The sequence below is a fragment of the Comamonas avium genome (genome assembly GCF_014836675.1).
GTDB lineage: Bacteria > Pseudomonadota > Gammaproteobacteria > Burkholderiales > Burkholderiaceae_C > Comamonas > Comamonas avium.
Genome location: NZ_JACSQK010000011.1, coordinates 26,139 through 74,491, shown reverse-complemented (window position 1 = coordinate 74,491; position 48,353 = coordinate 26,139). Strand labels below are relative to the sequence as shown.

General features: G+C 56.3%; 52 protein-coding genes, 2 tRNA genes and 1 riboswitch. Of the genes, 27 read left to right on the top strand and 27 right to left on the bottom strand.

Annotation, left to right across the window (positions count from 1 at the left end; all coding sequences use genetic code 11):
• Window positions 1–1,110 (top strand): autotransporter outer membrane beta-barrel domain-containing protein (locus tag H9646_RS17810; protein WP_191724735.1); only part of this gene is annotated, 1,110 nt, incomplete at its 5' end.
• Between the two features lie 728 nt (window positions 1,111–1,838).
• Window positions 1,839–1,976 (top strand): hypothetical protein, encoded by a 138-nt coding sequence (locus H9646_RS17805; protein ID WP_191724734.1) that lies wholly within the window; start codon window positions 1,839–1,841, stop codon window positions 1,974–1,976.
• 84 nt (window positions 1,977–2,060) lie between these two features.
• Here H9646_RS17805 and H9646_RS17800 read toward each other — a convergent pair whose 3' ends face one another.
• The 4 genes from H9646_RS17800 to H9646_RS17785 form a co-directional block, all read right to left on the bottom strand.
• Entirely contained in the window at window positions 2,061–2,396 is a 336-nt protein-coding gene (locus H9646_RS17800; RefSeq protein ID WP_191724733.1) for a hypothetical protein, read from the bottom strand.
• 252 nt (window positions 2,397–2,648) lie between these two features.
• Complete coding sequence (locus tag H9646_RS17795; RefSeq protein WP_225214313.1) at window positions 2,649–3,041, bottom strand: hypothetical protein; 393 nt, start codon at window positions 3,039–3,041, stop codon at window positions 2,649–2,651.
• A 474-nt stretch (window positions 3,042–3,515) separates the two neighbouring features.
• Entirely contained in the window at window positions 3,516–3,668 is a 153-nt protein-coding gene (locus H9646_RS17790; protein ID WP_191724732.1) for a hypothetical protein, read from the bottom strand.
• Window positions 3,669–3,727: 59 nt separating this feature from the next.
• Entirely contained in the window at window positions 3,728–3,904 is a 177-nt protein-coding gene (locus tag H9646_RS17785; protein WP_191724731.1) for a hypothetical protein, read from the bottom strand.
• A gap of 720 nt (window positions 3,905–4,624) precedes the next feature.
• Here H9646_RS17785 and H9646_RS17780 point away from each other — a divergent pair.
• Window positions 4,625–4,801 carry a hypothetical protein gene (locus H9646_RS17780; RefSeq protein ID WP_191724730.1) on the top strand — a complete coding sequence of 59 codons (177 nt, stop codon included), beginning with the start codon at window positions 4,625–4,627 and terminating at the stop codon, window positions 4,799–4,801.
• A 154-nt stretch (window positions 4,802–4,955) separates the two neighbouring features.
• Here H9646_RS17780 and H9646_RS17775 read toward each other — a convergent pair whose 3' ends face one another.
• On the bottom strand, window positions 4,956–8,507 hold the full coding sequence (locus tag H9646_RS17775) for a putative Ig domain-containing protein (protein WP_225214312.1): 3,552 nt from the start codon (window positions 8,505–8,507) through the stop codon (window positions 4,956–4,958).
• Window positions 8,508–10,381: 1,874 nt separating this feature from the next.
• Complete coding sequence (locus H9646_RS17765; RefSeq protein ID WP_191724727.1) at window positions 10,382–10,660, bottom strand: hypothetical protein; 279 nt, start codon at window positions 10,658–10,660, stop codon at window positions 10,382–10,384.
• Between the two features lie 169 nt (window positions 10,661–10,829).
• Between H9646_RS17765 and H9646_RS17760 the strand changes: the two genes are divergently transcribed.
• A complete protein-coding gene (locus H9646_RS17760) occupies window positions 10,830–11,435 on the top strand; it encodes a DUF7822 domain-containing protein (RefSeq protein ID WP_191724726.1) in 606 nt (201 codons plus the stop codon).
• A gap of 222 nt (window positions 11,436–11,657) precedes the next feature.
• On the opposite strand, the gene H9646_RS17755 is transcribed toward H9646_RS17760, so the two are convergent.
• Window positions 11,658–11,948 (bottom strand): hypothetical protein, encoded by a 291-nt coding sequence (locus H9646_RS17755; RefSeq protein WP_191724725.1) that lies wholly within the window; start codon window positions 11,946–11,948, stop codon window positions 11,658–11,660.
• A 203-nt stretch (window positions 11,949–12,151) separates the two neighbouring features.
• On the bottom strand, window positions 12,152–12,295 hold the full coding sequence (locus tag H9646_RS17750; RefSeq protein WP_191724724.1) for a hypothetical protein: 144 nt from the start codon (window positions 12,293–12,295) through the stop codon (window positions 12,152–12,154).
• 160 nt (window positions 12,296–12,455) lie between these two features.
• Here H9646_RS17750 and H9646_RS17745 point away from each other — a divergent pair, with 160 nt between their 5' ends.
• Window positions 12,456–12,713, top strand: a complete 258-nt coding sequence (locus H9646_RS17745; protein WP_191724723.1) for a hypothetical protein — start codon at window positions 12,456–12,458, stop codon at window positions 12,711–12,713.
• Between the two features lie 590 nt (window positions 12,714–13,303).
• Here the strand turns inward: H9646_RS17745 and H9646_RS17740 are convergent.
• From H9646_RS17740 to H9646_RS17730, 3 genes are all read right to left on the bottom strand, one after another.
• Window positions 13,304–13,603, bottom strand: a complete 300-nt coding sequence (locus H9646_RS17740) for a hypothetical protein (RefSeq protein WP_191724722.1) — start codon at window positions 13,601–13,603, stop codon at window positions 13,304–13,306.
• Window positions 13,604–13,818: 215 nt separating this feature from the next.
• Window positions 13,819–14,175: a PRC-barrel domain-containing protein gene (locus H9646_RS17735; RefSeq protein WP_191724721.1), complete on the bottom strand. Its 357-nt coding sequence runs from the start codon at window positions 14,173–14,175 to the stop codon at window positions 13,819–13,821.
• 65 nt (window positions 14,176–14,240) lie between these two features.
• Entirely contained in the window at window positions 14,241–14,420 is a 180-nt protein-coding gene (locus H9646_RS17730) for a hypothetical protein (RefSeq protein ID WP_191724720.1), read from the bottom strand.
• An 826-nt stretch (window positions 14,421–15,246) separates the two neighbouring features.
• On the opposite strand from H9646_RS17730, the gene H9646_RS17725 reads away from it, so the two are divergent.
• From H9646_RS17725 to H9646_RS18610, 3 genes are all read left to right on the top strand, one after another.
• A complete protein-coding gene (locus tag H9646_RS17725) occupies window positions 15,247–16,713 on the top strand; it encodes a metal-dependent hydrolase family protein (protein ID WP_191724719.1) in 1,467 nt (488 codons plus the stop codon).
• Window positions 16,714–17,006: 293 nt separating this feature from the next.
• Complete coding sequence (locus tag H9646_RS18515) at window positions 17,007–17,384, top strand: hypothetical protein (protein ID WP_225214311.1); 378 nt, start codon at window positions 17,007–17,009, stop codon at window positions 17,382–17,384.
• On the top strand, window positions 17,365–17,499 hold the full coding sequence (locus tag H9646_RS18610; protein ID WP_263598970.1) for a hypothetical protein: 135 nt from the start codon (window positions 17,365–17,367) through the stop codon (window positions 17,497–17,499). Before H9646_RS18515 ends, H9646_RS18610 begins: the two co-directional genes overlap by 20 nt.
• Before the next feature lie 38 nt (window positions 17,500–17,537).
• On the opposite strand, the gene H9646_RS17715 is transcribed toward H9646_RS18610, so the two are convergent.
• The 4 genes from H9646_RS17715 to H9646_RS17700 all read right to left on the bottom strand — a co-directional run bounded on the left by H9646_RS17715 (window position 17,538) and on the right by H9646_RS17700 (window position 22,928).
• Window positions 17,538–18,803 (bottom strand): GGDEF domain-containing protein, encoded by a 1,266-nt coding sequence (locus H9646_RS17715; protein WP_191724718.1) that lies wholly within the window; start codon window positions 18,801–18,803, stop codon window positions 17,538–17,540.
• Between the two features lie 1,084 nt (window positions 18,804–19,887).
• Window positions 19,888–20,961 carry a linear amide C-N hydrolase gene (locus H9646_RS17710; RefSeq protein WP_191724742.1) on the bottom strand — a complete coding sequence of 358 codons (1,074 nt, stop codon included), beginning with the start codon at window positions 20,959–20,961 and terminating at the stop codon, window positions 19,888–19,890.
• Between the two features lie 349 nt (window positions 20,962–21,310).
• Entirely contained in the window at window positions 21,311–22,096 is a 786-nt protein-coding gene (locus H9646_RS17705) for a YoaK family protein (protein ID WP_191724741.1), read from the bottom strand.
• A gap of 433 nt (window positions 22,097–22,529) precedes the next feature.
• Window positions 22,530–22,928 carry a BLUF domain-containing protein gene (locus H9646_RS17700; RefSeq protein ID WP_191724717.1) on the bottom strand — a complete coding sequence of 133 codons (399 nt, stop codon included), beginning with the start codon at window positions 22,926–22,928 and terminating at the stop codon, window positions 22,530–22,532.
• A gap of 225 nt (window positions 22,929–23,153) precedes the next feature.
• Here H9646_RS17700 and H9646_RS17695 point away from each other — a divergent pair, with 225 nt between their 5' ends.
• Window positions 23,154–23,363 carry a hypothetical protein gene (locus tag H9646_RS17695; protein ID WP_318244944.1) on the top strand — a complete coding sequence of 70 codons (210 nt, stop codon included), beginning with the start codon at window positions 23,154–23,156 and terminating at the stop codon, window positions 23,361–23,363.
• Window positions 23,364–23,519: 156 nt separating this feature from the next.
• On the opposite strand, the gene H9646_RS17690 is transcribed toward H9646_RS17695, so the two are convergent.
• The 4 genes from H9646_RS17690 to H9646_RS17675 all read right to left on the bottom strand — a co-directional run bounded on the left by H9646_RS17690 (window position 23,520) and on the right by H9646_RS17675 (window position 27,325).
• Window positions 23,520–23,885 carry a hypothetical protein gene (locus H9646_RS17690; protein ID WP_191724715.1) on the bottom strand — a complete coding sequence of 122 codons (366 nt, stop codon included), beginning with the start codon at window positions 23,883–23,885 and terminating at the stop codon, window positions 23,520–23,522.
• A gap of 102 nt (window positions 23,886–23,987) precedes the next feature.
• Entirely contained in the window at window positions 23,988–25,910 is a 1,923-nt protein-coding gene (gene mnmC, locus H9646_RS17685) for an FAD-dependent 5-carboxymethylaminomethyl-2-thiouridine(34) oxidoreductase MnmC (protein ID WP_191724714.1), read from the bottom strand.
• 72 nt (window positions 25,911–25,982) lie between these two features.
• Window positions 25,983–26,648: a trimeric intracellular cation channel family protein gene (locus H9646_RS17680; protein ID WP_287916388.1), complete on the bottom strand. Its 666-nt coding sequence runs from the start codon at window positions 26,646–26,648 to the stop codon at window positions 25,983–25,985.
• A 192-nt stretch (window positions 26,649–26,840) separates the two neighbouring features.
• Window positions 26,841–26,937: riboswitch (glycine riboswitch) on the bottom strand.
• Between the two features lie 115 nt (window positions 26,938–27,052).
• Complete coding sequence (locus tag H9646_RS17675) at window positions 27,053–27,325, bottom strand: oxidative damage protection protein (RefSeq protein ID WP_191724712.1); 273 nt, start codon at window positions 27,323–27,325, stop codon at window positions 27,053–27,055.
• 137 nt (window positions 27,326–27,462) lie between these two features.
• On the opposite strand from H9646_RS17675, the gene H9646_RS17670 reads away from it, so the two are divergent.
• From H9646_RS17670 to rlmD, 6 genes are all read left to right on the top strand, one after another.
• Window positions 27,463–28,491, top strand: a complete 1,029-nt coding sequence (locus tag H9646_RS17670; protein ID WP_191724711.1) for a sulfate ABC transporter substrate-binding protein — start codon at window positions 27,463–27,465, stop codon at window positions 28,489–28,491.
• A gap of 62 nt (window positions 28,492–28,553) precedes the next feature.
• Window positions 28,554–28,763: a hypothetical protein gene (locus H9646_RS17665; RefSeq protein ID WP_191724710.1), complete on the top strand. Its 210-nt coding sequence runs from the start codon at window positions 28,554–28,556 to the stop codon at window positions 28,761–28,763.
• Window positions 28,760–29,215, top strand: a complete 456-nt coding sequence (locus H9646_RS17660; protein ID WP_225214310.1) for a VOC family protein — start codon at window positions 28,760–28,762, stop codon at window positions 29,213–29,215. The genes H9646_RS17665 and H9646_RS17660 overlap by 4 nt, the downstream gene beginning before the upstream one ends.
• A 139-nt stretch (window positions 29,216–29,354) precedes the next feature.
• A complete protein-coding gene (locus H9646_RS17655) occupies window positions 29,355–30,290 on the top strand; it encodes a CysB family HTH-type transcriptional regulator (protein WP_191724709.1) in 936 nt (311 codons plus the stop codon).
• Window positions 30,291–30,299: 9 nt separating this feature from the next.
• Window positions 30,300–30,746, top strand: coding sequence for a ribonuclease HI family protein (locus H9646_RS17650; protein ID WP_318244943.1), 447 nt, complete (start codon window positions 30,300–30,302; stop codon window positions 30,744–30,746).
• Between the two features lie 153 nt (window positions 30,747–30,899).
• Window positions 30,900–32,405 carry a 23S rRNA (uracil(1939)-C(5))-methyltransferase RlmD gene (gene rlmD / locus H9646_RS17645; protein ID WP_191724738.1) on the top strand — a complete coding sequence of 502 codons (1,506 nt, stop codon included), beginning with the start codon at window positions 30,900–30,902 and terminating at the stop codon, window positions 32,403–32,405.
• Between the two features lie 157 nt (window positions 32,406–32,562).
• Here the strand turns inward: rlmD and H9646_RS17640 are convergent, their stop codons facing one another.
• Window positions 32,563–32,931, bottom strand: a complete 369-nt coding sequence (locus H9646_RS17640) for a hypothetical protein (protein WP_191724708.1) — start codon at window positions 32,929–32,931, stop codon at window positions 32,563–32,565.
• 100 nt (window positions 32,932–33,031) lie between these two features.
• Window positions 33,032–33,721, bottom strand: a complete 690-nt coding sequence (locus tag H9646_RS17635; RefSeq protein WP_191724707.1) for a Bax inhibitor-1/YccA family protein — start codon at window positions 33,719–33,721, stop codon at window positions 33,032–33,034.
• A gap of 212 nt (window positions 33,722–33,933) precedes the next feature.
• Here H9646_RS17635 and H9646_RS17630 point away from each other — a divergent pair, with 212 nt between their 5' ends.
• Window positions 33,934–34,341, top strand: coding sequence for a GlcG/HbpS family heme-binding protein (locus H9646_RS17630; protein ID WP_191724706.1), 408 nt, complete (start codon window positions 33,934–33,936; stop codon window positions 34,339–34,341).
• 179 nt (window positions 34,342–34,520) lie between these two features.
• On the opposite strand, the gene hemP is transcribed toward H9646_RS17630, so the two are convergent.
• From hemP to H9646_RS17600, 6 genes are all read right to left on the bottom strand, one after another.
• Window positions 34,521–34,736, bottom strand: a complete 216-nt coding sequence (gene hemP, locus H9646_RS17625; RefSeq protein WP_191724705.1) for a hemin uptake protein HemP — start codon at window positions 34,734–34,736, stop codon at window positions 34,521–34,523.
• Between the two features lie 260 nt (window positions 34,737–34,996).
• On the bottom strand, window positions 34,997–35,407 hold the full coding sequence (locus tag H9646_RS17620; RefSeq protein WP_191724704.1) for an ExbD/TolR family protein: 411 nt from the start codon (window positions 35,405–35,407) through the stop codon (window positions 34,997–34,999).
• Between the two features lie 3 nt (window positions 35,408–35,410).
• Window positions 35,411–36,139 (bottom strand): MotA/TolQ/ExbB proton channel family protein, encoded by a 729-nt coding sequence (locus H9646_RS17615; RefSeq protein ID WP_191724703.1) that lies wholly within the window; start codon window positions 36,137–36,139, stop codon window positions 35,411–35,413.
• Window positions 36,140–36,160: 21 nt separating this feature from the next.
• Window positions 36,161–36,889, bottom strand: coding sequence for an energy transducer TonB (locus H9646_RS17610; protein ID WP_191724702.1), 729 nt, complete (start codon window positions 36,887–36,889; stop codon window positions 36,161–36,163).
• Window positions 36,890–37,031: 142 nt separating this feature from the next.
• Window positions 37,032–37,304: a (2Fe-2S)-binding protein gene (locus tag H9646_RS17605; RefSeq protein ID WP_191724701.1), complete on the bottom strand. Its 273-nt coding sequence runs from the start codon at window positions 37,302–37,304 to the stop codon at window positions 37,032–37,034.
• Window positions 37,305–37,481: 177 nt separating this feature from the next.
• Window positions 37,482–37,781 (bottom strand): SWIB/MDM2 domain-containing protein, encoded by a 300-nt coding sequence (locus H9646_RS17600; RefSeq protein WP_191724700.1) that lies wholly within the window; start codon window positions 37,779–37,781, stop codon window positions 37,482–37,484.
• Window positions 37,782–38,045: 264 nt separating this feature from the next.
• On the opposite strand from H9646_RS17600, the gene rraA reads away from it, so the two are divergent.
• From rraA to H9646_RS17545, 11 genes are all read left to right on the top strand, one after another.
• Window positions 38,046–38,546 (top strand): ribonuclease E activity regulator RraA, encoded by a 501-nt coding sequence (rraA, locus tag H9646_RS17595; protein WP_191724737.1) that lies wholly within the window; start codon window positions 38,046–38,048, stop codon window positions 38,544–38,546.
• A 294-nt stretch (window positions 38,547–38,840) separates the two neighbouring features.
• On the top strand, window positions 38,841–40,172 hold the full coding sequence (gene aceA / locus H9646_RS17590; protein ID WP_191724699.1) for an isocitrate lyase: 1,332 nt from the start codon (window positions 38,841–38,843) through the stop codon (window positions 40,170–40,172).
• A 315-nt stretch (window positions 40,173–40,487) separates the two neighbouring features.
• Complete coding sequence (thrS, locus tag H9646_RS17585; protein WP_191724698.1) at window positions 40,488–42,407, top strand: threonine--tRNA ligase; 1,920 nt, start codon at window positions 40,488–40,490, stop codon at window positions 42,405–42,407.
• 77 nt (window positions 42,408–42,484) lie between these two features.
• Window positions 42,485–43,099, top strand: a complete 615-nt coding sequence (gene infC / locus H9646_RS17580; RefSeq protein ID WP_191724697.1) for a translation initiation factor IF-3 — start codon at window positions 42,485–42,487, stop codon at window positions 43,097–43,099.
• Window positions 43,100–43,270: 171 nt separating this feature from the next.
• Window positions 43,271–43,474 (top strand): 50S ribosomal protein L35, encoded by a 204-nt coding sequence (gene rpmI, locus H9646_RS17575; protein ID WP_191724696.1) that lies wholly within the window; start codon window positions 43,271–43,273, stop codon window positions 43,472–43,474.
• A 26-nt stretch (window positions 43,475–43,500) separates the two neighbouring features.
• Window positions 43,501–43,863: a 50S ribosomal protein L20 gene (rplT, locus tag H9646_RS17570; protein WP_191724695.1), complete on the top strand. Its 363-nt coding sequence runs from the start codon at window positions 43,501–43,503 to the stop codon at window positions 43,861–43,863.
• A 115-nt stretch (window positions 43,864–43,978) separates the two neighbouring features.
• A complete protein-coding gene (gene pheS / locus H9646_RS17565; RefSeq protein ID WP_191724694.1) occupies window positions 43,979–45,031 on the top strand; it encodes a phenylalanine--tRNA ligase subunit alpha in 1,053 nt (350 codons plus the stop codon).
• Window positions 45,032–45,203: 172 nt separating this feature from the next.
• On the top strand, window positions 45,204–47,660 hold the full coding sequence (pheT, locus tag H9646_RS17560) for a phenylalanine--tRNA ligase subunit beta (RefSeq protein ID WP_191724693.1): 2,457 nt from the start codon (window positions 45,204–45,206) through the stop codon (window positions 47,658–47,660).
• An 8-nt stretch (window positions 47,661–47,668) separates the two neighbouring features.
• Complete coding sequence (locus H9646_RS17555; protein ID WP_191724692.1) at window positions 47,669–47,995, top strand: integration host factor subunit alpha; 327 nt, start codon at window positions 47,669–47,671, stop codon at window positions 47,993–47,995.
• A gap of 105 nt (window positions 47,996–48,100) precedes the next feature.
• Window positions 48,101–48,177, top strand: a tRNA-Pro gene (locus H9646_RS17550).
• A 103-nt stretch (window positions 48,178–48,280) separates the two neighbouring features.
• Window positions 48,281–48,353: transfer RNA gene (locus H9646_RS17545), tRNA-Pro, on the top strand.

The window sequence follows — 48,353 nt, the reverse complement described above, 5'->3', positions numbered from 1 at the left end:
GGATCGGCCGCCAATGCGCTGGAGAGCCTGCCCAGCACGCACGCGCTGTACCAGCACATCGAGACATTGCCTGCCGGCACACCAGCGGCGGTGTTCAGTAGCCTTTCTGGCGATGCGCACGCCACCATGACAGGCACGGTGAACATGCTGAGCGCGCAAGCGCCCAACATCAGCCAGCAGCACTTGCGCAACAACCTGACCGCAGGCCTGCGTGCAGGCGCACCGATTGCCCAGTCGGATGGGCCGCTGCCAGCCTCGGCCTTGCCATCGTCCAAAGCCCTGCCTGCATGGGTAGAGGTGGTGGGCCACTGGCAAAAGATGGATGGCAACAGCAACACCCCCGGTGTGAAGCAAAACACCACGGGACTGTTCCTGGGTGCTGACGAAGAAGTGGGCAGCAGTGGCTGGCGTGTGGGTGGCTCGCTGGGTTACACCAGCGCAGATGCGCAGGTTAAAAGCCGTGATGCATCGGCCGACATCAGCAGCTACAGCGCTGCGGTGTATGGGGGCAAGGGCTTTAGCCATGGCGCCAACCGCATCAATGTGATTGGTGGCTTGGCGTATACCAAGCACAGCATTGAGTCTGAACGCAGCGTGGTCACTTTGAACCAGAACCTCAAAGCTGACTACAGCGCCCACACAGCGCAGTTGTTTGCCGAAGTGGGTTACGCCATGGGCCAGTACGACAAGCAAGGGTTTGAGCCATTTGTAGGTATCACGCTGGGCGAGCAGCGCACGAACAGCTTCAAGGAAAGCGGCGGGTTTGCAGCACTGAGCAGCGAATCCAGCCGCGACACACTGGCCAGCACCACGCTGGGTGTGCGTGCGCACAGTGACTTTGTGCTGGCAGGCAAAGACACCCGCGTGCGTGCATCACTGGGCGTGCGCCATGCCTGGGGCAATTTGAGCCAGAACCGCACCATGGCGTTTGAAGGCTCCAGCAGCTTTACCGTGGCTGGTGCGCCACTGGCGCGCAACACGGCGCTGGTGGGCCTGCAGGCTGAGATGGCGCTGAGCCGTTACTCGGCCTTGGTGCTGGGCTACAACGGTGAATACGGTAGCGGCAGCCGTGACCAGTCTGCCAGCGTGAAGGTGCGCTGGGCTTTCTAAGCGCGCAGTCTGCGCAAAGAACAAACCCCTGTCGGTGCAAACTGGCAGGGGTTTTTTAGTAGAGGGTGTCGCCGTCTGAGATGCTGACGACGAGGCAGAGAAGGGCGGCTGCGATCATTACTCAATGTTAGTCATCAAGAAGTACTACTTTATTCAGAAGAAAAGATTGATTTCTCCGTCGCAATTTGTTGCACAAAGCCCGCCTTATGTGGCTAACTGCGGACGTAGGTTCAATTGAGAAATACGGAATTGAATTGCTGGGTCTGTGATGGTCTGTCGTGAAATTTAGGTGATAGCACCGATTTAGCACAGACGCCTTGGAAGCCGCATGTTTATTGGGTTAGACGCGGGTTCAATTCTCGCCAGCTCCACCATCCACGACACCGCCACACACTGAAAACACTCAGAGTGTGGCGGTTTTCTTTTGCCTTGAAGTGTCCTGCGGTGTCGTTAAATTCACACCGAATTCACACAAGATTGACACAGATTATTTGGTGGTCGGCATTGGACTCCAAGTCCCTCTGCCACTCAAATCTGGCGCGACGTCGCGCTGCAGCTATAGCAGCGTTTGTGTAGCTTGGGGCTTTGTTCCTGCGCAGCTGGCGGGGTGTTCATGGAGTGCTTGAAAACAAAAAACCTGCTCAAGGCAGCTGGATAGAGACAAGCGGCTGCGACAAGCGGCAGGTTGTCCGACATGCTGGGGAAAAGCGCGGGCTTATGGTTGGTTCATGACTACACCACCTCCAAACTCAGAAGGTCAGGTTCCGACCTCATCTTCCAAAAACCGTTATGCAACTAACCGCACAGTGCAGATTGCGGTTGCGCTCATCGTGGTCATTCTTTTGATTGCTTTTGTTCCTTGGTAATTAGCCAGACGCCGCCTTAGAGCGCTTTGCAACCTGGGAAGTGGTTCTTGGCCTTGGCAGCCAGATTCTTTTTTGCGCAACTTTTTATTTGAGGAAAAGAATCTCATGCTTCTCTCCATCATTGATGCGCTGCATCACTATCAGTCCATCGTCATGCAGATAAATACGCACCCCGGGTGACGTTTTGGAATCCCAGTGGCAGGGGTTCTGGTCAAGGTTGTGCCACCCATGCGCAGTACTCAAACTGCGTGACTTCATCCGTTCGACCTGTATTTTGGACAGCCCGTTCATTTCGCAAATCAGAACCCAATGTTTCAAGAGCAGATCATGTGCTTCTTGGCGGCTTGTACAACGAGGCTGTGGATCAACAGCTTTTAGCAGCGCGTAGAAACGGCGCTCGAAAGTCGCTTGGTAATTCATGGTTAATGTGTAACCGAGAGAGACAATGATTGCAAATGTCCATTTCTGCAATGCCGATAAGGGCTTGTTTTATCTTGTTGTGTGCTTATCGCAGCTGAAAAAACCTGCGCGTCATGTTCCGGGTGGGCTGGTGGTGCTCATGGGGTTTGCTTCATAGAAAAAGCCCGCACGACTGGTGCCGAGCGGGCTTGGGGTGGGGCTTAGCCTTCACTGGTGGCTGGCTAGCGCCAAAAGAACCTGTATGCAGTCTTGTTAGCTTGCATGGGGGGCGTACTTGGGCTTGGCTGCATGCTTGGCCCTGATCTTGTTGGTGATGACCGGATCACTGATGCGGTGCAGCTCTACTTCTGCGGCGTTTTGCATATCAAGGTTGGAGGCAGAACAAAGCGAGGCCAGAGTGACTGTCACGCCACCCACTTCCTGACTGGGCTCACCAGCGGAGCGTGCAAAAACATAGTCCACCAGTTGCATGACTTCGCTGCGTGTGCAGCCCAAGGACTGCACCAGCTCTAAAGCTTCCTCCAGAAAACGGTGGTTGCGTTCGGTCGTGTCGTTGGCAATGGTTTCGCCAAAGCACTCGACCACCCAACGGTTCACTCGCTGTTGAAATGGCTCTGCTTGCATGTTTGGTATGGTTGTGCTCATTCACTCTCCAAAAGAAAAAGCCCGCAAGGCGTAGACCTTGAGGGTTGGTGTATTTGCTAAATATAGTTAGAAATGCAGATGCAGCAAGCGCTAGCCGCGACCGAAGTTGCAAACTGGCTTGCTGTGGTGCGGCTACTGCATTGCACTGGGGAGAATGATTCAGTTCACAACACCTCGCCGGCCAACGCGAACGCACGGGCCCGCATTCGCAAGTGCAAGAAGCTGCATCAGCTAGCTTGAGGTGGTGTGCGAAAACCCTGTCACGATTGCCATCAGGTCAGATGTTTGGGCTGCAAACAACTCACCAGATAGCCCTGGAGACACGCCAGGCGGCGGTGTTTTGTGCTTACGGGCTGGCCTACAGCTGGCTTGCTTACACGATGCTCTGCCTGGACAAACAAAAACAGCCCACGGTTGGAAGCTGCTTGGGTTTGGGTAATAAAAAACCCGCTCCAAGCGGGTGGGGTTGGTGTCTTAGACATTGGGCGGCTCGGGCTGAACCACTCTCTCGAATTCTGGATCCTCCGGGATGTCAGGCTCTCTGTCTGGAGAAAATGGTGGGTGGGGCGGATCGTCGCCGTCATTGGGCAACGTCGGGTCTTGCTGCTCAGGGTATGGCAGACCCACGGGATCCATTTCCTCATCCTCCGGTAGTGATCTGGGCTTTTTGGGTTGAATCATTGCATTCACTCCTTGCGTGGCTGCTTGATCACGCGGTTTTGTTGTTCCGTTGGCTCAGCTGGGTGTGGGCTTTTAGGGTTGCGTGGATCATTGAGATCAGAGGGGACGTTGGGATTGGCGCCTGGCTTTGCATCCTTGGGGTCGAATGCGGTGGGTGTCGGTTTTTGATGATCAGCTGTCATGTATGCACTCCTTTACGGTTGAGCTTTCAGGGTGATGCATGCCGTTCATCGGAGGTGTAGGAGTCCGGCCCCTATGTTTGGGGGGCTCGGGACCACACCCCTGTAGAGCTGGGCAACTCTTGCGTTCAATTACAAACCGCAGCCCTCTGTCACAAGGCTCTGTTACCCTCTGATGGCGCTCAGAGGGCAGCACCTATCTGTGCGCAGTTTGGGTGGTTTCCCCTTGCGGGTACTGTTGCATCGGCGGCGCCCTTCACCAGATGGCTGTGCTGAAGCGGGGACAGAAAAAAAACCCGCGGTGAGCGGGCATAAACCTTTGACCCTTGCAATCAATAATCTTGCTGCAGAGCACTCAGTGGGCCTCGCTTTTTTTGCGGCTGCTGCTGTTGCTGTTGCTGGTCGTTGTTTTTGTCTTTTTCACTGGGAGCCTTATCAGGCTGCGATGGTGGTGCTGTGCTTGATTGGGCGCCGCATCCATTCGCGCGTCCCCTCAAGGCTAGACAGCAGTTTTTTAACCATGACATATAGACCTCCAATTCTGGTCTGTCTTCAGTAACTCTAGGCCTCCCAATACCACAGTACGCTTTGATTGGGCAAAGACTGCCAGCGTTACATGAAATTGGTGAAGGTACGTAACTGATAGGCTCCACATACGCTCAAACCGCAGCCTTCTGTAACAAAACTTTGGTTTGTGGTCGCAGCTTTCCGACTTGTCAATGCTTGGCCGAGTTGACCCAGTACATCACCAACCACGACGTAGCCGCCTGCTATGCGCAAATGGCCGCCCTTGCAACCGCCTGCACCCAGTCACTGACCAAGCGTGCCCTGTTTCGCGAAATCAAAGCCAAGGCAGACGCTTCAAACGGTGGTGGACAGATCACTCTCTACAGGCAATGAAGATTGATTGATTTGACAGCTCCTACCGCTTGCTGTGTAAGCGGTTGAGGAAAATTTTGCTTGAATTTTGTAAGCATTAAAAAGCCCCTGCTGGCGTTGGCTGGCAGGGGCTTTGTGTTTAGCGTGCAGAGCTATTGCGGTGGCTTAAGCCCGGTTACCAGCGTGTGGTGTACATCAGGCGCAGCCCACGCTGAAAGCTGTGGCTGCTGCGTGTGAACTGCATTTCTGCCGCAAACGTACCAACCCGTGACTGCAGTCTGCTACCAAACCCCAGCTGTACACGGTTACGCCCAAGTGCGGTGCTGCTGATGCTGTAGCTTTGTGAAGACCCGGCCAAGTCCGCATAGCCAAGGCGCATATTGGATTGGTGGTCAAAGTCATGTTGCAGCTCCAGGCGGCCAAATGGCAGCAGCGTACCCCAGCGGGTGTCATGGCTGATTTCGCCGCGCAAGCCCAGCGATGCAGAGGTGTTGGTGATGCTTTGCTTTTCAAAGCGCAGCGCATGCCAGCCCGCACCTGTTTCCGTGTAAGCATCCAAACTGCTGCGGGCAAATTGCAAACGGCCGTAGGGTGAAAGCATCCAATGCTCAGTGCGCCATTCATACCCAGCAGACAGGGCTGCAAACCACTGAGAGCCATCACGCTCGCCTTGGGCAAACTCTCCAGCATCGGCTACCCAGCGGCGGGTGTCAAAACTCATGCGGCTGTAACCCAGCACACCGTCCACAAAATAAGCAGGTGCTGGGTTCCAGCTGCCATACAGAGCGGTACTCACCCCTTTGCTGTGGTTGCGGCTGCCTTCGCTGCCAATCTTTGTACGGTCATAGGCAAAGCCAATGCCCATGCCAACCGTCCATTCTTTGCTCAGCAAATAGTCCATGCCCATGGTGACGCCGCTGGTGGTAAAGCGCAGGCCATCATCTTGACCGGCAGTGGCGTCTGCAAAACCCCAATCCACCATGCCAGATGTCCAGTAGGCCAAGCGCGGGCGTGCTGCGCTACCCGGCTCGGCGATGGGGGTGTCTGCCGCTGGTAGAGCCGTCATTTGCGCATGTTCTGGAGCAATCTTGCCCATGAATTGCTGAGAAGCAGTCACAGAGCGTTGGGTGCCAGAAGCACTACCCACCTCAGAAAGCGGTACGTCTTGCCCTAAGGGCTGAGGTCTGGAGGCAAAGGCCTGCTCCGTATTCATGCCCTGCGCAGCCGCTGCTGCATTGTGCTGCGCGGCGCGGCTCCATCCCGGAGCCAGGCTGCCACGCTCCATGCGGCCCTGACTGCTGACGCACTCTTGCTGCTCCAGCAAACTGGTGGCACTTCGGCAGTTGCGCACTTGGGTGTTTACTGCCCGGGGCATGGCCAGCTGCAATCCGTTCGTGAATGTGCTGCGCTGGGGGGTGCGCAAGTGTTCCAGCCGCTGGGTGAAGTTCATCAACTGTGTGCCCGCAAAACGCACGGCCGCTTGCTGTTGCGATGTGGTGACACCGCGCACAGTCGCATCCGTTGTGGGGTCGGGGCGCGACTGCACGGCGAAGGTGACGAAGCCGTTGCCCACGCTGCCGCTGGCGGCCTGCAGGTTGAAGCTCACTACCGCGCTGCCGCTGAAGGCCGCAGCCGGGGCAAAGCTCATGGTGAATGGGCCGGTCATGCGTGCGGTACCCGCCGACGGTGGGCTCACCGACAGCAGCGTGGCGCTGGTGAACGGGCCGCCGGTGGCGCCCTGGGTCAGGTCGACGCTGGCGGTCTGACCGGCGGCCACGGTTTGGTTGCTGGGTGGTACTACTACGGACTGGGCCTGCACCTGCAAGCTGTAGGGCTGGGAACCGGTAGCTCCGTTGGCGTCGGTGACGGTAATGGTCAGGTTGAAGGCACCACCGGCAGTGGGGGTGCCGCTGAACACGCCGCTGCTGGTGTTCAGGCTCAGGCCGGCCGGCAGGTTGCCGGATGTGATGCGGTAGCTGTAGGGGGCGGTGCCCGCGGAGGTGGTCAGGGTCTGGCTGTAGGCCGTGCTTTGAGTGCCGTTGGGCAGAGTCGTCGGAGTGATCGTCAGGGTGGGCGCACTGACGGTGATGCTCACCGTGGCCGGGCTGGAAGTGCCGCTGGCGTTGGTGGCGGTGTAGGTGAAACTGTCGGCACCGGAGAAACCGGCGGCAGGCGTGTAGCTGATGCTGGTCCCGCTGGCCGTGGCAGTCCCGTGGCTGGCGGCGCTGGCCACGGCGACGCTGGTGGCGGCGCCGCCGGAGATATTCAACGTGATCGGGTTCAAGCTGCTGTTGGCCGGCACCACTGCGATGACGGCGGTGGAAACCGGCACCTGGCCGCCGATGGTGATCGAGTAGGCCTGGGAGCCGGTGGCGCTGTTGGTATCGGTGGCAGTGATGGTCAGGTTGTAGGCGCCAGCGACGCTTGGTATGCCGCTGATCGCACCGGTGCCGGTGTTCAGGCTGAGGCCGGTTGGCAGGCTGCCGGATGTGATGCTGTAGCTGTAGGGTGCGGTGCCGCCGGTGGAGCTGAGGGTTGCGCTATAGGGCGTACCGACGGTGCCGTTGATCAGGGAGCCGGGGCTCAGGGTGATGCTCGGGGCACTGACCGTCAGGCTGTACGTCTGGCTGCCGGTGGCGCCGTTGGTATCGCTGGCGGTGATGGTCAGGTTGAAGGTACCACCGGCAGTGGGGGTGCCGCTGAGTGTACCGGTGCTGTTGTTCAGGCTCAGGCCGGTCGGCAGGCTGCCGGATGTGATGCTGTAGCTGTAGGGTGCGGTGCCGCCAGAGGCGCTGAAGCTGCTGTTGTAGGTAACACCGACGGTGCCGTTGCTCAGGGAGCCGGGGCTCAGGGTGATGCTCGGGGCACTGACCGTCAGGCTGTACGCCTGGCTGCCGGTGGCACTGTACCGGTCCTGCACGCCGATGCTGAAGTTATAGGTACCACCGGCAGTGGGGGTGCCGCTGATCACGCCGCTGCTGATGTCCAGGCTCAGGCCGGCCGGCAGGCTGCCGGATGTGATGCGGTAGCTGTAGGGGACGGTGCCCGCGGAGGTGGTCAGGGTCTGGCTGTAGGCCGTGCTTTGAGTGCCGTTGGGCAGAGTCGTCGGAGTGATCGTCAGGGGGGGCGCACTGACAGTGATGGTCACCGTGGCCGCCGCCGAGGTACCGCCGGCGCCGGTGGCGGTGTAGATGAAGCTGTCACTGCCCGAATACCCTGCGGCAGGGGTGTATCTGATGCTGGTGCCGCTGGCCAAGGCGATGCCGTGGGCCGGGCTGCTGACCACCGCGACACTGGTGGCCGCGCCACCGCTCAGGCTCAGGGTAATGGGGTTGCTGCTGCTATTGGCCGCCACTGTGGCACTCACCTGGCCAACCGCCGGGGCAGGTAGGACATAGGTGTAGGCATTGGTCAGGGCGGCGCTGCCACCCGGTGTGGTGACCTCCACGGTCACCGCGCCTGCAGCATGGGTCGGGGTGGTTGCTGTGATGGTGGTGGCGTTGTTGACGCTAAAGCCGGTGGCGGATTTTTCGCCAAACCTCACCGCTGTGGCTCCGGTAAAGTTGGTGCCTGTCAGGATCACACTGTCGCCACCTGTCGTGCTACCGCTGTTGGGGCCTACACCAGCGACAGTGGGTGCTCCCTGCGCATGCACATAGCTGCTGCATAGCAGCAAGCTCAAAATCAGCAGCCCCTTACGCCAGAAGGCATGTAGCCAACCTCTCAACGGGTGCCCCTTCGTGGTGGATGGATGTGGGAAGCCGGCGTCCAGCAGCAGACCAAAGAATGGAGCCATATAAGTTCAAAGCAAAAGGGATGTGAAAAACTGCGAGTGGCAAGCACCGGCAACCGCCAATGAACCAGCGCGGTCTGGCACGGGGTTTTGTCTAGATGCTATTAACAAAAACTCGCATTGGAAATAACTGATTTCAGGTATTTTTCAGTTTTTTTATGATTTTTGAGCGGCGCTGTTTACAACTGCACGCCATGAATGTAGGTGTAGATATATCTGGGTGCAGGCATATGTGTTCAGGGGCGTGGTTTACGCGGCAAGTTGTCTTGCTGTGGCGCAATGACTGCATGGCGCGCAGCAATCCGACTAAGTTAAAGCTGCGCAAGGCCTACCAATCAGGTTTGCTGCGCTCAACAAACCCAAACCCTGCCGGTGCAAACTGGCAGGTTTTTTCAAGAAATTTGAATGAAATAGCGCTCTAATGCTTAACCAATAAGCGTTAGCGGCTATTAAATAAAGCCTGCCCGCCCGTCACATTAACACTGCCCGGAAGGTGAGCGGTGGCTGGGGCTTGCTGTTGCTGCCAATGTGGGGTGCTATGGGCGCTGCCGAGGTGATGGAGCTGACCGAGGCGGTAGCAGAGGAGGCGCAGCAGCTTGTGCGGCACGTAGCTCGTGGATCTGGGCGCGTTCGCTTAGGCAGTTGGTGCAGGCCGCGGCAAGGGCGGCAAGCTGTGTGTCGTCGGGCATGGTGTCTGCCCTGGCAATGTGCTGTGGCAGCTCGAGCAGGCTGGGCTGGCCGCTGTACTCGTGGCCAAAGCTGAGCAGAACGCATTGACCCCATTGAAGCTCGATGCCAAGCGAAAAAGAACAATGCAGCAGCTGCGCATTCAAGGCTATTGCTAATGAATGGTACGAAAAACAATGAAAAATGCAGAGTGAAACCTATGCGGATCGCTGCTGTAGCCTGCTAAGCGAGATTTGTTTCCTTGTCAGAAGCCATGACATTAGAGGAAATACAGGCAGCAAGCTGCTCGAAGCTATTCGCGTCGTTGAGAAGCGAGGTGTTTTTGAAACAGCGGCCTTGCTTTGCTGCTATGTAGCCGGCTTTGGCAGTATGCAGCAGCTACAGATGTCATTGAGCGTGATATCACTGTTGATCTAAAAGCTGCTTTAACTCCTTATGGAGAAAAAATACTTTGTGCAATAGTTGGCTCCACAGAAAAAGACTGCGCGTTGTGGGCAGGGCGATCTGGAGATGAACAAAAGTACACAAAATTCCAAGATGACGCGGTCTAAACTGCATCTGCTCCAACTCTTTCATTAACAAAAATGAAGCAACTATTTGGTCTGATCTTGCTGGCCACTTTCTTGACAGGCTGTGCGGTGTATACACCGAGCGGCTCGGTTGTCGTTGACCCTGGACACAGCGGTGGGCACGACCACGGGGGGTTTTGTCCCCCCGGCCAAGCCAAAAAAGGCAACTGCTAATACAACGTGCCCATAAAAAGCCCGCTCGATGCATCATCAGCGGGCTTTGTTTTCATTAAAAGTGCCACTATTTCTTATCTGGCAAGCGGTATTTGCTATGTTTTATTTTAGGAAAAGTATTTCTTTTTGATCGTCATCGTTGGTGCGTTGCATAACTATCAGACCATGATCGTGTAGATAAATGCGAACTCCAGTGGATGTGTTCGAGTCCCAGTGGCATGGGTTCGGTCAAGGTTGTGCAACGCATGCGCACCACTCAATCTGCGTGACTGCATGCTCGCTCATGGCTAAGAAAGTTCGCACTAGGTGGACTTGGCGTTGAGTTAAGCGGCTTGGTGTAGTGCCTGCCGTTAGCTGTAGTTAGCTTTAGCTAGCTAGCTAGCTGGCGGCCAGTGCCTGTGGCGGACCACGCTGTTGCCACACATCGCACCTGGGCTGTCTTGACGATGGGCTGTCAGCCGTACTGGCTTCAAGCTCGTAGCTATCAGGAAACCCTTGTACCTGAAACAGCCCCCGTGGAAACAGCATGCGCAGGCCAATATCAACAATGGCGTAGGGCTCACCATGGTCCATTACCTGGACGAAGCGGTCGCGGGTAGGAATGGTGTGCCGCAGATCGGGCAGCTCTTGCCCGCCTTTGTCGCTGCAGAACTTCACAAGGAAGACTTTGACTTCGGCCCTGCAGATGCTCCGGTTATAGTGCCTGACAAATTCAGTTACGAACTAATCCACCAGCGACTGTCTGAGACAGATGGCGCAGACTGGGCAGGCCCCTGGGGCTTGATGTGGCATACGTTTGTTACGTTTATACATCGGAATAATCACTGTGGCTAACCGTTGCTATCTCTACTCAACCAATGTCATCCCTGGGGCAAGCGATGAGCTTGACGATCGAAAAATGATTGGGATTGCGGAATGGGATTACGAAATACCCATTGTTTCCAAGTTACTTCTCTCTGGTAACCCTAAAACTTGCCGTTCTTCACTTTGGGAAAATCCAGAGGAAATAGCTTTGATAGGTGACTACGCCTCCGGCGTAAAAAATCTTGAAAATTTCTTGTCTCAAATTGAGCTTGAAGCAGCCCAGAACTTGATTGCTGAAACCATCGAATTTTTGAACAGACCAGAAAATCAAAATCAATACTTTGTTTTTGAGTGCGGTGAAATTTTTGACATGGGCGACACACCGCTTTTTGAGCAAAACCTTGCGCTCCTTGAGGAGCTTAAAAATATGCAGCCTGAAGTGGAAAGGGCGTTGCAATCTTTGGTGCCTCCCCCCATCGAGGTGCACAAATCTGCTGGCTTTTTCGCAAAGCTGTTTGGCCGGACCTCCAAATCCTCCGTTCCTGTGCACGATTTAATGAAATCTATCGATGATCTCGGGCTGGGTAATTGGTCAAATATTTTGTATTTCGACTTCAGTGGTGACTAACTGCCTGAACAATCAGCAAAAGAGCGGTTATAGGAATGGATTTTTTGCCGTTCAGGTACAAGTTTGTACAAGGCAATGCGCTGATTGGCCTTGATGGCATGCGTGTGTCACTAAGTGCTTGAGTTGTAGGCAGCTGATGTAAGAAGACCGCGTTAAGCGGGCTTTTTGTTGGTGGTGGATATGGTTGAAAGAAGTAGGTCACCAGTAACTGCCCATTGCTTTTCACGGGTCTTTCTTTTGTCCCTGCTCGACTGCTTGCCACAAAACAAATTCGAGCTTGCCCAGCAGTTCGCGCCATGCGTGGATTCGGTGTGGTCCTGTAGCGCCCTTGCTTGGGGCTTCGCACACCAGTACGGCAGAGATGCTCAATTGGGTGCTGCTGGCGCTGGCCCATGGGTAGATAAGCAGGCTAAAAGCGGTGGTATCTGCACCAGAGCGCTGGCTGAAGGTGTGCTGGATCTGCTCTTTGACGTTGACAAGATTGACGTGGTTCGCACGAAGGGCGCAGGTCAACAGGTAGTACCGGAGTAAGTCAGTTTTTCTTTGCCTTGCCCTTGAGACCAAACTTACAGGCCAAGTGTTCAAAGAAAGCGCAGGCCCAAGTACTCAGTGTGGCCGTACATGGCATTCAGACGCTCGTGCACCTCACGGGTGCAGTGCACATTCATGCGCTTGATCTGCAGAGCCATGTCCTGGTGCTGGGCATCGAGCAGCTGTCAATCGGTTGCGTTAAATCTGAATCGGTGGCCGCTGTAGCAGTGCAGCAGCATGCGCGCAGCTTCGCCGGCAGTGCTGTGACAGTGACCTTGCGCAAGGTAGAAGAAGTAGGCCGGCGCACGCTGTGCGGTGTTATCGCTCATGATCGGGGTCTCTGGTGGTGTGGTTCAAGTCATCACCTGATGGCTCGATGGCTCTGCTTGACGCGCCGGGGGCATGTTGCCCACGCGGCTCTCAGGTGGTCATTTCAAAATCTCTCGGCAAAAAAATGCCCACTTTTGTGGGCGTATCAAAGGAAAAAGCATGCAAGTAACTCTTGAGTTTGTACTGGTGAATGAAGATGTTGCTGACGCAGCCCCTATCCCCGGCTTTGATGTCAATGAAGTGGGTGCACTGGCCGCTGTTCCACTGCCAGGAGACTGCGTGTGTATGTTTGAAGATGGGCCAATTTATGAGGTTCTGGACAGAACCTTTAACTGGCACTCACCGACGCACGTACGCGTTGAGGTGTTTGTTGAACTGCTTGCCGACGAAGACGACGATGGGGATCTTGATGACTGAGCTGTCGTCGCTCTTTAGGTGACTGCAGCTTTTGATTGCTGACACGTTGGTTTTTGCCCCGCCAGGTCTGCATGGCTGGGCCATTAATGCCTTGGTATGCAGCCAAGTACTGGTTGGCAAAACCAGTCCCATCGCGCCGGGTGCGCACTTGGCCGGTGGTGCTGCTGATGCGAATGACAAGCCATTAACCGAGGGCGAACTTGAAGCGCGGTCAGTGGCTGTGCGGGGCCGGGCCTTTTGTCCAAGGGCCGGGCACAGGGGAAGGGGGGCGACGGTATCAAATTTGGTTTTGAGGTCTGTGCAGGGGGCTGGGCTGGCGAGTCATCGATTGAGTTTTTAAAAATACTGAGTAGTTAGTTGGCTCGGCAGTTTTTGCCTGAGTTGGTGCTTGATCGATCTCTCCCTTACACGCCTTGTAGCGCTGCGCAATTTATTTGCCAAAGTATTTGCCTTCGTGCCCACCGCACTTGAATTTTAAAAACAGCAATCAACGGCAGTAGTGCTTTGATGAGCATGTGAAGCTCTCTGTAATAAAAAAACCCGCGCAGTGTGAGCTACGCGGGTTTTGTAGATGTTGGGGAGGGCTGTTTTTACAGCAGCCAGCGCATTGCCAGTGAGGTGCATACCAAAGCCAAGCCAGCGATGGTGCAGATGAGTGAAGCGCGGCTCAGTTGTACGGACTGGCGGAACATGTCGCGCAGGGGCAGGTTGAATGAGGCGCCCATCTGGCTCCAGGCAAAAGTCCAGCAAATGAAGCCTGCAATGGCGACAAGGTAAGAAATGTCTTTTGTGTTGAGCCAAGAGACGAGTGACAGCAGTGTGCAGAACACGCCCATGCCCATACCAAGCCATGATTTGATAATTCGTTGCGGTGCAGGTTCTGTGGCCATGGTGGTTGGGGTTGAAGTAAGGAGCAGCTACCAAGCGCAGCTAGTGCGGGTGTGTAGTCTAGGTGCGTTTGGGGTGGTTATTTTTTGGTTTGGGGGCGGGCAGCTAATACCTGATTGCCCCAGCGGCGTTGTCTGCCGTGCGCTGAGTGGCAAACTGGGGCGTAAAAAAACCCACCGAAGTGGGCTGAAATTGAAAAAGGTAAAAGGGCCGCTTTTTAGTAGTAAGGAACACCGTAGTGATCGTATACACGGCGGCCATACTCGTCGTTGTATTCAGGCCAAGTGCTATTTTCGTAGCGAGGAGCGTTGTCCAGCTGTTCTTTGGAAACTGAAACCACGTAACCGCCTTGGTTGGGGTCGTACTTGAGGCTGTTCCATGGGAGTGGGTACAAGTCGGTACCTATGCCTAAAAAGCCACCAAATTCCATGACTGCATAACGAACTTGCCCGGTGATTTTGTCGATCATCAGTGAGTCGATGGAACCCAGCTTCTCTCCAGCTGGGTTGTAGACGTTCGTGCCGTTGACTCGGGAGGACGAAATGACGGACGACGCTGAGTTGATTGTTTGCATTGGAGTTCCTTCTCAGAATTCAAAACTAGAACCATTGCTTGCTTAAAGCAGAGGGCACTTGCCCGTTATTGCTTTTGCTTTTGAGGCTGCTGCTGCTGCCCTGGCTGGTTGTTCTGGTTGGGGTTTTGCTGCTGCTGTTGCCCGGGCTTGGGGGTACTTTGCCCCGGCTGCTGCTGATTCAGGTTTTGCTGCTGTTGCTGCTTTTCCTTGTGGTTGGGATTCTGTGGCTGGTTGTGTTGCGACATTTCCGTAGCTCCTTGAGGTTGGCAGACAAGCAAAGTTGCTCGCCTTGTTGATAGGTTCGCACAGGAGTCGCGTTCGCCTTGTAAGTGAATGGCTGCTGGGATTGTCAATAATGGTTGTTATTACAAAATACGTTATTTTTAATGTTTTTTAACGATAAATTTGTGTATTTGGTGGTGATTGATGGGTTGGTGGGTGGAGTTTTGTTTGTGCATTTGTGCTGGGAAGACAAAAGCCGCGAAGAGCGGGTTGGCTCGGTAAGGCTATGGGCTGATAGGAGTGGGAGGTTCTGGCAGAGCTATCCACATTGATTCAGGAGCTTTAGGCTGTTTGGCTTGTTTTCTGGGTGATCTGGGCCTTATTCCGGGTAAAGGTTGCCCACTGGGCCCATTTCTTTATTTTTGGGAAGTGATGCAGCCCCTCTGGGTTTGCTCACTGATCACTCCTTGTGCGGCTGCCTGATGAGCTGATAGTTTTGATGCGTTGGTCCATTCGGGGGAGGGCTTTTGGGACTGCGCGGGTCGTTTGGAGCTGAACTCTTTATTCATAAAGCGTTAGTTGCTATCAAAAATGAAAATGCCAATTACATCGTGGCTGGCCAAAGAGACCGTTGGGAATGCATACACCAAGGCCTGGCACGAACGAGGCTTTACCAAGCTTAGTGCGATGAAGATTGGCACCATGAACGGCTGTCACTGCGTCAGCATTTCATTGTTGAATGCCTGGTCTGTTTGACGCTATGGTGTCGCCATGCCTTTGAAACGGCCACTGGCTGTGTCTGGCATCAGCGGTGGTCCTCTATTTTTTTGCAGACAAGGTGATTTCTTCATGGCTTCTAACTCCGGCGCTTCCTGCGGTTTCCCGTGGCGTTTTGGTCCCATCCGTGCCAGAGGCTGCGTCTGCAGCAGCCCCATGTGTCAGCGCCTGCACCAGCGGGTCACCGAAGACCTGTCGCGTCGCAGCTTCATCGGAGGAGTGGCTGCCATGCTGGCCCCCTTTGCGCTGCCTTCCGGGGCCATGGCAACCACGGCGGATGACAAGCGCCCGCTGCTGCTGACCAATCTGCGTTTGTTTGATGGCTCTGGCAAGTCGGTGCGAAACGGCCTGCAAGTGCTGGTGCAGGGCCAGCGCATTGTGGATGTGCTGCCGGCTTCAGCCACAGTGGAGGGAGCGCGCCTGCTGGACTGTCAGGGCAAGCTGGTAATGCCGGGGCTGATTGATGTGCACTGGCACACCATGCTGGCCGGAATTTCTCAGATGGCGGCCATGTCGTCGGATTTGGGTTATTTGTATTTGGTAGCTGCTCAAGAGGCGCAGCGCACGTTGTTGCGCGGCTTTACTGCAGTGCGTGATGCGGGCGGGCCGTCATTTGCGCTCAAACGCGCCATTGACGAGGGGCTGGTGGCCGGGCCGCGCATCTACCCCAGCGGGGCCATGATTTCGCAGACCTCCGGGCATGGAGACTTTCGCTTGCGCAGCGATCTGCCACGTGCCGACAACGCTCCGCTGAGCTTGGTTGAAAGCACTGGCGTAGCCATGATTGCCGACGGTGAAGCCCAGGTACTGCGCCGCGTGCGCGAACAGTTAATGCTGGGCGCCACGCAGATCAAGATGCTGGCTGGTGGTGGCGTGGCATCCATGTATGACCCGCTGGACAGCACCCAGTTTTCAGAGCGTGAGCTGCGTGCTGGCGTGGAAGCCGCCAGCGACTGGAATACGTATGTGATGACCCATGTTTACACCCCCAAGGGCATTCAGCGCTCCATCCGCTCAGGGGTCAAGTGCATTGAACACGGGCAACTGGCCGACGAGGCCAGCGTGCGCATGATGCGCGATGAGGGTGTCTGGTGGAGCCTGCAGCCGTTCCTGCAGGATGAAGACAGCAACGTCTACCCTGACCCTGCACGCCGCGCCAGCCAGAAGCAGGTGGCCGAAGGCACGGTCAACGCCTATGCCATGGCGCAAAAGTATGGCGTTAAGACCGGCTGGGGCACGGACATTTTGTTCAACCCCCAAAACACCGTCACTCAGGGCAGGCAACTGGCCAAGCTAACGCGCTTTTACGATCCACTGACTTTGCTGGGGCAGGCGACAGGCACCAACGGCGAGCTGCTTGCGCTGTCCGGCGAACGCAACCCCTATCCCGGCGCGCTGGGCCGCATTACTCCTGGCGCATGGGCTGATCTGCTGGTGGCTGACGGCAACCCTGCCGATAACCTCGACTTTCTGGCTGACCCTGACAAGCATTTGCGCTTGATCATGAAGGGCGGCCAGATTCACAAGAATACGTTGTGACACGTGCCATGATATTGACACCCACGACCGCGTCACAGCACGCGCGTTAAGCATTACTGCCCCCTGCTTGCTTGCTTTGGGGGCTGGTCTGGCACAGGCCCAACCGGAGCAGGGCGATGTCTGGCGTTTTCAGGCTACGCCCTACCTCTGGATGACTGGCTTGCAAGGTGACATCCGCCCTGCGCGCCATGCACCAACGGCGCACGTGTCGCAATCTTTTTCGGATGTATTGAGTGATTTGGACGCCGCCGTCTTTCTGAGTGCCACCGCGCGCAAAGTTCGCCATGTGCTGCATGCCGATGGCAGCTACGCCGACGTTGTCGGACACCGCCAGCCTGCCCATGGGCCTGAAAGCCCGCGCCAAGGTGACGCAAAGCGCCCTGACGCTCAGCGGCGGCTACAGCTTGCAGCTGTCGCCAGAGGACAGCCAGGACGTGCTGGCAGGCGTGCGCTGGTGGAGCATTCGCGCCACAGTGCAGGTGCAGCCATTGCTGCAGGTCCAGACCAAGGACACTTTCGCGGACCCTATCGTGGCGGTGCGCTGGCGCCATCAGGTGCACCCGCGCTGGTCCACCTTGGTCTATGCCGATGTCGGCGGGCTGGGAAACTCAGAATGTGGGGTCAGAGTTCACATGGCAGTTGCTGGCCGTGGTGAACTACCAGCTGCGTGACAACATTTACGTATCCGCCGGCTATCGCCAGCTGAGTGTGGACTACCGCAGCAACGGACGACGTCTGGACTTTGGCATGGGCGGCCCGGTGCTGGGGGCTACCTTTCGCTTCTGAGTTTTCGCACCGCAGCGCGGGCTGCAGGCGTCCTCACCTCAGGGCTGCTGGTGGGTTGCAGACCCGTCAGATAGAACAGCCGGCTCGCTGGGCGTGCGCTGGCAAGGTGTTGCTCGGCCTGCATGCGGATCTGGGTGAAAGTGGGGTGTGCGCGGTAATTCGATGCGATTGCGCCCAGCCTCCTTGCCACGGTACAGGGCAGCATCTGCATCGCGCATGGCACCCTCTAAAGCTTGTGTGCTTGCGAAGGGGCGCGAAACACCGATTGTGACCGTGCAGCGCAGAGGGTGCTGGGTGCCAGCAACATCGATGGCCTGCTCTTCAATGCCGGCCCGCACACGCTCAGCCAAACGCATGACGCCAGCACTGTCCGTGTCAAGACAGATGACCACAAACTCTTCTCCGCCAATGCGGCCTGTTAAATCGCCATGGCGCGCCGTGTTGCGCACCACATCGGCCACATGGCATAGCACCGTATCTCCAGCCTGGTGCCCATAGGTGTCGTTGATGTGCTTGAAATGATCCACATCCATCAGCAGCAGGTGCGCGGGGGCGGGGTTTCGGGTATTGAAAAAAACCTTGAGTGCTTCAGACAGCCCCCTGCGATTGAGTAACTGCGTCATGGGGTCACGCCCCGCCATGTCACGCAGATCATCAGTCAAGCGCCGCAGTACCAGCCAGACGATCGAAGGCGGTATCACCGTGGCCAGGGATGACATGTAGATGTAGAAAGCCATCTGAAAACTGCTGTCCATGTCCAGCGCTTCCAGACCACCGTCCAAAATCTTCATGAACTTCATCGCATTCAGTACACAAATGCCACTGATCAGCAGTGCAAAAATAACCATTTCTGCGTACAAATCTTTGGCAAATGTACGCACGCCGTAGATGATGGTGAGCGTCATGCCCAAGAACAGCAACGAGGAAATGCCCGCCAGCATTGCATAGCGTGCAGCCTGGCCCAGACTCCACTGCACCAGTACTTGGGCAAGCACGTACACCACGGAAAACGCTATCAACGGTCGCCACAGCGGGGCGGCATAACCAAAGAAACGCATCGAGCCGAGCCAGTAGGCGATGGGGGCTGCAAGTGTCAGGGTGTGATTGACTACGCTCATCACGCTCCAGGCAGGGCCTCCCTCTGCCAGTTGCAGTACATAGGCAAACCCTAGCAAGAGGCTGCCCAGGGCGAAAAAATCCATGCCCATTCTCTTGCCCTGCAAGCGTTTGCTGATAAGCAAAAACATGAGTGCAAAGCACAGCAGGTGTGCGCACAGCATGCCAACAAGGATGGTTGCAACCATGAGGATCTTTAAAGGCCGGTAAGAGCAGATGCGCGCAGCTAGGGCTGGTTGCCACGGCAATTGCCGGCATTCAGCACTAGATCAGGCAAAACAGCTCAGTGTAATGACTTGTGCATAGATTGGCTGATGGGCCGCAATCCCATTCAAGTAATCCCCTGCAAGCATGCCTTGTTGCAGTTTGAGAAGAAAGTGTGTCTGAGGCTTGAATCGACCCGCTTTTCCTGGATAGCAGCCAGCCTCACGCCATTGCGTTTCTCCAACGCTATGCAAGCCAGGTCATCTGCAGACGAATGTCTGCGGATACCCTTCGTGGGCGCTGATATGGGTGATGCTGGTTACCCAACGGTGTAAGACAGCGGCCACGCCATGGCCGTGTTGCAAGTTTTGTTGGAGAGCCTGCATTTTGAATTCTTGTGGGTAGCGTTGTGTGTTCACATGGACTCCTGTTTAAACGGAAATAGGAGGCTGATAGCGATCTACAAAACTCTGGGCGATTCAGACAGCTGAAAGCCGAGTGCTGATGCTTGCGCGCTTTATGGAGTTAGGCGGTCTAGCGCAAGACAGAGGGCTGCAGAAATGAAAAAACCCGCCGAGCGTGAGCGGGGCGGGCGGGGAAGAAAGTGCCGGTGCCTTTCGGCATGCCATGGGAATTAAGAGAGTTCGGGAGGGAAAACCACGGGCCAGCAGAAAACTTGTTGATGAAAAATCGCTGCGTCGCAAACGGGGCGCTTCAAACAGCTCGCTTACATCTGCTAACAATATCTGATTCTTCAGCGTTTTCTCCCTATGGAGAACCCTCGATTTCTGCACGGCTTGGACAAAACTGGCTGTAGTGCCCAGCGAGTGAAGAAAGCGCTCCGAAGAGCGCTTTTTGCTGGAGGTCAGGCTGCTTGATGTTTGACGTCCAAACCTTGCTTTACAGCATCCTGCATGCGCTGATCAGGTACATCGCCGGGTACTGATTTACGGTTGGGGTCTTCAATGTGCTGGGTGACTTGCAGGTATGTGAATTTTCAGGAAAGAAAAATCAGCAAAGGCGTTGTTCAGGGTGCAGGAGTTTGAGTCGCAGACGTGTGCCACGCATCTAGATGCCTAGGAATTCGAATGGCGCAGAGGGCTTGAATTGCTGCGTAGCATTGCCTGAGTATGTGTGGCTTTGGTCAGTGCCAAGGTCAAGTTTGAGAACTTTGCCACTTCGCGGGCTGAAGTCGAGAGCCTTCAGGTCGACCCAAAAAGTGTTGGGGGTGAGGGCAGATTCAAAAAAGTACAGCTTGCGCTGGTGGTCGAACACGGTGCGCCAGCGCGTAGACGAAATGTTGGGCTCGTCTGGGGTATTCAAGCCATAGGGCACCGATACATTGCGGATAACGCTGAATACACTGGCCAGAGCCTTGTTGGGATCAGGTTCTTTGGGGATGGCGTTTACATAAAACGATGCCCGTGCAAAACGATCTGCCGCCCGATTGGTGCCGGGCAGCATGGTGGTGCCGCCAATTTGCTTCCAGTATGCGTCTAGAGCCAGCTGCTGCTCAAAGACCGGCGAGTTGGTCATGACCTGGTAGGCGCGGCTGTGGTGAATGACTTGCTTGCCGTCGATGTACTCGACGATTGCGCTGTCGCCGCTTGCATCCGACATGGACAGGTGCAGTGTTGTCAGCCGGTTTTCGCCGGGCACGCTGTCTGAGACGATGGTGAATGGCTGCTCCTGCAGTGCAGCCACGGCTTGCGCGACTGTTGCGAAATTGTCCAGCACGTACTGTGCCCAGGCAGCAATCGTCAGGCCGGGTTTGCTGCTGGCATCGAACACCGGGTATTGCGATTCCACCAACCACAGCAAATTGGCGTTCAGTCCTGCTTCGTTCACTCCATCGGTGGTGGAGATGTCGTAGCCTGAGGTGATGACGCTGCCGTACTTGGATGTCCAGCGCAGTGTGTTGGCTCCCGTTTGCCCGGTGCGCTCCATACCTCGTGGCAATACCCAGAGATTACTGACGATGTCGCTTTTCCAGTCCATGGATCGGGCCGTCATGACCTGACCTGCAGCGCCGTGGTACACCAGCCTTGTACAGGCCCATGTGCTAGATACGCCAGCAAGACCTGAAAGACCCAGCAGCAATGCTGCCAAGGGTGAGCGAACGCGCGGCATATCGATCTTCATCAAGCTCTCCTGGTCAAGTAACGACATTGTGGATGGCTGTTTATACCGCCCATTGACTGCAACTGCGACGGTGCGTCTGTGGGTCTGTGGGTCTGTGGGTTCTTGCCCGTCAGTGGGCGCAGCCGGATGCTTGCGTGAGTGCGTTTGGCCTTTGCGTGTTCTTTGTTCTGAGGGCTTGGTCGCTGTGTGCGGAGTGAGCCTGTGGGGCAAAAGGTAAAAGGCAAAAGGTAAAAGGCAAAAGGCAAAAGGCAAAAGGCAAAAGGCAAAAGGCAAAAGGCAAAAGGCAAAAGGCAAAAGGCAAAAGGCAGGATGGTATGGATGAACGGGGCAGAGAGTTTGGGCAACTTTGCTACGGGTTCTTTTTTTCAAACAAGGCTGCCAGCAACTGATTGGAACGAGCTGCATCACGCAAAAACGGTGGCACGGAAAGCGCCAGTAACAAAGCCGCAAGTGGAACAACACAGAAGAACCCTACGTGCTTAAACCCCAGTGCACCCGTGATGCCACCCAGCACAAACATGGCAATCAGCCCTGCTGAAGTGCGCATGCGCGTCCAGTCGTGCAGTACAGGCACTGCTTGCGCTGGGCGGGCCAGTGCGTGACGCCGCCAGAAAATCATCTTGCCAATTTCCATGCCCAGGTCTGTGAAATTTCCGGTCATGTGCGTGGTGCGTGTACTGCCACCCGATGTTTTAGAGCCGACTGCGTTTTGCAGCCCCATCATGAAAGACAGCAGCAACACCGTCAGTGGCACGGCAAAGGGGGTGTTCCAGGAAAGTGTGGCCGCACCCATCAGCCCGAAGGGGAAGAGCATCAACGCTTCCAGCATCAGGGGCAGGGCGTACACACTGTGCAGGCGCTGCTGTCGCCCCCAGTTGACCAGCATGGCGCAAACGGCAGAGCCTGCGGTAAATGCAAGGATGGCGCCCAGCGCATTCAAAAGCAGCTTGCCGTTCTCCATCACCAGGCCGTCAGCCACTTGCGACGCAAATCCTGTCATGTGTGAGGTGTACATGCTCAGCACCAGAAAGCCGCCGGCGTTGACGGCACCTGCGTTGAAAGCAAGCAGCCATCCGAGAGCCACGTTGGTTGAACGTGACCGGTGGCGGTTGGTAAGGTGGCGAAATCTGCGCATCACAAAGCTCCACGAACCTAATTGCATGCCGACGATTGTCGGCCAACTTGTGTGGGTGGTCTGCTCGGGGGCAGTCGTTGATGGCTCCTGCAGGTGTTTCAGATATGCAAACAAGTGCTGCTCGCACTGCCATCTGGGCAGGGCCACGTCGGATGGGGTGGCGCTTTGGCTGCAGGGGCAGCACTGTGTTTTTCAGGCCAGGCAATGCATAGTTGCTGGTTGCCCAATGAAAGCATGTGGCACATGCCGCTACATGCCACCACATGCCACCACATGCCGCTACACGCAACTACACGCAGCTGAACAAGAGAACACAAGACAAGAGAACACAAGAAGAACACGCCCCGGGCATCCGTAAGTGCGCCTTGTGAGGCTGAACGCTGGACCTCAGCAGGTGGGATGGCGGGATTGCGCTTGTGGCTTGCCACGCGCGCTAGCCAAAGTCCAGTTCGGGCAACAGTTCTTGAAGTTTTTCCAGCGCAGATGCCCCGCAAAGACAAGACACTTCACCCAGTGGATCGGTGCTCTCTAGCAGTACATAAGCCATTGACCAGCTCGGAAACCAGCGCTTGTCTGTGCGTGGTCCATTGTGCTGGGGGGTGAAGTTGATGTGCCGGGGGTCGCGGGCCAGTTGCCCTATGAGAAAGTCAATGGCCTGAGCCTCTCCCTCGATGTACTGGGCAAAACGTTGACCATCGAATATCAGCACTCCAGTGATGGCATGGAGCTGATTGAAATCCCGCGCTGTTTTCACAATGTCCGCCACACAGCTGAGCTCTGCGGTTGGAGCCAGTTCGCTGTGGTACATAAAGCACTGAAGTTCTTGGTGCATTCAATCCTCCTAACACCAGGAAGTATCGCGATGTTGTGAGCGATGGATGTCGTTTTGGTGTCTCATCTGCGCAAATGCTGTTTGCGTCGCTGTGCTTGCTGCATATGCAAGCCGCGTTGCGATGCCGGACAGGCGTGTGCGCCCCGGTGATTTTTGGAGGGTGCTGACCAGCGCTAGCGGCGCAAAGCGTGACAATGCGCGCTGTTGCTCTATATGGAGATCATTGTGACTCACCCCGCTGACCATGCCGAACTGATAGCTACCTACCGCAGGGCGGCAGCTGATGCATCCAAAAAACATGACCTGATCAAAACCGTGGCTAACAAGGGTCCCAAAGCGATCGAGGCCGCTGTAGATACTGCAGCCAAAGCTGCAAAGCGCCGCGATTCTTTTGCTGCCAAGTTGGCCAAATTGGGCGTGCAAGTGCCAGATTGAGCGGCTCTTTGGCTTTGCGCGCGCTGCAGCAAAGTGCAGTGCAGGACTTTGCCGTTTTGAGAGTTCTCTGAAAGAAAGCCCAGTCGTTGCTGTGCATTAAAAAAGCCCCGAGGTCACACCTTCGGGGCTTTTTTTGATGAGAGAGCTGCAGCGTGCTTAGAAAGGCTTGGCGCCCATCAAACCTGTCAAAGCGATCAACGCAACGAACTGCAGCAGCAGAAAAATGCGCCGCATGCCGGTCTTGCCGGGTTCTGCGCTGCGTTTGGCAAAGCCAATGCACAGGCCGTGAAGGACGTAAAGAATCAGGCCAATGTACGGATACATCATGTGCTGCCAAGGGCCCACAAAGGTGACGGCCAGACCGGTCAGGGCCGCGATGCCACCAAAGATGCGGGTAAAGACATAAATCAGCGTGGACTTGGCTGCGGGCGTGGGCTTCCAGGCCATGGCCAGATAGACGACGGATGCGAGCAGTGTGAGCACTGCGAACAGCATGTGGGAATGTTTGAGTGCGGCGTACATGGGGCAGGTTTAGTCAGAGGTAAAAATAAAAATATAGCTGTTAACGCTTATGTATGCTTGATTTGAGTAATGTTTGTATTTGAAACCAAGCATGGGTAAGCGCTATAAGCTCTCTTTTTTGTTGTGGGCTTTGTGCACCTGTCGAGCCAGCCGTGCTGTGCCCAGGTGCTGTGCGAGTTTAGCGTCCAGCGGAAGCGGCTCGCCATGCAACTGCGCAGCAATCAACTCGCCACACAGCACAGACAGGCTCAGGCCGCGTGCGCCCAGGGCTGTCAGCGCCCACAGCCCCGGTGCGGCGGGGCTGACCAGGCCAGCGATGGGCAGGCGGTCATGGCTGGCGCAGCGTACCCGGCCCCAGGTGGGCTGACAGCGGCTGTCGGCAGGGTCAAACCAAGGGGCCAAAGGTGCACCGCTGGCAGGCAGCAGCGTAGAAAGCTTGGCGTAATTGGCGGTGTGTGCGGCCACCTGATCGGCCGCAGAGATGGGCATCTCAGTGACGTCGCGCTCAAACGTCGAACCCATGACCCAGCCTTGACCTTGAGGCAGCGGAATGTGGGTGACCAGGTTGCCATTGCCATTGACCGGAAAGGGCGGCAGGGCGTAGGCGTTGTGCAGGCTGTGCAGCCCCCAGGTGATTTGCCCCCGGATGGCTTGCAGCGGCCAGGTGGTATCGGCGGGCAACAGCTCTTGCGTTGCAGGGCCACAGGCCAGCACTGCGATATCGGCCTGCGCCAGCGTGCTGCCGTCAGCGGCCAGCGCCTGCCATGCGCTATCGGCGGTGGTTTGCAGGCGTGCCACATGTGCATGGGCCTGAAATTGAATGTTTGCATGGGCCAGCTGTGCCTGCACCAGCTGGGCAGGGCGTACCCAGCCGGCCTGGGCGTGCCAGCAGGCCACGGTGTCATCAGGCAAGCCTGCAGATTGCAGCTGGGCGCTGTCGGTGGCGTGGCTCCAGTCAGCGCCGGGGCCCTGGGCCCAACTGGCGGGCAGGCCCGTGCCGCCGTCGGTGCAATGCTCCAGCACGCCGCTGTGACCCCAGTCGGAGCCTTCGGCGCACAGGTCTTTCAGGCGTTGCAGTGTCATGCGCACGCCGCTGCGCGACAGACGCGAGAGCACGCTGTCGTCGGGCGAGACGTGTGGGCAAAACAGGCCCGCGGGCAAGCCTGATGCACCGTCGGCCGGGGCATCGCCAGCAGCCAGTACCGTGACGCGCCAGCCCCGCAGCGCCAGACTGTGGGCCACGGCAGAGCCGGCTAAGCCGGCACCAATGACCAGTGCGGTGCCCGCTTGAGCCACGGGTGCCGGCTCTGTCGATGCGCGCGCACGCGGCTGCCAGGAAGGGTTGAAGTAGGCCTGAAGGTTGTCGCGCTTGGGCGGCACACCGGGTACTTTGTGTACTTCAAAGCCGTGCTGCGTCAGTTGGTCGCGCACAGAACGTGCAATGGTCCAGGTGGCAAGGCGGGTGCCACGGCGGCAGTGGCGGGCCAGCGCTTTGAGGGTGTGGGTGTCCCAGATATCGGGGTTGGTGCTGGGGCTGAAACCGTCCAGATAGATGCTGTCGGCCACCGTGTGCTGCTGGCGCAGCATGGCTTGTGCATCACCGATCCACAGCGTCAGCTGCACACGCCCGCCTTCAAAGCTCAGTCGGTGCACACCTGGAAGCAGCCCGTAAAAGCGCGCAGCCAGTTGCTCGGCCAAATGGCGCAGCTGCGGCTCTTGCGGCGCCGCGCGCAGCAGATCCTGTGCGCTGACAGGGTAGGCCTCGATGGAGGTGAAGTGCAGCATGTCGGGGCGCTGGGCATCGGCCCTCCAGGCTGCCCAGGTCACCAGAAAATTCAGCCCCAGGCCAAAGCCAGTCTCCAGCACGCGCCACTGCGTCTGTCCGCCCCAGGCTGCGGGCAGGCCGCATCCTGCTACAAACACCTGCTGCGCCTGTGACAGCCCTCCGTGCTCGCTGTGGTAACGATCACCAAAGCGGGGGCTGTAAGGGGTTCCGTCGGGCAGCCAGTTCAAGGGTTCAGACATAAAAAACGTAGCAAATAAGGTAGACGCCAGTGGCACATCAGGCCGTAACAGGCATGCTTGGGGTGGCCGCCTTTACTCCCAGCGCTGCTGGTAGGAAAACACAGGCAGGCGCCAGCCAAAGCGGATGGCGGCCAGCCGCAGCGCCAGTCCACCGGCAAAGCATATGGCGGTGCTGATGCCCAGCGACACTTGCAGCGCCTGCAAGCCCAGGTAAAGCAAGCAAACGGCCATGGACACACTGGCATACAGCTCTCGGCGAAAGACCACGGGTACCTGGTTGCACAGCACATCGCGCAAGATGCCGCCACTGATACCTGTGATCATGCCGGCCATAACGACCACCAGCGGGTCATATCCCAGCTTGATGGCCACGTTGCTGCCGATCAGCGAAAAGGCAATCAGCCCCATTGCATCCAGCAGCAGGAAGACATGTTTCATGCGTTGCATATAACGCGCAATGACTGTGGTCAAGAGACCGGCAGACACCACCAGATAGACATAAACGGGGTGCTGGGTCCAGCCAATGGGGTAGTTGCCCAGCACCATGTCGCGGATGGTGCCACCGCCCAGAGCGGTCACGAAAGCAATCACCACCACACCGAAGATGTCCATATTGCGCCGCCCAGCAGCAAGTGCGCCGGACATGGCTTCGGCGGTGATGGCGATCACATAGATGACGAGAATGATGTCCAACTGCACGTTGAACAGAGAATGGAAAAAGTCGGAGAGGGCAGACACAACGCAAAAGTGTGAGTCCATGCACCAGCCAAGACACTCTTGAAAAAAGAGTGACTTCTTGGGCATGGGTAAGCCTCTCCCGCTGTCCTTTTACCTGAGAGTTTCAGCGCTGCGCATGTTCGTCATGCGCGCGCTTGCCCCTTCGGTGAACCGGCTGGCCTGGCAGGGCCCCGGTTGCTCTCCAGTCGGCGATAGTGTTCCGTGGTGCTGGGTGCCTGAGCGATTATGGGAGTTTGCGCCTTCGGCGGAGGCTAGCGCTTGCGCAGCCTCGCTCTCCCACGGAAAACAGAAGCCGCGATTATGAACTGCCGCGAAGACCCAATCTTGCAAGCGGGCATGTTGCACGCAAAAAAGCCCGGCACTTTGCGGGCCGGGCTTTGCGACACCCGTGCTGGGTGCCTGCCTTATGCCGACGGTGGTACGTAACCTGCAGCAGCATCTGCACCGCTGCCAAAGAAGTGGTTTTCCATCTGGCGGGCCAGATATTGGCGCGCACGTGCATCGGCCAGATTCAGGCGGTTTTCATTGACCAGCATAGTCTGGTGCTTGAGCCAGTCGGCCCATGCCTGCTTGCTCACGCTTTCATAAATGCGCTTGCCCAGCTCGCCGGGGTAGGGAGGAAAGTCCAAGCCTTCAGCTTCTTGGCCCAGTTTGATGCATTGAATGGTACGTGCCATGGGGGTTCCTCGTGCGAATTCAGATGTTTGGGTAATAACGAACTGAAATCTTATTGGTTTAAGTTTTGAAGACGTGCTTTCAGAATGCGTTCCAACGGTGAAAGGACCGTTGTCCCAACCAAAACCCGAAAGCAAAAATGAACAATCGCCGCAACTTTATCAAGATTCCTGTTGCCCTCAGCCTTTTGGCGGGCTTCACCTTCTCGGCGCTGCCTGCTTTGGCGGCCGATCCGGTCACTTTGCTCAATGTGTCGTATGACCCCACCCGTGAGTTGTACGTGGAGTACAACAAGGCATTTGCCAAGCACTGGAAAGAAAAGACGGGCCAGGACGTGGCGATCAAGCAGTCCCACGGCGGCTCAGGCAAGCAGGCGCGCTCCATCATTGATGGTCTGGACGCCGATGTCGCCACACTGGCACTGGCCGGCGATGTGGATGCCTTGGTCAAGAACGGCAACTACCTGGCGACGGACTGGCAAAAGAAGCTGCCTTTGAACAGCGCGCCTTACACCTCCACCATCGTTTTCCTGGTGAAAAAGGGCAACCCCAAGGGTTTGAAGGACTGGAGCGATCTGGTCAAACCCGGTGTACAGGTCATTACCCCCAACCCCAAAACCAGTGGCGGTGCTCGCTGGAACTATTTGGCTGCGTGGGAGTTTGCCAAACGCAAAAACGGTGGCGATGAAGCCAAGGCCAAAGATTTTGTGAAGCAGCTGTTTGCCAATGTGCCTGTGCTCGATACCGGCGCACGCGGCTCCACCATCACTTTTGTACAGCGCGGGGTGGGTGACGTGTTGCTGGCGTGGGAGAACGAAGCATTCCTGGCTTTGCGCGAATTTGGCCCAGAAAAGTTTGAAATCGTGGCGCCCTCGCTGTCCATCCTGGCAGAGCCTAGCGTGGCGGTCGTAGACAAAGTGGTCGACAAAAAAGGCACCCGAAAAGTAGCGCAGGCTTACCTGGAGTACCTGTACTCCGATGAAGGCCAGCAAATTGCTGCACGCAATTTCTACCGACCCACCAACGACAAGGTGAAGGCTGACTTTGCCAAGCAGTTCCCCAAGCTGGAGCTGTTCACCATCGACCAGGCCTTTGGTGGCTGGGACAAGGCGGACAAGGCCCACTTTGCCGACGGCGGCAGCTTTGACCAGATTTACACCAAAAAGTGACAGTGCCGCGCAAGCGGCTTGAGGGTGGCCTAGGAGCCACCCATTGTTTGAAGGAGCGCACCATGTCCCACACCCTTGTTCCCACCGATGCTCACAGCGTATTGCCGCATGAAGCGCTGTGCGCCCATGCAGCCCATGTGCTGCGCACTACGGCGCAGGCGTGGGGCATGTGCTCGCAGCAGCCGCAGCGTGCCTTTGCTGCAGCCGTGGTGCGCAAGCACAGCGTGGCCGCTCACTGTGCCGGTTTGCTGTGGTGGCAGGTGGCGGCATGACAGAGCCCAGCTTGGCAACGCTCGCTGCGGTGATGGGGGTGCACCATGTGCAGCTTTCGTACCCAGCCCATCTGCAAGCGCAGATTGAGCGTTTTTATGGGCAACTGCTTGGCCTGCCGCGCGTAGCGGGCAGCTCTTGCGCACCAGCCCCTGTTCTGCGTTACATGGCAGGCAGCCAGCGCCTGGATCTGGTGCCCCGCACCGCAGCCAGGCATGCTTGCGAGTGTCAGGGCCACCTGGCTTTACGGGTGGCTGGGCTTGATGCCTTGCATCAACGGCTGCTGGCCCACGGAGCCACGGCTTTGGCGGTGGTGCAGGTGTACGAAGGCATGCGCTTTTATGCCAAAGACCCAGCGGGCAACACGCTAGAGCTGCTGCAGCCTGCGGTGACAGAAATTTCCCTGCCATGCATGGGCTGTATGGCCGCAAGGCGTGCCCGTAGAAACTGCTGAGAAAGCGGTGGCGCTGGGCTAAGTGCGCGGTGGCAAACGGCTAGATGTGCAGCAGTTTGCCTGTGGTGAGAGCTGCGCAGAAACTGGCTGTTAGCGCGGATTGGATAGGCGCTAGAAGCGCTTTTTTATAAGAAGCTATATGAATTTTCAGCAACTGCGGTCGGTACGCGAAACGGTGCGGCGCAGCTTTAACCTGACCGATGTGGCGCAGATACTTCACACCTCGCAGCCGGGCGTGAGCCGCCAGATTCGAGAGCTGGAAGAAGAGCTGGGGGTGGACATTTTTCTGCGCGCTGGCAAACGCCTGACGGGGCTGACACCACCCGGAGAGGTGCTGCTGCCCATTGTGGAGCGGCTGCTGCTGGATGCTGACAACCTGCGCCGTGTGGGGGCCGACTTCAGCGCCAGCGCACAGGGGCGGCTGTCGATTGCCGCCACCCACAGTCAGGCACGCTATGCCTTGCCGCAGGTGGTGCATGAGTTTCGCCAGCGCTACCCACAAGTGCGTTTGCATTTGCACCAGGGCTCACCCAAACAGGTGGCAGAAATGCTGGTCAGCGGTGAGGCTGATATTGGCGTGGCTACGGAGGCCCTGGCCAGCTACGAAGGGCTGGTTACGCTGCCGTGCTACCGCTGGACGCACAGCGTAGTGCTGCCGCAGGGCCACCCTTTGCTGAAGCTGCAAGCGCCCATTACTTTGCAGGATTTGGCGGCCTATCCCATCATTACCTACGAGCAAGGCTACACAGGCCGTGCCCACATCGATGAAGCGTTTGAGCGCGAAGGTCTGGCCCCTGATGTGGTGTTAACCGCCATGGATGCCGATGTGATCAAAACTTACGTAGAGCTGGGAATGGGCGTGGGCATTGTGGCTTCTATTGCTGTGGATGCTGCGCGCGACCAGCACCTGCAGGCGCTGGATGCCGGCCATTTGTTCCAGGTGAATGTCACGCGGCTGGGGCTGCGCCGCGGTGCCTGGCTGCGGGGCTATGCCTACGACTTCATTGAAAGTTTTGTGCCCACACTCCAGCGTCAGCTGGTGGAGCAGGCCGTGCAAAGGGCAAAGCCGGTGTAGAGTGTGCTGGTGCTGCGCGTTTATCCACCCCCGAATTTCTGGATCTTGCATATCGATGGCTCGGCCATGCCCAACCCAGGGCGGATGGCGATTGGGGTCGTGCTGACCGGGCCAGACGGCTCGCAGCACACCATCGGGCAAGTTCTGCATGGCAGGGGCTGCAACAATGAAGCAGAGCTGCGCGCTTTGCAGGCAGGACTGCTCAGGGCGCAGGAGCTCGGGGCCAGCAGCCTGCGCATTTATACCGACAGCCAATGGGTGATTGAACAGCTGGCACCCCGGACAGTGCCGGGCGTGCACGTCAGGCCCACCTTGCGGCTGGCTCCCTGGCTGGAGGTGGTTCAGCCTTTGGTGCACTCATTTGAGCAGGTGCAGTGGCGCTGGATTCCACGCCACCTCAATACCGAAGCCGATGCGCTGGCGCGTCAGGCCAGTCTGAGCGCACAAGAAGCTTAAAAACAAGAGCGGCCAGCAATGGCTGCATAAGCGTAAAAGGCCTTTTTGCTGCGTATTTCTGTGTGCAGCGCTGCGGCGCAGTACGCGCAGATCGAGGTTTTCGTTGCCGCCAATATCCTGCAGCCTTGCGAGCCTGAGACAATGTCGCCCATCATGAGTGCTCAGAACGACAAGATTTCCCCCGATTCCCCCTACGTTGATATGCCCACTGGCGACCCCAGCCTGCCCGAGGGCTGGCTGGAAGTGGTGTCCATGGACATGGAAGCCAAAGGCATTGCCCGCAAGCCCGATGGCAAAGTGGTGTTTATTGACGGAGCTTTGCCCACTGAGCTGGTCACGGCCAATGTGCACCGCAAGAAAAACAACTGGGAAGCCGCCAGCCTGTTTGCGATTCACCGCGAATCATCGCAGCGCGTAACGCCTGGCTGCCCGCATGCCGGGCTGCACGAGGGTGCCTGCGGCGGTTGCAAGATGCAGCACCTGCACATCAATGCCCAAGTAGCCGTCAAGCAGCGCGTGCTGGAAGACAACCTGTGGCATCTGGGCAAGGTCAAAGCCGAAACCATGATGCGCCCCATCGAAGGCCCCACTTGGGGCTACCGCTACCGTGCGCGTCTGTCGGTTCGCTATGTGATCAAAAAAGGCAAGGTGTTGGTGGGCTTTCATGAGCGCAAGAGTCGCTACATCGCCGATATGGAAACCTGCAAGGTATTGCCCCCCCATATTGATGCCATGTTGATGCCCATGCGCGCGCTGGTCGCCAGCATGGATGCGCGAGAGCAATTGCCGCAAATCGAAGTGGCCTGTGGCGACCACGTTACCGCTTTGCTGCTGCGCCACATGGTGCCTTTGACTGAGGCCGACCAGCAGCGCCTGCGTGACTTTGCTGCTGTCCACAATGTGCAGTGGTGGCTGCAGCCCAAGGGCCCAGAGACCGTGCACAAGATGCAAGAGGGCGGCCCTGAGCTGTCGTACAGTCTGCCGGACTTTGGCATCCACATGCCTTTCAAGCCCACGGACTTCACCCAGGTCAATCCGCACATCAACCGTGTGCTGGTGACGCGTGCGCTGCGCTTGCTGGATGTACAAAAGCACGAGCGCGTGATCGACTGGTTCTGCGGCCTGGGTAACTTCACCTTGCCGCTGGCCACCCAAGCGCGCGAAGTGCTGGGCATTGAAGGCTCGGACACGCTGGTGCAGCGCTCCCTGGACAACTACGCGGCCAACAACGCCCAGCGTGGCGAAGGCAGCCCACTGGCGCCTACGACGTTTGTGGGGCGCAACCTGTTCAACATGACGCCTGCGCTGTTGATGGCCGACGGCAATGCCGAAAAGTGGCTGATCGATCCTCCCCGGGAAGGTGCCTTTGCGCTGTGCCAGGCACTGGCAGACATCCACCAGATTCGCACCGGTGCCAAGCAAACCGGTGTGCCCAGCGAAGAGCAGCCTGATGTGCTGCCGCCGCTGCCCGAAGGCCATGAAAACTGGCAGTTCCCTCAGCGCATTGTGTACGTCAGCTGTGGCCCTGCAACGCTGGCGCGCGATACGGGTTTGCTGGTCAATCAGGCAGGCTACCGCTGCGTACAAGCCGGCGTGGTCAACATGTTCCCGCATACCGCCCACGTGGAATCCATGGCCGTGTTTGAGCGCGTGAACTAAATCGATTGAACCTGGGCAGCCTAGAGGCTGTGTGGTGGTGATCTGTGAAAAAGCCCGCAAGCGTGATATGCGCTTGCGGGCTTTTTTGTGTGATCCTTTGGGTGTTAGACCGCTACCGTTAGATGGTGAGGTCTGCGGGTTGCAGTCAACACCTGGTTTAACTGCGAGGGCGGGCGTATTCCGTCTCGATGTCCTCGTCTGGGCGTGCCTTGGCCGGTGCATCGGGCTTTTGCGTGAACACCGAGGGCGTACCCTCTAGCTTGTGCTCGCGCATGTACTCGTCCATGTCCTTCCAGCCGGCAAACACCATGGATTTAGGGGCTTTGGGGTTGAGCGTGTAGCAGTCTTCAATGCCGCGCATGGCATGCCGGCAGCCGCTGCCGATGGCCTTGGCCTCGTTCTCGCGGATGACAGTACGTGGGTCTGGACCCAGGCCCGGTACTTGTTCTAGACAGCCCGCCAGCAGCATCGCCCCCAATGGAAGCAGCAAAAAAGCAGGGCGAATGGAGTGGTGATGGTTTGGCATGTCCCTCAATTATCGGCAAGTCTTTTTCAAAATTAAGCCCTTCTTTGAATGAGCATGAAAAAAGGCCCCACAAGGGGCCTTTCGGTGGAGCAAGCGGTGCTTAATCGCGTTCGCCGCCCATGATGCCCAGCAGGGCCAGCAGGCTTTGGAACACGTTGAAGACGTCCAGGTACAGCGCCAGTGTTGCGCTGATGTAGTTGGTCTCGCCGCCGTCCAGAATCTGCTTGATGTCATACAGCATGTAGGCCGAGAAGATACCGATTGCCAGCATGGAGATGGCCATCATGCCTGCGCTGGAGCCTACAAACACGTTGATCACAGCGCCCACCATCAGCACCAGAGCACCGACAAACAGCCACTTGCCCATGCCTGAGATGTCGCGCTTGATCACGGTGGCCAGAGAAGCCATCACGAAGAACACGCCGGCAGTGCCTGCAAACGCGGTCATGATCAGCTGCGAGCCATTGCTGAAACCCAGCACCATGGCAATCAGGCGCGAGAGCATCAAGCCCATGAAGAACGTGAAGCCTAAAAGCACAGGGATGCCAGCGGCAGAGTTCTTGGTCTTTTCAATGGCGAACATGAAACCAAAGGCACCGACCATGAATACGATCAGGCCCATGAAGCCGGTCAGTCCAGCAGTAATGCCTGTGCTCACACCCACCCATGCGCCCAATACGGTGGGCAGCAAACTCAGCGCCAGCAGCCAGTAAGTGTTGCGCAGCACTCTGTGGCGCTGCTGCTGCGAGATGCCGTAGCCTGCAGAGTCCAAAGTGTTTATATGGTTCATTGAGTGTTTTCTCCTTAGTAGGTATAGCGAAACGGCTATGTCAGTCATTCTATGAGACGAATGCCAACCCACAAGTTCCCAAAACCTTGGCTTCTAAGGCAGTTTTCTGCGTGGTTTTAGGTTGGAATGTTTTGCGCAGAAGGTTAGGGCGGGGGTGGCAAGAGTCAGTATGCTCAAACGCTGGATACCAAACCTCTTGGGAGAGCATTTCGATGAAGAATAAATTTGAGCTGGAACTGGCAGACGTCAAGAAAATTGCTGCGGCTGCGGAAGCAGAAGCGCTGAAGAACAACTGGGCGGTCACGATCTCTGTTGTGGACGATGGTGGTCACCTGCTGTGGCTGCAGCGCTTGGATGGTGCTGCTCCCATTTCTTCGCACATTGCACCTGCCAAGGCGCGTTCTGCCGCCGTGGGCCGCAAGGACACCAAGGCATTTGAAGACATGATCAACAATGGACGTACAGCTTTCCTGAGCGCACCTTTTGTCGATGGCTTGCTGGAAGGCGGCGTGGCCATCATGAAAAATGGACAGTGCCTGGGCGCAGTGGGTGTGTCGGGGGTCAAGGCTAGCGAAGATGCACAAGTGGCCAATGCCGGCATCGCCGCACTGGGCCTGTAAACACCGCGCAGCCTTTGCCAAAGAAACCCATGAAAAAAGCGACCTTGAAGGTCGCTTTTTTGTTGCAGTTGGGTGGAAAAAAAGGACTGGCTACGCAATGCCCGATGAAGGTTTGTTGGCTGGCCTAAACGATGCCAGGTCCTCACCCGCATCGCCCCACGATGAAACTGTTGAGATACTTACTTCGTCAAAATCAGCTTGCCCAGTTTGGTGGACTGCAAACGGTAGGTGGCACCGTTGTGCACGATGGACACAGACTTTTTGCCGCGCAGCAGCATTTCGCTGTCCACACTCAGGTCGTGTGCCAAAGCAGGTTGGCTGACCGCACTGTCTGCCAGTACGGACTGCTCAACAGGAGTGCGGCGTGCGCTTGGAAGGGATAGTGTGGCTTGCATGGTGCGAAGTGTGTTGACGTTTTAGTAATGATAACTATTCCCATTCAATAGTCAACGCTAATTTTGCGATAACCCGTAAAAAAGTGTGTTTTGAAAAAAAGTAGCTGCATACGCTGATGTATCAATGGTTTTAGATATAAAAGATATTGAAATCATTGATATATAAGCGCTGAAAGCTCACTTTATGTGTTCCGCAGACGCAAAAAAGCCCTGCAGGCTTGCGCTTTATGCAGGGCTTGGGATCGGGGAGGGCGGAGGCCTTACTTCTCAGGCTCTGTGACAAAACCAATCTTGCGGATTCCGGTGCTTTGTGCCGCGGCCATGGCTTTGGCAATGCGCTCGTAGCGCACTTCCTTGTCACCGTGGATGTGCAGATCAGGCTGAGGATCCTTGGCAGCCTCTGCTGTCAGGCGTTCCACCAGTTGCTCATCGCTGATGGCTTCCTTGTTCCAGTGGTACTGGCCCTGGGCATCAATGGACAGACTGATGTTTTGGGGCTTGACCACTTCAGGCTCGTTGGAGGCGCGGGGCAGATCCACGTTCACTGCGTGCTTCATGACAGGCACGGTGATGATGAACACGATAAGGAGCACCAGCATGACGTCCACCAGGGGCGTCATGTTGATTTCGTTCATGACATCATCGCTGTCGTCTTGGGTGCCGAAGGCCATGATTTAGGCCCCTTTCTTCAAAGGCAGTACTTTGCTGTCTTGGTGGCTGGTGGTGTCGACCGTCATGCGGGTACCTGTCACAAAGAAAGCGTGCATGTCGTGTGCAAAGCTGTTCAAGCTACCCAGCACGCCCTTGTTGCCGCGCACGATGGCGTTGTAGCCCAGTACTGCAGGAATGGCCACAGCCAAACCGAAGGCGGTCATGATCAGCGCCTCGCCAATAGGGCCAGCCACCTTGTCGATCGAAGCTTGGCCCGAAGTGCCAATCACGATCAGTGCGTGATAGATGCCCCACACAGTACCAAACAGGCCCACGAAAGGTGCGGTCGAGCCAACGGACGCCAAGATGGCCAGGCCCGATTGCATGCGTGCAGTAAATTCATCAATGCCGTTGCGCAAGCAGCGGGTCACCCAGTCGCTGACATCCAGTGTGTCATGCAAGTGCGCACTGGTTTTGCGGTGGTGAGAGATGGCTTCGCGGCCTTCCAGTGCCAGATAGCGGAAAGGGTTGGCGGGATCTGCATCCAGCTTGTTCAGGCCAGAGCCGAAGTCCTCGCTGTGCCAGAAATCTTTGGCTTCCTTGGCGTACTTCTTGAATTTCATCAGGCCCAGTGCCTTGACGATGATGACGACCCACGATGCCACAGACATGATCAGCAGCAAAATGGCCACGCCACGGGTGACAAAGTCGCCTTGCGCCCAGACGTGGGCAATGCCGAATTGGGATTCCATGAAAACTCCTGAGATGACTGTTTATTCGAGAACGAAATTGACGGGCACGATGTTCCACATGGCTTCTGGAACACCATTGCGTTTACCGGGGACAAAGCGCCACTTCTGAACAGAAGCAAGGGCTGCCTTGTCGAGGCGGTCGAAACCGCTGGATTGCTTGATCTCAATTTGTTGAGGCGATCCGTTTTCATCCACCAGCACGCGCAGCAAGACTTTGCCTTGCTCGCTCATGCGACGGCTGATTGAGGGGTAGCTAGGGCGCGGATTGTTCAGGTAAGCCGCATTGCTGGAGGGCAACTGCACGGCCCCGCCTGACGGAGGCGCAGGAGCAGCAGGCGCAGCAGGAGCAGCAGGAGGTGCTGGCGGAGCTGCTTCAGCCACGGGCGCCGGGGTGCTATCCAACGTGCCTTTTGGTGCATTCGGGGCCGGTGTGGGATCCGTAATGGCTTTGGGCAACGGCGGCGCTTTCTGTACCGGTGTGGGCTTTGGCTTGGGAGGCTGGGGCTTGGGTGTCGGTTTGGGGGGCTGTGGCTGAGGGGGGGCTGGCGGTGCCGCTGCTGGAGGCTCTGGTGCGGGTGGTGCAATGAACTGCGCAATCACTTCCGCAGCAATGATTTGAGGCTCTGGCGGGCGGCTCATGCCATTTTGCAATGCCCAGATACCAGCAGCATGCAGTGCCAGCACCATCCCGGTAATCATGGTTTTTTTGCCAAGAGAACCGTGAGGGGCGAGATGTTCGGAGGAAAGCATAAATATCAAAAAACCAGCTGACACAGCCGGTGTGGCCAGCCATGGTGGCCATGTGCAGGGGAGGCGCGAAATCGTACGCGAAGGCGAAAGTTACAAAAACCCTATTTTCGGAAAATCCACCATGAGCAGCCTAAAACTAAAATCAGACTGCCTGCAATAGTTGAGAAGAATGCCATGCTTTGCTCTCCAAAATAGGGGTGGCAAGCTGAACTGTCTGCACAACGGTTTCATTGTGGATAGCCGCAGTATTGCCCTTGGAGCAGCACTTGGCTACCACGTCACGTGCACAGGTCTCGCAGCGACCGCATTGGGTGGCCACACCAAGCTCAAATTGGATTTCGTCGAAACTCATCCCTGCATGCGCATGGTGTGCGATTTCGCGATCAGAAACTCGGTGGCATACACAAACGATCATGGCTGCAAACAGTTGTGGCTGGCTATTGATATGGTGGAACGAATTATAAATGCGAATTCATCGCATTTGCAAACACTTTCTATCCATCGGGTCAATCCGGTGCTGAAAGAGGCACTGATGCCCTGCATGCAGGCGTAAAAAAACCGGCCTAAGCCGGTTCGTTGAAAGCTGTGTCGATCAGCTGACGTGCTTGCCGATCAGGCCAGCCATTTCGAACATCGAAACTTGTGGCTTGCCGAACACTTCCTTGAGCTTGGCGTCTGCATTGATCATGCGCTTGTTGGCAGCATCTTGCAGGTTGTGGGCCTTGATGTAGACCCACAGCTTGCTGATGATTTCAGTGCGGGGCAGGGGCTCCTTGCCCACCACAGCAGCCAGAGCAGCGCTGGGTGTCAGGGGCTTCATGAAGGCTGCGTTAGGAGTGCGCTTTTTTGCGGGAGCTGCTGTTGCAGCAGTTGCCTTCTTTGCAGTTGCCATTTTTGCTTTCCTTTTTGGGATGAGTTTTGCGCCAGTATCTCTGAGTTCGTGACCTTGTCAGAGCTGGTTGAGGCAGATGCTAATGGGAAAAATTCGGCTTTCCAAGCGGGCGAACCATTTTTTCCAGTGATTTGTTGCATCACAGCACGTAAATTGCCTAAAAACTGTATCTATTCTTTGCAATCTGAGGCTCTGGTGGGACTATGCGCGCCAGATGGCTGCTGTGACAGTGGCGGATTGCATGCAAAGAAACTAGGAGATGGCGTGACGATTGCTTTTCAAACTTGCGATTTTTGTGACGTGTACAAATCTGATGAGAGCGGAGCGTTCCGCGTCTTGCCCCCGGTATTTCAGCATTTCGGGGGGAAGGTGCAATTTGCAGGGCAAGTGACAACCGTGAAGTGTTTTGAGGACAACAGCCTGGTCAAGCAGGCGCTGGATACCGCCGGACAAGGACGCGTCCTGGTCGTCGATGGTGGCGGGTCGCTGCGCAAAGCTTTGGTCGGTGGCAATTTGGCGGCTGCAGCCGCTCGCAATGGTTGGGCTGGCGTGCTGGTCTACGGCTGTGTTCGCGATGCTGCTGAGTTGCGAGCCGCCGAGGTCGGGATTTGTGCCCTTGCCCTGATGCCGATGCCCACGGATAAACGTGGTGAAGGTCAAAAAGACGCGGTGGTGGATATTGCGGGGGTGCGTCTCCAGCCTGGCGACTGGCTGTATGCCGATGAAGATGGCATTGTGATTGCAGCCACTGCGCTGCATCTCTGATGAAGTGGTTTGTGGCGGCTCAGTGATCTGTGTTTTTTCACTGAGTATTAATGTGATTTCGCAATGTGAAATGGAGAGGTGTTGCACTGCAGCAAAGCCATCTCACTTGAAGGAATGCGATTTCACATTGAGATAAATGAGCGTAAGCTATTGTTTTTTATAGTCATAAATATTTGTCTTGTATAAGATATAAGAGCTTGATTAACTCTTCTATAAGACTTAAATTTATCTCCAAGCCGAACAACAAACGGCGCCAAGTTTCAATACCTTGCTTTACTTTGAATGGAGATCAACATGCCTGAATCCCTGAACCAGCAACTGAGCCGCGAACAGCAAATTGCCGCCTTGGAAAAAGACTGGGCGCAAAACCCTCGTTGGAAAGGTGTTAAGCGTGGTTACTCCGCTGCTGATGTTGTGCGTTTGCGCGGCAGCCTTCAGCCAGAGCACACTTTGGCAAAGCGCGGAGCAGAGAAGCTGTGGGAGAAAATCAACGGCGGAGCCAATAAGGGCTATGTGAACGCTTTTGGCGCGATTTCTGCTGGCCAAGCGATGCAGCAAGCGAAGGCTGGCCTGGAGGCTGTGTATTTGTCGGGCTGGCAAGTGGCCGCTGACGGTAATACCTCCGAAACCATGTACCCGGACCAGTCTCTGTATGCCTACGACTCGGTGCCAACCATGGTGCGCCGTATCAACAATACATTCAAGCGCGCAGATGAAATTCAGTGGAGCCGTGGCGTCAATCCTGATGATGCAGCGTTCATTGACTATTTTCTGCCCATCGTGGCAGATGCGGAGGCGGGCTTTGGCGGTGTGCTGAATGCTTTTGAATTAATGAAGAACATGATCGCTGCTGGCGCATCGGGCGTTCACTTTGAGGATCAGCTTGCGGCGGTGAAGAAATGTGGTCACATGGGCGGCAAGGTGCTGGTGCCAACCCATGAAGCATGCGAGAAGTTGATTTCGGCCCGTTTTGCTGCAGACGTGATGGGTGTGTCCACGATCGTGTTGGCACGCACTGATGCTGAAGCAGCCAATCTGATCACTTCAGACCATGATGCCAATGACAAGCCATTCCTGACGGGTGAGCGTACGCAGGAAGGTTTCTACCGCGTCAAGAATGGTCTGGAGCAATCCATCAGCCGCGGTGTTGCCTATGCCCCTTATGCGGACCTGGTGTGGTGCGAAACCGGTGTACCTGACATTGGTTTTGCCCGCGAGTTTGCCCAGGCTGTGCATGCTGCATGCCCAGGTAAGCTGCTGAGCTACAACTGCTCGCCCTCGTTCAACTGGAAGAAGAACTTGAACGACAGCCAGATCGCTTCGTTCCAGGAGGAACTGTCGGATTTGGGTTACAAATTCCAGTTCATCACCTTGGCGGGTATTCACATCAACTGGTACAACAGCTTCCAGTTCGCCCATGCTTACGCTCGCGGCGAGGGCATGAAGCACTATGTGAACATGGTGCAAGAGCCAGAATTTGCTGCTCGCGAAAAGGGCTACACCTTCGTGTCGCACCAGCAAGAAGTGGGAGCAGGTTACTTTGATGACGTGACCACGGTCATCCAAGGTGGTTCATCTTCTGTGAAGGCATTGACTGGTTCGACCGAAGAAGAGCAGTTCCACTGATCTATACCGCTTGAAAGCGTGGTGGGGCGCTTTCAGGCCATGCAAATGTATGGCGCGGCATATGCCCGCAGCTTTGGCTGCGGGTTTTTTTGTTTGTACGACGCTAAAATGGCGAAAGAGCTAACCAACAAGGGCGAGAAAGGCATTCTGGTTATGACACCGCGAACGACAAGCACGGAGATGTTGCACAGCCAGTAAGGCTGTGAGTTCGCGCATGCCCAGGGTTGTTATCCATAAAGCGCGGACAAGTTCCGCGCTTTGCTTTTGCAGCGGCGCGTGCGCTACGGTTACAGACAAAGATAGCTAAGGATTTTCATGTTAAAGATCACTCTTCCTGATGGCTCGCAACGCGAATTTGAGGGTCCCGTTACTGTGATGCAGGTTGCTGCGTCAATTGGCCCTGGATTGGCAAAAAATACCGTTGCAGGCAAGGTCAATGGCCGCTTGGTGGATGCTTGCGAGCTGATCGAGCAGGACGCGAAGCTGCAAATCATCACCCCTAAAGATCAAGAGGGTGTTGAAATTATTCGCCACTCCGCCGCCCATTTGGTCGGTCATGCGGTCAAGCAGTTGTACCCCACTGCCAAGATGGTGATTGGCCCGGTCATTGATGAGGGCTTTTACTACGACATCTCTTACGAGCGTCCCTTTACGCCAGAAGACATGGCCGCCATTGAGGCGCGCATGAAAGAGCTGATCGCGCAAGACTACGATGTCATTAAGAAAATGACACCGCGCGATGAGGTCATTCAAATCTTCAAGGAGCGTGGAGAGGACTACAAGCTGCGCTTGGTGCAGGACATGCCCGACGAGAAGGCGATGGGCCTGTATTACCACCAAGAGTATGTGGACATGTGTCGTGGCCCCCATGTGCCGAACACTCGTTTTTTGAAAGTATTCAAGCTGACCAAGCTGGCGGGTGCTTATTGGCGTGGTGATGCCAAGAACGAACAGCTGCAGCGCGTTTACGGAACTGCCTGGGCGGATAAGAAAGATCTGCAGGCTTACATCACGCGCATTGAGGAAGCGGAAAAACGGGATCACCGCCGCCTGGGCCGTGAGCTGGACCTTTACCATATTGATGAATGCTCGCCCGGCACTGTGTTCTGGCACCCCAAGGGCTGGCGCGTGTGGCAAGAGGTTGAGCAGTACATGCGCCGTGTCTATCGTGACAATGGTTACGAAGAGGTCAAAGGCCCTCAGATTCTGGATAAGACACTGTGGGAGAAAACTGGCCACTGGGATAAATATCGCGACAACATGTTCGTGACTGAGTCTGAAAAGCGTGATTACGCTTTGAAGCCCATGAACTGCCCGGGCCACATTCTGATCTTCAAGCAAGGCATCAAAAGTTACCGTGATTTGCCGTTGCGCTACGGTGAATTTGGTCAGTGCCACCGCAACGAGCCCACTGGCGGCTTGCACGGTATCATGCGTGTGCGAGGCTTTACGCAAGATGACGGACACGTTTTTTGTACTGAAGACCAGATTCAAAAGGAAGTGCTGGACTTCACAACGCTGCTGCAAAAGGTCTATGCAGACTTTGGCTTTACCGAAATTATTTACAAGGTAGCCACCCGTCCTGAAGCGCGCATTGGCTCAGATGAAAGCTGGGACAAAGCCGAAAAAGCGTTGTTTGATACGCTGAAAGCATCGGGCTGCGACTACCAGATCGCGGTAGGTGATGGTGCGTTCTACGGACCTAAGATTGAGTACACCTTGAAAGATGCACTGGGCCGGCAGTGGCAATGCGGCACGATCCAGGTCGACTTCTCCATGCCAGAGCGTTTGGATGCTGAGTACGTAGGGGAAGACGGTCATCGCCACCGCCCTGTGATGCTGCACCGTGCAATCGTTGGCTCCATGGAGCGTTTCATTGGTATTTTGATTGAGCAATTTGCAGGCGCATTGCCCGTTTGGCTGGCTCCTGAGCAGGTTGCCGTGCTCAATATCACTGATGCACAAGCCGATTACGTAAAGGAAGTTGTGGCAAAGGTGCAAAAAGCACTGCCTCATCAAAGCCTTAAGGTGGTGTCTGACCTGCGCAATGAAAAGATCACGTATAAAATACGCGAGCATGCATTGCAGAAGCTGCCTTATATCCTTGTCGCTGGCGATAAGGAAAAAGCGGCAGGCACCGTCGCTGTGCGTGCCCGAGGTAATAAAGACTTGGGCGTAATGTCGGTAGACGCATTCATTGAATTGCTGTCCAGCGATATTGACAACAAAGTCTGATGCAAGTGGCGCAACCCTGGTTGCGCTATCTTCATCAATGCAAGCAGCTACGCTTTTCGTAGCGATATGAATTTAGGGTGAGAGCCATAGCTACAGAATTCCGTGATCGTCGCCACCGCGAGGAACGTAAACACCGTCTGAACCGTGAAATCATGGCGCCTGAAGTGCGTTTGTCTGGTCCAGAAAATGAGCCTATCGGTATTGTTTCTATTCAAGAAGCACTGCGCATGGCTGGTGACTTAGACGTTGATTTGGTGGAAATTGCCGCTACTGCGAATCCTCCCGTATGCCGCTTGATGGACTACGGTAAGTTCAAATATCAGGAGCAAAAGAAGGCGGCAGAAGCCAAGGCCAAGCAAACCGTTATCGATATCAAGGAAGTGAAATTCCGTCCTGGTACCGATGATGGTGACTATGGCATCAAGTTGCGCAATATTCGCCGGTTCTTGGCGGATGGCGACAAGGTGAAGGTGACTTTGCGTTTCCGTGGTCGCGAAATTACGCACCAGCAATTGGGCCTTGATTTGCTCAATCGCCTGCGTGATGAGTTGGCTGACATCATCCAAGTTGAGCAATTTCCCAAGCTGGAAGGCCGCCAAATGGTTATGATGATCGCCCCGGCTCGCAAGAAGCCCACGTCTGCCAGTGCCAAGCCTGTGGCTGATAGCGCATCAAGCAGCGACGCGGCGTAAGCTGAGTTAGAATTTTAGGGAACCTGCCCGCAAGGGCAGGTTTCTGTTTTGCAGCTTGCAAAAGTTGCTAAAACGCTGGTGAGAGCCAGCAACCAAGAAGTGTCTCGGGGCCAACAAGATTGCGCAAAGTTGTGCAAACGCCTCACGAGCACAAAAAATAGGAGCATTAACATGCCCAAAATGAAGACCAAGAGCGGTGCGAAGAAGCGTTTTCGCGTTCGTCCCGGTGGTACCGTCAAGCGCGGTCAAGCCTTCAAGCGTCACATCTTGACCAAGAAGACCACGAAGAACAAGCGTCACCTGCGTGGCACTGTCTCCGTGCATGAAGGCGATATGGGCTCCATCGCAAAGATGTTGCCTGGCGCTGGTCTGTAATTCACTGACGAACTAGGAGAAAACACATGCCTCGCGTCAAACGTGGTGTAACGGCCCGTGCCCGTCACAAAAAAGTTCTGACCCTTGCTAAGGGTTTCCGCGGTCGTCGCGGTAACGTCTTCCGCGTCGCCAAGCAGGCGGTGATGAAGGCAGGCCAATACGCCTACCGTGACCGCCGTACTAAAAAGCGCGTCTTCCGCCAGTTGTGGATTGCCCGTATCAACGCCGCTGCTCGTGAATTGGGTCTGACATACAGCCAGTTCGCCAACGGCCTGAAGAAGGCTTCCATCGAAATCGACCGCAAGATGCTGGCCGATATCGCTGTGCACGACAAGGCTGCTTTCAGCAGCATCGTTGACCAAGTTAAGGCCAAGCTGGCTGCTGCTTGAGGTAACGATCGGTAGTTGCTAGTGATGTAGTAGCTACTGGCGCACAATCAGCAAGGGCTAGAGCTTGAAAAGGCGCTAGCCCTTGTTTATTTTTAATCGTCGCTAAAGAGTCGATATGAACGAGTTGGATTCTCTGGTCGAAAGCGCGCAACAGTTGTTTGCGCAGGCCCACACCCCCGCTGATCTGGAAAATGCCAAGGCGCAGTTTCTGGGCAAGTCGGGCAAGATGACTGAGCTCATGAAGGGCATGGCGCAGCTTTCTATCGAAGAGAAAAAGTCGCGTGGTGCTGCCATCAATGTGGCCAAGCAGGCGATTGAAGCGGCCTTGACAGCCCGCCGCACGGCCTTGGCTGATGCAGAGCTGCAAGCCCATCTGAAGGCCGAAGTGCTGGATGTGACGCTGCCCGGCCGTCGCCGTGGCGCGGGCGGTCTGCACCCTGTGTCCATCACGATGGAGCGCATTGAGGGCATTTTTGGCTCCATGGGTTTTGATGTGGCCGAAGGCCCCGAAATTGAATCCGACTGGTTTAACTTTACGGCACTGAACACGCCGGAAGATCACCCCGCACGCTCGATGCACGACACCTTCTACGTAGAAGGCGGCACCGAGCACGCGCCCAACTTGCTGCGCACGCACACCAGCCCCATGCAGGTGCGTCATGCGGTGCAGCATGTGAAAAAATACCGCAATGCGATCGATGCTGGCCAAGGTATGCCGGAGATCCGCGTCATTGCACCTGGCCGCACTTACCGTGTGGACTCGGATGCCACTCACTCCCCCATGTTCCACCAGTGCGAAGGTCTGTGGATTGGTGAGAACGTGAGCTTCAAGGACTTGAAGGTCGTGTTCACTGACTTTTGCAAGACCTTCTTTGAGTCAGATGATCTGGTGCTGCGTTTTCGCCCCAGCTTTTTTCCGTTCACCGAGCCTTCGGCGGAAATTGACATCCAGTTCCAAAGCGGCCCGCTGGCCGGCAAGTGGCTGGAGGTGGCAGGCTCTGGACAGGTGCACCCCAACGTGGTGCGCAACATGGGCCTGGATCCAGAAAAGTACATTGGCTTTGCCTTTGGCATGGGCCCCGACCGCCTGACGATGCTGCGTTATGGCGTGAACGATTTGCGCTTGTTCTTTGACGGCGATATCCGTTTCTTGTCGCAATTTCAGTAATTCATAAAGAGAGCGGCTAACGCTTATTCCATAAGGTTTTCAGGTAGTTTTTATGCTGAAAACAAGTACTGGTAAGCCTGAGTAGCTCTTTTTTTTGTATTTATGCAGCCCAGCCAGCAACGGCCTCTTGAGCAACAAGAGGGTGCTGGCATGAAAGCCAAAGAGCCTGACTATGCAATTTCCTGAATCTTGGTTGCGCCAATACTGCAACCCCAATCTGACCACCCAGCAACTGGCCGACACTTTGACCATGGCGGGTCTGGAGGTTGAAGAGCTGGACCCCGTCGCACCTGCTTTCACTGGCATTGTGGTGGGCGAAATCAAAGAAGCCGTGCAACACCCTGACGCTGACCGTCTGCGTGTGTGTCAGGTGGATGTGGGTGCCCCTGAATTGCTGAGCATTGTCTGTGGTGCACCCAATGCGCGTGTGGGCATCAAGATCCCTTGCGCCACGGTGGGTGCTGAGCTGCCACCGGGCCCCGATGGCAAACCCTTCAAGATCAAAATCGGCAAGCTGCGCGGCGTGCCCAGCTACGGCATGTTGTGCTCGGCCAAAGAGCTGGGTATTGCCGAAGACACTGGCGGCCTGCTGGAGCTGCCTGCCGATGCGCCTTTGGGTCAGGATATTCGCGCATACCTGAATCTGGATGACACCTTGTTCACCCTCAAGCTCACGCCCAATTTGGCGCACTGCCTGAGCGTGTACGGCATTGCCCGTGAAGTGTCGGCCCTGACAGGTGCACCGCTGAAGGCGATGGACTACCCGCAGGTGCCGGTGGCTTCGCAGGAGACGTTGCCTGTAAAAATTGAGGCACCTGATCTGTGTGGCCGTTTCTCGGGCCGCATTGTGCGCAATGTGAACACGCAGGTGAAGACGCCCCAGTGGATGGTTGACCGTCTGGCACGCTGCGGCCAGCGTACGGTGTCGCCACTGGTGGATATTTCCAACTACGTGATGTTTGAGCTGGGCCGCCCCAGCCACATTTTCGATCTGGACAAGATCCACGGTGGTTTGAATGTGCGCTGGGCCCATGTGGGCGAGACGCTCAAGCTGCTCAATGGTAATACGGTGCAGTTTGACGACTTCATCAAGGTTGGTGTGATTGCCGATGACCAGGCGGTCGAGTCACTGGCAGGCATCATGGGTGGCGATGCCACGGCGGTGTCTGATGACACCCAGCACATTTATATCGAAGCCGCGTTCTGGTTCCCCAAGGCGGTGGCTGGCCGCTCGCGCCACTTCAACTTCTCCACCGATGCGGGTCACCGCTTTGAGCGTGGCGTGGACCCTGAATTCACGGTCGAGCACATTGAGCGCATTACGCAGCTGGTGCTGGAAATCTGCGGCACTGCAGACACGCAAGTGTGTGCCATGGATGACCACAAGCCGAATATGCCCGCAGCCAAGCCCGTGCAATTGCGCGTGGCGCGTGCCGCCAAAGTGATTGGCATGCCCGTGACCCAGCAGCAGTGCCTGGATGCCTTGAATGGCCTGGGCCTGCCTGCGGTGGTGGCACAAGAGGGTGTGATCAGTGTGACGGCGCCCACTTTCCGCTTTGACATCAATCTGGAAGAAGACCTGATTGAAGAAGTGGCGCGCATGATTGGTTACGACAACCTGCCCACCACCAAGCCATTGGCCCCTATTTCGCCCAAGTTGCGTGCTGAAAACAAGCGCAGTCCTTACACGGTGCGCCATGCACTGGCTGCGCTGGGTTATCAGGAAACCATCAACTTCAGCTTCGTTGAAGAAAAGTGGGAAGCTGAGCTGGCGGGCAACACCAATCCCATCAAGCTGCTCAATCCGATTGCCAGCCAACTGAGCGTGATGCGCTCGAGCCTGATTGGCTCGCTGGTGCAGGTGCTGAAGTTCAACGTCGATCGCAAAGCATCTCGCGTGCGCGTGTTTGAGCTGGGTCGTGTGTTTTTTAAGGACGCGTCGGTGGTGGAGTCTGACACCACCGTCAAGGGCTTTTATCAGCCCATGCGGGTCGCCGGGTTGGCCTATGGCGCTGCATCTCAGCAGCAATGGGGTGTGGCTGATACGAAGGTCGATTTCTACGACATCAAGGGCGATGTAGAAGCGTTGCTGGCTCCATTCACGCCTGTGTTTGAAACTGCTGAGCACCCCGCCATGCACCCAGGCCGCTGCGCCCGCGTCGTGGTTAACGGCAAGGCTATCGGTTTTGTGGGTGAGTTGCACCCCAAGTGGCGTCAAAGCTGGGATCTGGCCCAGGCACCTGTGCTGTTTGAGCTGGAACTCGATGCGGTACTGGCGCGTGAAGTGCCTGTGTTCCAGGCTGTCTCCAAGCACCAGGCGGTAGAGCGTGATGTAGCTGTTGTGGTCAAGGAAAGCGTCACCCATGCGCAAGTCATGGCGGCAGTTGCTGCAGGCGTGCCAAGCGGTATTTTGCGCAATGCGGTGCTGTTTGACGTGTTCCGCCCGAAGAAGCTCAAAGCTGGTGAAGATGCTGCGCCAGGCAGCTTGGCGCAAGATGAAAAGAGCCTAGCCGTGCGCTTGACATTGGGCAGCGAAGAGGCATCGCTGACTGATGTGCAAATCGATGCCGCCATGCAAGGTGCCATTACTGCGTTGCAAACCCAACTGGAGGCCCGCCTGCGCGGGTAAGGTGAACCATGGAAGCTAACAAAGTGTTGTTGGACAGCGAGTTGGAGGCAGCGGGTGCCTTGACCAAGGCGCAGCTGGCTGATCTGTTGTTTGACCAATTGAGTGTGAGCAAGCGCGAGGCCAAAGAAATGGTCGATGCGTACTTTGATCTGATCGCCAGCAGTCTGGTTCAAGGCGAGGAGGTCAAACTCTCGGGTTTTGGCAATTTCCAAATTCGCACCAAGGCACCACGGCCGGGGCGCAATCCGCGTACGGGTGAATTGATTCCGATCGAAGCCCGCCGCGTGGTGACGTTCCATGCCAGTACCAAGCTCAAGGAGCAGATTCAGGGCTAAAAGGTGAGGATCAGATTCAGGCGCTTGAGAGATTGAGCGTAATCTGAGTTTTGTGCCGTCTGATTTGCATTGGATGCTACAAAAAATGGATTACAATTTGAGCTTCGGCGTGTAGCGCAGCCAGGTAGCGCACTTGCATGGGGTGCAAGGGGTCGCGAGTTCGAATCCCGCCACGCCGACCAAACTTATCTCTGACAAGCCAGGTGAAAATCTGGCTTGTTGCACTTTCAAGATGTCCTTAGCGTTTTGAAAGTGGGTGTAAAACCAAGATATAATCTAAGGCTTCGGCGTGTAGCGCAGCCAGGTAGCGCACTTGCATGGGGTGCAAGGGGTCGCGAGTTCGAATCCCGCCACGCCG

Bases quoted from the DNA above. Each gene is read 5' to 3' on its own strand.
- H9646_RS17805 (WP_191724734.1), top strand. From the start codon at position 1,839: ATGACTACACCACCTCCAAACTCAGAAGGTCAGGTTCCGACCTCATCT.
- H9646_RS17800 (WP_191724733.1), bottom strand. From the start codon at position 2,396: ATGAATTACCAAGCGACTTTCGAGCGCCGTTTCTACGCGCTGCTAAAA.
- H9646_RS17795 (WP_225214313.1), bottom strand. From the start codon at position 3,041: ATGAGCACAACCATACCAAACATGCAAGCAGAGCCATTTCAACAGCGA.
- H9646_RS17785 (WP_191724731.1), bottom strand. From the start codon at position 3,904: ATGACAGCTGATCATCAAAAACCGACACCCACCGCATTCGACCCCAAG.
- H9646_RS17750 (WP_191724724.1), bottom strand. From the start codon at position 12,295: ATGAGCGATAACACCGCACAGCGTGCGCCGGCCTACTTCTTCTACCTT.
- H9646_RS17745 (WP_191724723.1), top strand. From the start codon at position 12,456: ATGCAAGTAACTCTTGAGTTTGTACTGGTGAATGAAGATGTTGCTGAC.
- H9646_RS17740 (WP_191724722.1), bottom strand. From the start codon at position 13,603: ATGGCCACAGAACCTGCACCGCAACGAATTATCAAATCATGGCTTGGT.
- H9646_RS17735 (WP_191724721.1), bottom strand. From the start codon at position 14,175: ATGCAAACAATCAACTCAGCGTCGTCCGTCATTTCGTCCTCCCGAGTC.
- H9646_RS17730 (WP_191724720.1), bottom strand. From the start codon at position 14,420: ATGTCGCAACACAACCAGCCACAGAATCCCAACCACAAGGAAAAGCAG.
- H9646_RS17725 (WP_191724719.1), top strand. From the start codon at position 15,247: ATGGCTTCTAACTCCGGCGCTTCCTGCGGTTTCCCGTGGCGTTTTGGT.
- H9646_RS18515 (WP_225214311.1), top strand. From the start codon at position 17,007: ATGCCGATGGCAGCTACGCCGACGTTGTCGGACACCGCCAGCCTGCCC.
- H9646_RS17715 (WP_191724718.1), bottom strand. From the start codon at position 18,803: ATGGTTGCAACCATCCTTGTTGGCATGCTGTGCGCACACCTGCTGTGC.
- H9646_RS17710 (WP_191724742.1), bottom strand. From the start codon at position 20,961: ATGAAGATCGATATGCCGCGCGTTCGCTCACCCTTGGCAGCATTGCTG.
- H9646_RS17705 (WP_191724741.1), bottom strand. From the start codon at position 22,096: ATGCGCAGATTTCGCCACCTTACCAACCGCCACCGGTCACGTTCAACC.
- H9646_RS17700 (WP_191724717.1), bottom strand. From the start codon at position 22,928: ATGCACCAAGAACTTCAGTGCTTTATGTACCACAGCGAACTGGCTCCA.
- H9646_RS17690 (WP_191724715.1), bottom strand. From the start codon at position 23,885: ATGTACGCCGCACTCAAACATTCCCACATGCTGTTCGCAGTGCTCACA.
- mnmC (WP_191724714.1), bottom strand. From the start codon at position 25,910: ATGTCTGAACCCTTGAACTGGCTGCCCGACGGAACCCCTTACAGCCCC.
- H9646_RS17675 (WP_191724712.1), bottom strand. From the start codon at position 27,325: ATGGCACGTACCATTCAATGCATCAAACTGGGCCAAGAAGCTGAAGGC.
- H9646_RS17670 (WP_191724711.1), top strand. From the start codon at position 27,463: ATGAACAATCGCCGCAACTTTATCAAGATTCCTGTTGCCCTCAGCCTT.
- H9646_RS17665 (WP_191724710.1), top strand. From the start codon at position 28,554: ATGTCCCACACCCTTGTTCCCACCGATGCTCACAGCGTATTGCCGCAT.
- H9646_RS17660 (WP_225214310.1), top strand. From the start codon at position 28,760: ATGACAGAGCCCAGCTTGGCAACGCTCGCTGCGGTGATGGGGGTGCAC.
- H9646_RS17655 (WP_191724709.1), top strand. From the start codon at position 29,355: ATGAATTTTCAGCAACTGCGGTCGGTACGCGAAACGGTGCGGCGCAGC.
- rlmD (WP_191724738.1), top strand. From the start codon at position 30,900: ATGAGTGCTCAGAACGACAAGATTTCCCCCGATTCCCCCTACGTTGAT.
- H9646_RS17640 (WP_191724708.1), bottom strand. From the start codon at position 32,931: ATGCCAAACCATCACCACTCCATTCGCCCTGCTTTTTTGCTGCTTCCA.
- H9646_RS17635 (WP_191724707.1), bottom strand. From the start codon at position 33,721: ATGAACCATATAAACACTTTGGACTCTGCAGGCTACGGCATCTCGCAG.
- H9646_RS17630 (WP_191724706.1), top strand. From the start codon at position 33,934: ATGAAGAATAAATTTGAGCTGGAACTGGCAGACGTCAAGAAAATTGCT.
- hemP (WP_191724705.1), bottom strand. From the start codon at position 34,736: ATGCAAGCCACACTATCCCTTCCAAGCGCACGCCGCACTCCTGTTGAG.
- H9646_RS17620 (WP_191724704.1), bottom strand. From the start codon at position 35,407: ATGGCCTTCGGCACCCAAGACGACAGCGATGATGTCATGAACGAAATC.
- H9646_RS17615 (WP_191724703.1), bottom strand. From the start codon at position 36,139: ATGGAATCCCAATTCGGCATTGCCCACGTCTGGGCGCAAGGCGACTTT.
- H9646_RS17610 (WP_191724702.1), bottom strand. From the start codon at position 36,889: ATGCTTTCCTCCGAACATCTCGCCCCTCACGGTTCTCTTGGCAAAAAA.
- H9646_RS17605 (WP_191724701.1), bottom strand. From the start codon at position 37,304: ATGATCGTTTGTGTATGCCACCGAGTTTCTGATCGCGAAATCGCACAC.
- H9646_RS17600 (WP_191724700.1), bottom strand. From the start codon at position 37,781: ATGGCAACTGCAAAGAAGGCAACTGCTGCAACAGCAGCTCCCGCAAAA.
- aceA (WP_191724699.1), top strand. From the start codon at position 38,841: ATGCCTGAATCCCTGAACCAGCAACTGAGCCGCGAACAGCAAATTGCC.
- thrS (WP_191724698.1), top strand. From the start codon at position 40,488: ATGTTAAAGATCACTCTTCCTGATGGCTCGCAACGCGAATTTGAGGGT.
- rpmI (WP_191724696.1), top strand. From the start codon at position 43,271: ATGCCCAAAATGAAGACCAAGAGCGGTGCGAAGAAGCGTTTTCGCGTT.
- rplT (WP_191724695.1), top strand. From the start codon at position 43,501: ATGCCTCGCGTCAAACGTGGTGTAACGGCCCGTGCCCGTCACAAAAAA.
- pheS (WP_191724694.1), top strand. From the start codon at position 43,979: ATGAACGAGTTGGATTCTCTGGTCGAAAGCGCGCAACAGTTGTTTGCG.
- pheT (WP_191724693.1), top strand. From the start codon at position 45,204: ATGCAATTTCCTGAATCTTGGTTGCGCCAATACTGCAACCCCAATCTG.
- H9646_RS17555 (WP_191724692.1), top strand. From the start codon at position 47,669: ATGGAAGCTAACAAAGTGTTGTTGGACAGCGAGTTGGAGGCAGCGGGT.